Origin of the sequence: Neisseria sp. WLZKY-1, from assembly GCF_046546535.1 — a bacterium.
Lineage (GTDB): Bacteria > Pseudomonadota > Gammaproteobacteria > Burkholderiales > Neisseriaceae > Neisseria.
The window spans coordinates 1-49,552 of the sequence record NZ_JBKGTW010000012.1; the positions used below are offsets into that span (position 1 = coordinate 1).

Below are 49,552 nucleotides of genomic sequence, written 5' to 3' on the forward strand. Positions count from 1 at the left end.
GAATCTTCATGCTTAACGTTTTGGTAGGCAGCTATTGCTCCTTCGTCATCTCCTCGTTTTTCCAAAGTAACGCCGAGATTAAATTGAGCTTTTGCATATAGTTCGGGTGAATCTTCACGTTTGATACTGCGCCAAATATCCACTGCCTCTTTTAACAGACCTTGATCATACAAATCAATACCTTGCTGAAGTAAAGCGTTAATTTCCTGCTCTGTCATCACGATTTTTCCTATTTGAATTAAAAAATGTACTTTGCCGGTTATCCTTTTCAGACGGCCTTATCTCTTCAACTTGGCAAACGCATCCGCCATCGCGCTGTTTTGCGGGGCTTTGTTTCCGCTGTGGCGCTGGCTGCTTCGGTTGTCGGAACGTGTATTTCGGTTTTCAGGCTGCCTTTTGCCTGCGCCTGATGCAGGGTCGTCTGAAAGGCGCATGGTGAGGGCGATGCGTTTGCGGGCGGCATCCACTTCCAGCACTTTGACTTTGACGACGTCCCCCGCTTTGACCACTTCGCGCGGGTCTTGCACGAAACGGTCGGCAAGGGCGGAGATGTGTACCAAGCCGTCTTGGTGTACGCCGATGTCGACGAATGCGCCGAAGTTGGCGACGTTGGAGACCACGCCTTCTAAAATCATGCCGATTTCTAAATCTTTGATTTCGTGAATACCTTCGGCGAAGGAGGCCGTCTGAAACTCGCCGCGCGGGTCGCGGCCGGGTTTTTCCAGCTCGGACAGAATGTCCAGAATGGTCGGCAGGCCGAAGCGTTCGTCGGTGAAATCGGACGCTTTGATTTGCTTCACGCGCTCGCGGTTGCCGATGAGTTCGGCGGCGGTAATGCCTTGTTGAGCCAGCATTTTGGCGACGACGGGATAGGCTTCGGGGTGGACGGCGCTCGCGTCCAGCGGCTCTTTGCCGCCGTTGATGCGCAAAAATCCTGCCGCCTGCTCGAAGGTTTTTTCGCCGAGGCGCGGCACTTTGAGCAATTTTTTGCGGCTGTCGAACGCGCCGTTTTCGTCGCGGTAGGCGACGATGTTTTGCGCCAGCGTGGCGTTCAGCCCCGAAATGCGGGCGAGCAGCGGCGCAGAGGCGGTGTTCACGTCCACGCCGACGGCGTTCACGCAGTCTTCGACCACCGCGTCCAGCGATTTGGCGAGCTGGCTTTGGTTCACGTCGTGCTGATACTGGCCCACGCCGATGGATTTGGGGTCGATTTTGACCAACTCGGCGAGCGGGTCTTGCAGCCTGCGGGCGATGGACACCGCGCCGCGCAGGGAAACGTCCAAGTCGGGGAATTCGCGCGCCGCCAGTTCGGACGCGGAATAAATCGATGCGCCGGCTTCGGAAACGACGATTTTGTGCAGCCCCATTTCCGGCATTCCGCGCACCAGTTCGCCCGCGATTTTGTCGGTTTCGCGGCTGGCGGTGCCGTTGCCGATGGCGATGAGCTTCACGCCGTGCTGTTTAATCAGGCGCGACAGCGTTGCCAACATATTGTTTTCTTGATGCAAATAGACGATGACCGTATCCAGCAGCTTGCCCGTGTCGTCCACCACGGCGCATTTCACACCGTTGCGGTAGCCGGGGTCGAGACCCAAAGTGGTCAGCCGTCCGGCGGGCGCGGCGAGCAGCAAGTCTTTGAGATTGCGGGCGAACACGGTAATTGCGTCGGTGTCGGCGGCTTCTTTCAGACGACCTAAGGCTTCAAGTTCCAACGACAGAAAAATCTTCGCCCGCCACGCCAGCCGCACGGTGTCGCGCAGCCATTTATTATTTTCTGACACGCCAAACTGTGCGGCGATGATTTGCTCGTATTCGCTCGCTTGGGTAATCGGCGTGTCGTCGGCTTGATATTTGAGCGCGATGTTCAACACGCCTTCGTTGCGCCCGCGCAAAACCGCCAGCGCGCGGTGGCTGGGCATGGCGCGCACGGCTTCGCGGTGGTCAAAATAGTCTTTGAATTTTTCGCCTTTTTCTTCTTCACCCGCGACAACCTGCGCGTGGATTTCGGCTTCGTTCCACAGTTTTTCGCGCAGGCGGCCAATCAGCGCGGCATCTTCGGCAAACTGTTCCATCAAAATCGCGCGCGCGCCATCCAGCGCGGCTTTGGCATCGGGCACATTATCATTCACAAACGGCGCGGCGGCGGTTTCCACGTCTTGCGGCTGTTCGCCCAACAGCAAATCCGCCAGCGGCTGCAAACCGTGTTCGCGCGCGGTTTGCGCCTTGGTGCGGCGTTTGGGTTTGTAGGGCAGGTACAAATCTTCCAGCGCGGTTTTGTTGTCGGCGGCTTCGATTTGGGCTTTCAGGTCGTCTGAAAGTTTGCCTTGTTCGTCAATGGATTTGAGCACGGCGGCGCGGCGCTCTTCCAGCTCGCGCAGATACTGCAAACGCTCGGCCAGCGTGCGCAACTGCGTGTCGTCCAGAGCGCCCGTGGCTTCCTTGCGGTAGCGGGCGATAAAGGGCACGGTGGCGCCGTCGTCCAAGAGGGAAACGGCGGCTTCGATTTGGGCGGCGGTGGCGGAGAGCTCGGCGGCGAGGGTGGCGGTGATGTTCATGGTGGGAATCTCTTGGGTAAATGCAAAGGGCGGAATTATAGCGGCAGGCTTTCCGCGCCCGAAAAGGCCGTCTGAAAAATTTTTTTACGGCGGCGCGGAAATTCTGTAAGGTTTGCCACTCCTGCGCGTCTAACGCCCATCCGAACCGCAAAAAAGGAGTATGACCATGCAAAAACGAACATCCTTCCGGCTACCCGCACTGCTGTTGGGCGCAGCGGCGGCGGCTTTGGCGTTTTTTCTGACGCACGCGCAAACAGCCGAAGCCGCGCCCGTGCCGCAGATGCTTTCGCAGCTGAAAGATTCGCACGGCCAACCCGCCCCGCGCCTGTTGGCGAAAAACAAGCCCACGCTGATTAAATTTTGGGCAAGCTGGTGTCCGCTGTGTTTGTCGGAACTCGGCCACACCGAAAAATGGACGCAGGACCAGCGTTTCCAAGCGGCCAACCTGATTACCGTGGCCTCGCCCGGTTTTCTCGGCGAGAAAAAAGACGGCGAGTTCCAAAAATGGTATTCGGGCTTGAATTATCCCAAACTGCCCGTAGTAACAGACCACGGCGGCACCATCGCCAAAAGCCTCAACATCGGCGTGTACCCCTCGTGGGCAGTACTCGACAAAAGCGGCAACGTCGCCCGCATCGTCAAAGGCAGCATCAACGAAGCCCAAGCGCTCGCGCTCATCGACAACCCCGAGGCCGACTTAGGCCGTCTGAAAACGCAGTTCAACACCCAAGACAAAGCGAAAGTCAAACCCATGAATACCAAAACCATCTATCTGGCCGGCGGCTGTTTCTGGGGCTTGGAAGCCTATTTCCAACGCATCGACGGCGTGGCCGATGCCGTATCGGGTTACGCCAACGGCAACACGAAAAACCCAAGCTATCAAGACGTCATCAACAACAGCGGCCACGCCGAAACGGTAAAAGTAACCTACGATGCCGACAAACTCAGCCTCGACGACATCCTGCAATACTACTTCCGCGTTATCGACCCCACCAGCCTCAACAAACAGGGCAACGACCGCGGCATCCAATACCGCACCGGCGTGTACTACACCGACCCGGCCGAAAAAGCCGTGATTGAGCAAGCCCTCGCGCGCGAGCAGAAAAAATACAGCCAGCCCATCGTGGTAGAAAACCAAGCGCTGCAAAACTTCTACGATGCCGAGGAATACCATCAGGACTACCTGATTAAAAACCCCAACGGCTACTGCCACATCGACATCCGCAAGGCCGACGAGCCGCTGCCGGGCAAAGCCGCGCCGCAAGGCAAAGGCTTTAACGCCGCCACCTACCACAAACCGAGCGATGCCGAACTCAAGCGCACGCTCACCCGCGAGCAATACGAAGTAACCCAGCACGCCGCCACCGAATACGCCTTCAGCCACGAATACGACCACCTGTTCAAACCCGGCATCTATGTGGACATCGTCAGCGGCGAGCCTCTGTTTTCCTCCGCCGACAAATTTGATTCGGGCTGCGGCTGGCCGAGCTTCACCAAACCCATCGAAGCCGCTGCTGTAACCGAGCACAACGATTTGAGTTACAACATGGTGCGTACCGAAGTGCGCAGCCGCGCCGCCGACTCACACTTGGGACACGTGTTTCCCGACGGCCCCAAAGACAAAGGCGGCCTGCGCTACTGCATCAACGGCGCGAGCCTGAAATTCATTCCGTTGGAAGAGATGGACGCGGCAGGCTACGGGCATTTGAAACATCTGGCGCGTTAAGGCTGCCCGTTAAGGCCGTCTGAAAACAAAAAGGCCGTCTGAAAACCCAAATCAGGTTTTCAGACGGCCTTTGCCGTTTGTGTCGGTGCAAACCGCCGTCAGGCTTTCTTCACAAACTCCGATTTCAAATTCATCGCACTGCCGTCGATTTTGCAGCCGATATTGTGATCGCCCTCCTGCAAACGGATGTTTTTCACCTTCGTGCCCTGCTTGATCACCATCGAACTGCCTTTGACTTTCAAATCCTTCACCAGCACCACCGTATCCCCGTTTTGCAACACCGCACCGTTGGCATCCCTGACCTCGGCATCGGTCTCGGCAGCGGCCGTTTCCTGCGGATTCCATTCGTGGGCGCATTCGGGACAGACCAGATTGGCACCGTCTTCATAAGTGTATTCGGAGCCGCATTGCGGACAGGCGGGCAGAGTCATCGTGTTTCCTTCAAAAAAAGCCGGCAATATACAGCAAAAACCGCCGACCCGTATCCGGCCTTCCCTTTCAGACGGCCTTTCCCCTGCCGCGCACACGGATTCCGTCACAAGACAAAAAACGGAAAAGCAAAAAGAGGCCGTCTGAAAGCCCGTTTCCCGATTTTCAGACGGCCTCCCTTGCCCGCCGCCGCCCCGCTTTGCTACCCTGCCGCCGTTTCTCCTTTGTTCCGCAGCCCATGACTCCCGAAGAATTCCTGTCGCACCGCGCCGCCTATCTCGACGCCCTGCGCCAACAGCGCAAATCGCCGCACACCATCGCCGCCTACCGCCGCGACCTCGACAAGCTGGCCGACATCATGCCGCGCCACGAAAACGCCGTCGGCCGCGCTGACTTTGCCGCCGCATTGAAAAAACTGTCGCAGCAGGGCTTGGGCGAACGCAGCATGGCGCGCCAACTGTCGGCCTGGCGGCAGTTGGCCGAACACCTCGTTCGCCTCGGCCTGCTCGATGCCAACCCCGCAGGCCGTCTGAAAGCGCCCAAAGCGCCGCAACTGCTGCCCAAAGCGGTGGACGCCGAACCGCTCAACGCTCTGCTCGACCGCGCTGCCGACGCCGACCATGCCTGCGCCGCCCGCGACCTCGCGCTGTTCGAACTGCTCTACGGCAGCGGCCTGCGTGTGGCCGAAGCGCAGGGCTTGGACTTGGCCGACGTGCTGCCGGAAGAAGGCTGGGTGTCCGTGCGCGGCAAAGGCGGCAAACACCGCCAAGTGCCGCTCACCGACAAAAGCGCCGCCGCCCTCGCCGCCTACCTGCCGCAGCGCGCCGCCGCCGCAGGCGAAACCGCCCTCTTCACCAACCGCCACGGCCGCCGCCTGAGCATCCGCCAAATGCAAAACCGCCTGCGCGACTGGGCGGCGGCGGGCGGCAGTCCGCAGCACATCAGCCCGCATATGCTGCGCCACAGCTACGCCAGCCACCTGTTGCAGTCGGCGGGCGACATCCGCGCCGTGCAGGAGCTGCTCGGCCACAGCAGCCTGTCGGCGACGCAGATTTACACCAAGCTCGATTTCGACCACATGGCCAAGGTATACGACGCGGCGCACCCGCGGGCGAAGCGGAAAAAATAAGCCGTCAGGAAAAGGCCGTCTGAAAGCGGATTTTGCTTTCAGACGGCCTCAAACCGCCCGCGTTACTTCTCAGGCCGTCTGAAAACGGGCTGCAACGGAGCGAAACAAAAAATGCCGTCCTTCCCGCGTTGATGCGGAATCGGCGGCCTACAAGGCTTGCGGCAAACGGGCAGGCGCTGCGCCGTTTTCCGTCTGCAGCACGGGAAACACAAAGAGGCCGTCTGAAAACCCTGAATCGGTGTTTTCAGACGGCCTCTTCGTGTCAGGCAAACGCCGTTTACGCGCCGAACACCTTAAAGCGGCCATCCAGCGGCGCAAAGGTTTTGTCGCCCGCCAGCGCGGCGATGCCGCCGAACACCAGCTGCGCGCGCAGCGTCCACGAAGCGGGGATGTTCCATTCGCGGGCAACGGCAGCATCAATCAGCGGATTGTAGTGCTGCAGATTGGCGCCGATGCCGGCGGCGGCCAGCGTCGTCCACACCGCGTATTGGTGCATGGCGTCGGCGTGATCCGCCCATACCGGGAAATTTTCGGCATAGGCGGGGAACTGCTCCTGCAAGCCCTTCACCACGTCTTGGTCTTCAAAAAACAGCACCGAACCGGCAGCGGCTTTAAACATCGCCAGTTTCTGCGCCGTCGGCTCGAAAGACTCGGCGGGCACGACGGCGCACAGCGCGTCTTCGGCAAACTGCCACAGTTTTTCGTGTTCCGCACCAAACAGCACCACCGCGCGGGTGGACTGCGAATTGAAAGACGAAGGCGTGTGGCGCACCGCGTGCTCGACAATCGCCGCCACTTCGCCCGTCGGCAGCGGCAGGTTTTTGTTCAGGGCGTACACCGAGCGGCGCGCTTCGGCCGCCTGTTGCAGGGTTTGGTAAGACATGTCGTCCTCCTTATTCGGAACGGTTTTTGCAGAAAAGTTTGTCCAGCGACCACGCGCCACCGCCGGCTGCGGCCAGATACAGGAACACAAAGCTGAACAGCGCGGCCGACTCGCCGCCGTTGGCAATCGGGAACAGCGCGTTGCCCTGCGAAGCGTGCGCCATAAAATAGGCCACCGCCATCTGGCCCGAGAGAATAAACGCCACCGGACGCGTCAGCAAGCCCAAAAGCAGCAGCAAGCCGCCTCCCACTTCCAAAATCGCCGCCGCCAGATAAATGCCCGACGGCGCGCCGCCGCCCATAGCCACGGGGAAAGAGAAAAACTTGGCGGTGCCGTGCAGGATAAACATATAGGCCGAAGCAATGCGCAGCAACGACAGCACGGCGGGGGCGAAACGGTTTAAAGCATTCATCGGGATAATCCTTATCGTGTGTGTAAAACGCCGCATTATAGATAAAGCATATCGGCGGATATATACTCGCACCGTTGACGCAACCTTTCCCAATAAGAAACCATGGACACCCTTTTGAGCCTTCGGGTTTTCTGCGAAGTGGTGCAACAGCGCAGCTTCACCCGCGCCGCCGAAAAGCTCGGCATCTCCACCGCAATGGCCAGCAAACACGTTTCCCATCTCGAGCGCCACGTCCGCGCCAAGCTCCTGCAACGCAGCAGCCGCAGCCTGAACCTGACCGAAGCGGGCGAAGCCTACTACCGCCGCTGCGCCGAAGCGCTCGACACCCTCGACACCGCCGCCGAACGCGCCGCCGGCAGCGCCGAAACCCCGCAGGGACAGCTCAGAATCACCATGCCGATGTGGTTTGCCAATGCCATGTTCTGCAGCTGGCTCGCCGAATACCGCCGCCGCTACCCACAAGTCAGCCTTGATCTGATACTCGCCAACCGCAAAGCCGACCTGATCGCCGAAGGCATAGACCTCGCCCTGCGCGTCAGCTCCGACGGCCTGCCGCCCGGCCTGATCGTGCGCCCGCTCGCCGAAATCCCCTTCTATCTCGTCGCCGCCCCCGAACACCTGGCCGAACACGGCACCCCCGCCACCCCGCAGGAAGCCGCCGCCCATCCCTTCGTACTGCCCGCCTACACCGACGTCGACAGCCTGACCGTCAGCCGCGGCCGCGAGCACCATACCCTGCGCCCCGAAGCCGCCGTGCGCAGCGACAACACCCAAATGACGCACAAAATGATTCTCGCCGGCTGCGGCCTAGGCTACCTGCCCGAATGGACGGCGCGGCAAGACCTGGCAAGCGGCCGCCTCGTACGCCTGCTGCCCGACTGGCACATCTTCGCCGCCACCCTCTACGCCGCCTACCCCAACCGCACCTTTCTCAGCGCCAAAGTACGAAGCTTTATCGACTTTTTGTGCGAAAAAACCGATCAGGCCGTCTGAAACGCCCGCCGCCCTTCCTATACAAAACCCCGCCCGTGGGCTAGAATCCGCGCGTTTGAAACCCGCAAAAAAGGAAAGAAAATGACCCGCATGGTTCACTGCGTGAAACTCGGCAAAGAAGCCGAAGGCATGAAATTCCCGCCGCTGCCCAACGAACTGGGCAAACGCATTTTCGAAAACGTCTCCCAGGAAGCATGGATGGCCTGGACGCGCCACCAAACCATGCTCATCAACGAAAACCGCCTCAGCCTCGCCGACCCGCGCGCGCGCGAATATCTGGCGCAGCAGATGGAAAACTACTTCTTCGGCGACGGCGCCGATTCCGTCGCAGGCTATGTGCCGCAAGAGCCGCAATAAACCTTACAGGCCGTCTGAAACTACGTTTTCAGACGGCCTGTAAGCTTTTTTCCCTTCCCCAGGCATCCCGCCATACGAAGAGGCCGTCTGAAACCCGCAAATGCGCTTTCAGACGGCCTCTTGCCTTGCTGTGCTTTTTTCAGACGGCCTCACAGCCCCTTGATAATGTCTTCCCATTCCGGCGGCAGGCGGCAGTTGTCGGAAACGTTTTTAAACAGCGGTGCGATATCGGCCGCGCCGTATTCGCCCAGCGCCGTGCCCACGGGCGTTACGAAAAAGCGCTTGTCGAAATTGGTTTTGGCAAACTCGACAAACAGATCGACATAGCTTTGGATTTCTTCCAGCGGCAGCAGCTTGAGCTGCTCGTCCTTCACCGGTATCGCCAGCGACTGCCCCTGCAAACCGAAGCCCTGCCCCATTTCCGCGCCGTATTTCATCCGCGCGGTAAGGGCGGTGCCCAAGCCGTGTTTTCCGGCCTTGTTCGAGCCGAAGACAAAAATTTCGTTATCCCGTATTTCGTGTTTGATGCTCATCGACATCTCCTTATTGGAATGGTTTTTTAAAGGACACCTTGCGCCCGCAAAAAACCGCTATTGTAAATCATGCAGCGAAAAAGAATGTTTGACGTATGTCATACTTTCAAACAAACGGCATACGCCCCGAAGCCCGTTTCAGACGGCCTCCCGCTGGCAAAACACCGCCGCGCGACTTATACTGACAGCCTCTGAAAACGGTGCGCCGCCGCCGTTTTCCCGAAAAATCCGAACAGAACGACAACAGACAAAAAGGAGACCGCCATGCCCCGATCCGACCGTTTTCTCTGCCGCGAACTGAGCCTGCTCGCCTTCAACCGCCGCGTGCTGGCACAGGCGCAGGACGTGCGCGTGCCGCTCTTGGAGCGGCTGCGTTTTTTGTGCATCGTGTCGTCGAATCTGGACGAATTTTTCGAAGTGCGCATGGCCTGGCTGCGGCGCGAACACAAGCGCAACCCCGCCCGCCTGCTCGACAGCGGCCTGACGCCCGCCGAAACCATGGCCGCCGCCTCGGAAGAAGCGCACCGCCTGATTGCCGAACAATACGCCCTGTTCAACAACGAGTTGCAACCCGCGCTCGGACAGGCAGGCATCCATTTCTACCGCCGCCGCAACTGGACGGCCGATCAGCGCGCCTGGATCAAAAGCTATTTCGACCGCGAACTGTGGCCGATACTCACCCCGATCGGCCTTGACCCCGCCCATCCCTTCCCCCGCCCGCTCAACAAATCGCTCAATTTCGCCGTGGAGCTCGAAGGCCGCGACGCCTTCGGCCGCTCCTCGGGCATGGCCATCGTCCAAGCGCCGCGCATCCTGCCGCGCGTGGTGAAACTGCCGTCGGAACTCTGCGGCGGCGAAGACGGCTTTGTCTTTTTGTCGTCCATCCTGCACGAATACGTCTACCTGCTTTTCCCCGGCATGGAAGTGAAAGGCTGCCACCAGTTCCGCCTCACACGCGACAGCGACCTGACCGTCGACGAAGAAGACCTCACCAACTTGCGCGCCGCCATCGAAAGCGAGCTGCACGACCGCGAATACGGCGCCGGCGTGCGCCTCGAAGTGGCCGACACCTGCCCGCCGCAGCTGTGCGAATTCCTGCTCGGCCATTTCCGCCTCACACCCGCCGACCTCTACCAAGTCGAAGGCCCCGTCAACCTCGTGCGCCTGATGGCCGTGCCCGACATGGTCGGCCGTCCCGACCTCAAATACGCCCCGCGCACCGGCAGCGTGCCCGCGCCGCTGAAAAAAGACCGCTCGATACTCGACGCCGCCGCGCGCCAGGACATCCTGCTGCACCATCCCTACCAATCCTTCGAACCCGTCGTCCGCCTCATCCGCGAAGCCGCTGCCGATCCCGACGTCGTCGCCGTCAAAATGACGATTTACCGCACCGGCACGACTTCCGAGCTGGCCAAAGCCCTGATGAACGCCGCGCTGGCGGGCAAACAGGTCACCGTCGTCGTCGAACTGATGGCGCGTTTCGACGAAGCCAACAACGTCAACTGGGCGCAGCGCCTCGAAGACGCGGGCGCGCACGTCGTTTACGGCGTGTTCGGCTACAAAGTGCACGCCAAAATGGCACTCGTCATCCGCCGCGAAGAAGGCCGTCTGAAACGCTACGCCCACCTCGGCACGGGCAACTACCACCAGGGCACCTCGCGCATCTACACCGACTTCGGCCTCATCACCGCCGACGAAAACATCACCGCCGATGTGAACACTTTGTTCATGGAAATCACAGGACTGGGCAAACCCGGCCGTCTGAACACCCTCTACCAAAGCCCCTTCACCCTGCACCAAATGCTGCTCGAAGGCATCCGCCGCGAAACGGAGCACGCCAAAGCCGGACGCCCCGCCCGCATCGTCGCCAAACTCAATTCGCTCATCGAAACCGGCATCATCGACGCCCTCTACGAAGCCGGCGCTGCGGGCGTGCAAATCGACCTTATCGTGCGCGGCATGTGTGCCCTGCGCCCGCAGGTGCCCGGCCTGTCGGACAACATCCGCGTGCGCTCCATCATCGGTCGCCAGCTCGAACACGCCCGCGTCTACTATTTCTACAATAACGGCGCGGAAGACACCTATATTTCCAGCGCCGATTGGATGGGACGCAACTTCTTCCGCCGCATCGAAACCTGCACCCCGATCGAAAACCCGCAGCTCAAAGCGCGCGTTATCCGCGAAGGGCTGACGCTGGCGTTGGAAGACAACTGCCAAGCCTGGATCATGCAGCCCGACGGCAGCTACGTCCGCGCCGAAGCCGCCGAAGAAGCGCATAGCTTGCAGGAAACCCTGTGGCAGGAATACGGCGGCTGAGCCGCAGCCGCTTTGAGGCCGTCTGAAAACCAAGTTTCAGACGGCCTGACGCTTTTAAACTCCACCCCGCGCCGCCACAACGGTGTCAATAACAGCGGCACACGGCAAGAGGCCGTCTGAAACCCCGATTCGGGCTTTCAGACGGCCTCTGTGCATTCCGTTACATCACAAACGATGCAACCGACGATTCGATGTCGTCCATCATATGCTGGTGCTCGATGGCCTCGCCGACGGTAATGCCGTAGCGGGCGGCGGTGTCGCGCCCAGTCTGGCGGCCGATTTCCGCCTGCGTCACAAATTCCAGCAGCGTCTCACGCTCTTCGGCGCTCAACAGTTTCAGCGCTTTGGCGTGTGTTTTCAAATCGCCGTAGTCGCGCAGCACGATGCTTTTCGGATCAACGGCCGCGTGCCACTCCGCGCGCAGCAGTGCGAATAGTTTTTTCATATTTTACCCCGTAATATTTGTTTGTCTGATGCCTGCGGTCTGTTTCCGACCGTTGAGGCGATGCCATTATAAACCGCTTTTCCGACAAATGGCGCATTTTTCAAACAAACGGTGCAAATAGTTTGAAAACAGACAAAAAAATGCCGCTCAAAAATGAGCGGCCAAATACATTATGGGAAAACGTCATAGAAAACATCAACCGGGCAGGGATTAGACCCGATTGATGGAGCGCATTATAAGGGCTTGCGCCGCCGTATGCAATTTTTTGCATCTTAACAAGAACAGACGGTTTGCAGGATTACTGGTTGCTGCGTATCCATTTGAGCCACGGCTCGAACAGCTGCGGGCTGGCGGCGGCAATGACCGAGCGCTGGAAGACGTGCTGCCCGCTCCAAAAATCGTCGCCTTCCAGCGTGGCGAGACAGCCGCCCGCTTCGCTGAAAATCAGCGATCCTGCCGCGTAGTCCCACAGTTTCTGGCCGCCGTGGACGTATACGTCCATGCGTCCGGCGGCGAGGTAGCACCAGTCGAGCGTGCTACTGCCCATGTTGCGGATGCTGCCCACGGGCGAGAGGGTGCTCATGCGGCTGGAGAGTTTGCCCGAACGCAGGTATTTGATTTCCACGCCGGCAATGGCGCGGTGGAGTTTTTTTTCGCGCAGCGCCAGCGGCAGACAACGACCGTTGAGAAACGCGCCCTGCCCTGCCTGCGCGTAAAAGCATTCGTCGGACACGGGGTTGTAGATAACGCCGATTTCGGGTCTGCCCTGCCGCAGCAGGGCGGCGGAGAGGGCGAAGTGGGGGAAACCGTTGACGAAATTAGTGGTGCCGTCTATCGGGTCGACCACCCACAGCGCGTCGTGGTTGTGCAGCCACAAGTCGCGCTGCGCCTGTTCGGCCATTTCCTCGCCGAGCATCGGGCAGTCGGCAATCTGCCGCAGGCCGTCTGAAAAAGCGGCCTGCGCCGCCAAATCGGCTTCCGACAGAATGCTGCCGTCGGCCTTCTCGCTGGCGGCCGCCGTGAGAAAGCGCGGCATCACTTCGGTGTGCGCGATGTGTTTCACCAGCGTTTGTAGTTGTTGCAACACTATTGCCGTCCTTTATCCGTACAGGCCGCCCGAAGGTTTTCAGACGGCCTGTCTGCGCGGCGGCGCGCGCTGTGCATTGCGCGCCGCACCTGTATAATCGCGGGCTATATTAACCGATTTTTACCGCTTATGCCCCGCTTCTTTGTCGATGCCGCCCTCACTGAGGGCGCGTCCGTTTCCCTGCCGCCCGCCGTGGTGCGCCATCTGCACGTTTTGCGCTGCCGCGCGGGCGAAGAAATCGTTTTGTTCAACGGCGGCGGCTTCGCTTATCCGGCCGTGCTCGAACACATCGGCAAACGCGAAGCGGATGCGCGGATTCTGGCCGAGAGGCCGTCTGAAAGCGAATCGCCGCTGTCGGTCACGCTGGTTCAGGCCGTGTCGGCGGGCGAGAAAATGGACTTTATCGTGCAGAAAAGCGTCGAATTGGGCGTGAACGAAATTTTCCCCGTCACCAGCACCCGCTCGGTGGCGCGGCTTGACGGCGAACGCGCGGCCAAGCGGGTGGCGCGCTGGCAGGAAATCGCCGTGGCCGCCTGCGAGCAGAGCGGGCGCGACACCGTTCCCGCCATCCGCCCGCTGCTGCCTTTCACGCAGGCGCTCGCGCTGCTGCCCGCAGGCGGCACCCGCCTGCTGATGAGCCCGCGCAACGGCACCGGTCTGCGCACTCTGCCGCCGACACGGCACGCCGTCCTTGCCGTCGGCCCCGAAGGCGGCTGGACGGAACAGGAAGAAGCCACCGCCACCGCCGCAGGCTTCGCCGCCGTCACCCTCGGCCGCCGCGTGCTGCGTACCGAAACCGCCCCCGTCGCCGCCCTCGCCGCGATGCAGACGCTGTGGGGCGATTTTTGAGATTTTCCTTGTTTGAGGCCGTCTGAAACACCGTTTTGCCTTTTTCAGACGGCCTCTCCATTCCAACCCCGATTGAAAGCCCGACCATGTCCTACCAGCAAACCACCTTTATCGTTAACGAACTGATCGCCGAACCCCTGTCCGACGCGCTGATGGCGCACGGCGCACTCTCCGCCGCCATCGAAGACGCCTACGCGGGTACGGACGAAGAGCAGGCCATTTTCGGCGAACCGGGCATGCCCGCCGAACAGGTTTGGCAAAACAGCAAAGTGCTGGCGCTGTTTGCCGAAAACGACGACGTGGCCGCCGTTGTGGCCGCCGCCGCCGCCTCGCTCGACATCCCCGCGCCGCCCTACCGCACCGAACTTCTGCCCGAACAGGACTGGGTGCGGCTGACGCAGGCACAGTTCGACCCCATCAAAATTTCCGAGCGCCTGTGGATTACGCCCTCTTGGCACGACGCGCCCGACAGTAAGGCCGTCAACCTGCAACTCGACCCCGGCCTAGCCTTCGGCACGGGCAGCCACCCCACCACCCGCCTGTGCCTGCAATGGCTGGATAACGAACTGCAAGGCGGCGAAAGCGTGTTGGACTACGGCTGCGGCTCGGGCATCCTCGCCATCGCTGCCCTCAAACTCGGCGCACGCGCCGCCGACGGCGTGGATATCGACCCGCAGGCCGTTGCCGCCGCCAAAGCCAACGCCGAACAAAACAACACGGCGGCGCGCTTCTATCTGCCCGACGAACTGCCGCCGGGACAATACGACGTCGTCGTCGCCAACATTCTCGCCAACCCGCTGCGTATGCTCGGCGAAATGCTCGCCGCCCGCACCAAAAGCGGCGGCCGCATCGTCCTTTCGGGACTTTTGGCCGACCAGGCGCAGGAATTGTCGGAAATCTACGGCCGCTGGTTCGACCTCGATCCCGTTGCCACAGACGAAGGCTGGGCGCGCCTGAGCGGCGTGAAACGCTGACGCGGCGGCAATACCGTCCGCCAAACCGAAGAGGCCGTCTGAAAACCCCGTTTCGGGCTTTCAGACGGCCTCTTTATTTGACTGCCGGACAAACAACCAGTTTGCAGGTCAGGCATTTATGCCCGACAAGCCCCATTCGCAAAGTTCGGGCATATAAACAACACAGAAAATACAAGGCAGCAAGCCGCAGATTTTTGTATCGGCACAACACAAAGGCCGTCTGAAAGAAGCTTTCAGACGGCCTTGCCGCAAACAAACTACCAGACGACCGACAAAGCGCGGTGGTCGGAATGCCGCCACGGCATAGGATGCACCGCTGCGGCGGTGCCGCGCGTCAGAACATGGTCGATCTGAAGGAAAAACGGCCGCCATGTCGGCGTGTAAAAGCGCATCTGCGGTGCAAGGCCTGCGGCGGCGGCAAAGCGGCGGAAGGTGGGCGAAAAAGGGCTGTCGTTCAAATCGCCCACGGCCAGCACCCTGTCTTCCGCAGCCATCAGGCGGGCGGTTTCGGCCAGATATGCGTCCCTGTCCCGTGCCAACGCTCCGCCAACCGGCGGCGGCGGATGGAGGGCGTAAACGGCAGTGTCACCGACAAGGGCGCGGATATAGGGATAATCGCCGGAAAAACGCACCTCGCAGGCATCCAGCGGCCGCCTGCTCCACAGGGCAAGGGCAAACGGGCTATCGGATTCGCGTTCGCAGCCGTAGGGATAACGGTGGCGCAGCTGTGCCCAGCCCCCGTCGGCCGTATCGATTTCCGCCAAAGCCAGCATATCGGGCGCGGCAGCCAAAAGCGCGGCCGTTTCCGCCGCTGCCTGCGGATTGTCGAGATGGACGTTGTACCAAATCAGGCTGCGCCGCGTTTCAGACGGTCTCTCGAGAACAAAAGGCTGCATCAGCCAAAGCGCCGCACCCGCCGCACAAACCGCCCACAACAGCCGCCGCCGTCCCGGACAAAACAGCGCGGCAAGCAGGAATACGGCCGCGTAATGCGGCATGAAATGGCCGAACAGTCCGGCAAACCAGTGCAGGCCGCCCAACTGGCCGGCAATGCAGGCAGCCAGAGACAAAACGGCCAAAATGTTCAGCCGCCTGAGCAGGAAACGCCGCCACGAAAAGTTTTTGTCCATCAATGCATCCTTTATATAGTGAAACAAAGGCCGTCTGAAAACCCCGTTTCAGGCTTTCAGACGGCCTCTTCATCTCTGCCGCAGCGCGGGCTTATGCGAATTCGGGCACGTCCTGGCCGGTCATACGCAGGGCGGTACGCAGCATCTGGCAGCTGAAGCCCCATTCGTTGTCGTACCAGGCGAACACTTTCACCATATTGCCGTCGACGACTTTGGTAATCGTGGCATCAAAGCTACTGGCGACGGTGGTGTGGTTGAAGTCGGTGGACACCAGCGGCAGGGTGTTGTACGCCAACACGCCTTTCAGACGGCCTTCTTCGGCGGCGGCTTTCATCAGCGCGTTGATTTCGTCGGCGGAAGTGTCGCGTCCGGCTTGGAAGCTCAAATCGACCAGCGATACGTTGACGGTGGGCACGCGGATGGCGAGGCCGTCGAGCTTGCCTTTGAGTTCGGGCAGTACGAGGCCGACGGCTTTGGCCGCGCCGGTTTTGGTGGGAATCATGTTTTCCACGCCGCTGCGCGCGCGGCGCAGGTCTTTGTGGCGCACGTCGGTGACGGTTTGGTCGTTGGTGAGCGCGTGGATGGTGGTCATCGCGCCTTTGACGATGCCGACGCTTTCGCTCAACACTTTGGCCACGGGGGCAAGGCAGTTGGTGGTGCAGGAGGCGTTGGAAATCACGGTCATGTCGTCGGTAATCACATCATCGTTGACGCCGTAAACAACGGTGGCATCGACATCGTCGCCGCCGGGGGCGGAAATCAGCACTTTCTTCGCGCCGCTCTCAAGATGGACTTGCGCTTTGGCTTTACTGGTAAAGGCGCCGGTGCATTCCATTACCAAATCCACGCCGAGTTCTTTCCACGGCAGCTCGGCCGGGTTGCGGGTGGAGAAGTAGGGGATTTTGCGGCCGTTGATGATGAGGTGGTTTTCATCGTGGGAAACATCGGCGGCAAAGCGGCCGTGTACGGTGTCGAATTTGGTGAGGTGGGCATTGGTTTCGATGCCGCCGCTGGCGTTGACGGCGACGATTTCCAGTCGGTCTTGCAGGTTGTAGTCGTAGATGGCGCGCAATACTTGGCGGCCGATGCGGCCGTAGCCGTTGATGGCAACTTTGATGCCCATGTCTGAATCCTTTTGTTTTGTGGGTTTGCGGAAATAAAAACCGGCGGATTATAGCAAATTTGTAATCGGACGTAGTCGGAAAAGGCCGTCTGAAAAACGGCTTCGGGGAAAATTACGGACAAAAAAATGCCACCTGCAAAAACAGGCGGCCAAACACATTACGGGGAAAATGTCTTACTCACTTACTTGCTAGAAAAGCAAATATCTATCAGACGACGCGCATCATAGCGGCTTCTCTTGTACGGGTGACTCGTTAACAGATAAACGGTTCATTTTTATGATTAACGGTATTTAACAATGAACTTTTCGGCTATTTTCTGCCCTATCCGCATAAAAAGGCCGTCTGAAAAGCGGGAAATGCTTTTCAGGCGGCCTTTGAAGCGGTTTTATGCCAATCGGCAGCTTAACCCGCTGTCACCGCCTTGTATTGCGGGTTCATCAGGTTGGCGGGCGACAGGATGTCGTCGAGCTGCGCCGCATCCAGCAGGCCGAGTTCCAGCACCGCTTCGCGCACGCTTTTGCCGGTTTGCGCGCAGATTCTGCCGACTTTGTCGCCGTTGTGGTGGCCGATAAAAGGGTTGAGGTAGGTGACGATGCCGATGGAGTTGAAAACGTAATCGGCGCAGGTTTGGCGGTTGGCGGTGATGCCGTCGACGCATTTGTCGGCCAGGGAGGTGCAGGCGTTGCCGAGCAGTTCGATGCTTTCAAACAGGGCTTGGGCGATAACGGGTTCCATCACGTTGAGTTGGAGCTGCCCCGCTTCGGCGGCGAAGGCGACGGCGGTGTCGTTGCCGATGACTTTGAAGCAGACCTGGTTGGCCACTTCGGGAATCACGGGGTTGACTTTGGCGGGCATGATGGACGAGCCGGCCTGCATTTCCGGCAGGTTGATTTCGTTCAGGCCGGCGCGCGGGCCGGAGGAGAGCAGGCGCAGATCGTTGCAAATTTTGGACAGCTTCACCGCCAGACGTTTCAGCGCGGCATGGACGCTGACGTAGTCGCCGCAATCGGGCGTGGCCGCAACCAAATCGGGCGACAGGGTGCACGGCAGGCCGCTGATTTCGGCCAGTTTGGCCACGGCCAGCGGCGCATAGCCTGCGGGGGTGTTGACGCCGGTGCCGATGGCGGTGCCGCCGAGATTGACGGTTAAAAGCAGGTCGATATTGCGTTGCAAGTTGGCCTCTTCGTCTGCCAGCCAGCGGGCGAAGGCGGCAAATTCGGCGCCCAGCGACATGGGCACGGCGTCCTGCAACTGGGTGCGCCCCATTTTCAGCACGTCTTTAAAGGCTGCGGCCTTGTCCTCGAAGGCGTTTTTCAGACGGCCTGTTTTTTCCAGCAGGGCGGCGGCGCTGTTATACACGGCAAGGCGCAGGCCGGTGGGGTAGGCGTCGTTGGTGGACTGGCTGGCGTTGACATGGTCCATCGGGTCGATGATGCCGTAGCTACCTTTGGCGTGGCCGAGGATTTCCAAGGCGAGGTTGGCGATGACTTCGTTGGTGTTCATGTTCACCGACGTACCCGCGCCGCCCTGATAAACGTCGGACGGGAACTGGTCGAGGCAGCGGCCTTTTTCCAACACTTCGCCGCAGGCACGGTCTATGGCCTGCGCGACTTCGGCAGACAACACGCCCAGCTCGGCATTGGCGCGGGCGGCGGCCTGTTTCACCATCACCATGCCGCGCACGAATTCGGGAATGTCGGAAATCCTGCGTTCGGAAATGCGGAAATTTTCCACCGCGCGCAGGGTGTGGATGCCCCAATAGGCATAGTTGGGGATTTGGCGCTCGCCCAACAGGTCGCGTTCGGTACGGCTTGTCATGTCTTTTCTCCAAATTCGATGATAAAAATGTATGGAAATGCCGCCGTGCGGCTGCGGCGGCATTTTGCCCGATTCGTCATGGGGTTCCAACCGGTTCGCCGCATCGGGCGTGGCAAACAAGGCTTTCAGACGGCCTAATGGGATTTGCCGTAACGCTCCGCCGCCCTCTGCCGCGCAAACTGCCAGGCCGCCCAGGCAGCGAGCCACAGCCAGCGCGATTTGCGCGGCGCGGCGGCGAAGGCGGCTTTGCGCCCCCAGCCGTCTGCGGCCGCAGCGGCGACGGTTTCCGCCAGCGCCAACCATTCGGCGCGCCTGCGGCTGCCGTCCTGCCGCGCCTGCTGCCGTTTGATGCGGGCGGCCTGCACGCGCAGCCGTGCCAGTTTGATTTCCAGTTCCAGCAGTTCGCGTGCCTGCCGCTGCCGCTCATTCATCACCACGCTCCTTTGCCGCCGTTTCGCCGCGCAGGCAGGCGATGTCGTCGCGGACGGCCGCCACGGCGGCGGACAAGTCGGCACGCTGTTTGCGCCACGCCGCGCCGATGCGGCGGAAAAACAGAAACGCCGCCAGCAGGCAGAATGCCGTTATGGCGAAAAACACGCCCACTGCCCAAGCGTCGCCGAGCAGGCGGTTGAGGCCGAACAGGGCGGCCAGCACGGCGGCAAACAGCATCACCGCCGCCAACAGCAGCGACAGCATGATGGCGAAGGTGCTTTCCGCCTGCTCCGACAAATCCAACGCCAGCATTTGCAGGCGCAAGAGCAGCAGATCCGTTCCTTTGTCGAACAGGTTTTTGGCATGGTCGATTTCTTGTCTGATACCCATCGTCGCTCCGAGTGTCGGAAGTTGTAAAGAGAGGCCGTCTGAAAGGGTTTTCAGACGGCCTCTGTCTGCCTGCGTTTAACGGCGGTTCAGCAGCACGCCGACTACCAAGCCTGCCAGCGCGGCAAAGCCCATGGCGTAATACGGTTTTTCGTGCACGGCTTCGTCGGCCTGCTTGGCGCGGCGCTTGATTTGCGCGCCCGCTTCGTCTTCAAACTGACGGAATTTCTCTTTGGCGTAGGCCGAGCGGCGTTTGAAGGTTTCGGAGGCTTCTTCTTCAAAGTGACGCAGTTTCTTTTTCGCGGCTTCGAGTTTGCCGCCCAAGCGGCTTTTCAGCTCTTCGATTTCTTCCGTACCCTGCTCCACGCCCTGGCTGTACAACGCTTCCACATCGTCCATCACGGCGCGGATTTCTTCCAGCATGGCTGCTTTGCGTGCTTCAAATTCGTCGCGGTCGTATTTGCTCATCGGTTTGCTCCTCTTCGGTTCGGGTTGGAAAGGCCGCCAGTATAGGACGGCGGCGGACAAAGGGCAATTAAATCAATTAAATGTTTACGGTATTGCGTAAATATTTGTATGAAAAAGCAAAGAGGCCGTCTGAACAAGCTTTCAGACGGCCTCTCCTAATCTTTAACAAGAAAGCAAATCAAGGCATCAGCATACCGCCGTTGACGTGCAGCGTTTGGCCGGTGATGTATTTGGCCTGATCGGACGCGAGAAACAGCACTGCATCGGCGATGTCCTGCGCGTCGCCGAATCTGCCCAGCGAGGTTTGCGCTTCAAACATCTTGCGCGTCTCTTCCGGCAGGGCGCGGGTCATGTCGGTATTGATAAAGCCGGGTGCGACACAGTTGACCGTGATGCCGCGGCTACCCACTTCGCGGGCGAGTGATTTGGAAAAACCGATCAAGCCCGCTTTGGCGGCGGCGTAGTTGGCCTGCCCCGCGTTGCCCATTGCGCCCACCACCGAAGTGATGCTGATGATGCGGCCGCCGCGCTGCTTCATCATGCCGCGCAACACGGCTTTGCTGGCACGGAACACGGATTTGAGGTTGACCTGCATGATGTCGTCCCACTCTTCTTCTTTCATACGCATCAACAGGTTGTCGCGCGTGATGCCCGCGTTGTTGACCAAAATGTCCAGTTTGCCGAACTCTTTTTCGATTTCGCCAATCAGGTTTTCAATGGTGTCGGGCGCGGCGGAATCCAAAACGCGGCCTGCGCCGCCCCATTGCGCCAAACGATTGCCGATGGCAGCCGCGCCGCTGTCGCTTGTGGCCGTGCCGATGACTTTCGCGCCTGCGGCGGCCAGCGTGTCGGCGATGGCTGCACCGATACCGCGCGAGGCGCCGGTAACGAGGGCGACTTTGCCGGAAAGGTCTTGCGTGCTCATGATTCTGTATCCTTTGTATGTTTGGGGTTGGTCGGAAAAACAGGCGGGCTTATATCACAAGGCCGTCTGAAAGCGAAGCTTCAACGGAGTTAAAACCCAAATCCGCCCGCCGCCTTTTTTCAGACGGCCTCCACGCCGCAGGGAAACGGCGGCCAACAAACCCTGCGCATCCCCTACGCATCGGCGGCAATACCCGCTACAATACGCGCCGCTGTGTATTTTCAAGGCGTTTGCGCGGCAAACGCCTTTTACGAAAGGATACGGAAATGAGCCGCCCCCCCATCAAAACTCTGTCTGCCGCCCTGGTTTCCACTCTGTTGCTCGGTGGCTGCGCCGCAGCCGTTATCGGCGGCGCGGCGGCGGGCACATCGTCGGTTATCGACCGCCGCACCACCGGCGCGCAGGCCGACGACCAAATCATCGAGTTGCGCGTCAAAAACACCGCCGCCGCCTACCTGCGGCAAAACAACCAAACCGACGGCTTCACGCCCAACCTGAGCGTGGTCAGCTACAACCGCCACATCCTGCTCCTGGGCAAAGTGGCCACCGAAGCCGAACGCCGCTTCGTCGAACAGGTGGCGCGTTCCGAGCAGTCGGCGCAGGCGGTATACAACTACATCGAAGTCAACCCGCAGGCGCGCTCCTTCGGCAATATTTCCGCCGACACATGGAGCACGACAAAGGTGAAAACCATGATGCTGGGCGTGAACGGCGTCTACCCCGGCCGCGTCAAAATCGTCACCTACGACGGCGTCACCTACGCAATGGGCATCCTCACGCCCGAAGAACAGGCCGCCGTCACCCAGCGCGTCAGCACCACTGCAGGCGTGCAGAAAGTCGTCACCCTCTACCAAAACTACACGCCGCAAAAATAAACAAACCGATTAGAAGAATACGCAAATGAACGAAGAAAACCCCTTACCCGGCACGCCGCAGCAGAAAAAGAAAAAAGGCTTCCTGAGCGCAGGAAAAATCCTGTGGGCATTTGTGTTCGTGCTGGCCGTTGCCGTTGCCGCCCTGCTCATCAACGTCTGGCTCGAACTGCAACGCCCGCCGCAGCAGCCGCAGCCCGCCGCGCCACAGCCGGAAAAAGTGGAAGTATGGTCGCCCAACGGCGCATCCGCCGTCCCGCCCGCCGCAGGCAACCCGCTGCCGCAGCAGCAGCCCGCGCAAACCGAAGCCTCCGCCGCCGAAGCCGACGTCCCGCAGACAGACGCCGCCGCAGCCAAACCGGCCAAGCCCAAAGCCAAGGCCAAAGAAGAGGCGGCAAAAGAAGAAAAACCGGTGCAGGAAACCGTTCTCGAACCGGTCAACAAAACGAAAAACAGCGGCGAAACCGTTTTGGAACCCATCAACAAGCCCAAGCCCGAAAAGCCCAAAACGGAAAAACACGTGCCCAAGCGCCAACCCTCTTCCGACATGGACAACCTGTTTTAAACACCACGGCGCAGGCCGTCTGAAAACCAAGCTTCGACGAAGCCCAAACCTTTCAGACGGCCTGAACGCCGAAAACCGAGCATTTCAAAGCATTCTAAGGAAGCACCGTGAAACCCAGTTGCAAACACCTCGCCCTTGCCGCCGCCGTCGTGCTGGCACTGGCTGCCTGCGGCAAAAAAGAAGACAAAACCGCCGACACCCCCGCCCGTCAGGAACAGACTTTCGCCAAACCCGTCGAAGCGCAAACCGAACAGGGCAAAGTCGCCATGCTGCTACCCGACTTCACCCGCCTGATGGAACAGGAAGGCTCGACCGTCGTCAACATCCAGGCCGCCAAACAAAGCGAAAGCGACAGCCAAACCAGCGACAGTCCCTTCCCCGAAGACGACCCGTTCTACAACTTCTTCAAACGCCTCGTCCCCAACGCCCCGCAGCTGCAAGACCCCGACGACGACAAAGACCAAAATTTCGGCTCAGGCTTCATCATCAGCGCCGACGGCTACATCCTCACCAACGCCCACGTCGTCGGCGGCATGGACAACATCAAAGTCACCCTCAACGACAAACGCGAATTTCCCGCCAAACTCATAGGCTCCGACCAACAGTCCGACGTCGCCCTGCTCAAAATCGAAGCCGCCGACCTGCCCGCCGTCAAAATCGGCGACGTCAAAGCCCTGCGCACCGGCGAATGGGTGGCTGCCATCGGCGCGCCCTTCGGCTTTGAAAACAGCATTACCGCCGGCATCGTTTCCGCCAAAGGCCGCAGCCTGCCCGACGAAAGCTACACCCCCTTCATCCAAACCGACGTCGCCATCAATCCCGGTAACTCCGGCGGCCCCCTCTTCAACCTCAACGGCCAGGTCGTCGGCATCAACTCGCAGATATACAGCCGCAGCGGCGGCTTCATGGGCATCTCCTTCGCCATCCCCATCGACGTCGCCATGAACGTCGCCGAACAGCTCAAAACCACCGGCAAAGTCCAGCGCGGACGACTCGGCGTCATCATCCAAAAAGTGGACTACAACCTCGCCAAATCCTTCGGCCTGGCCAAACCCGCCGGCGCCCTCATCGCTCAAGTCCTGCCCGACGGCCCGGCCGCCGCCGCCGGCCTCAAACAGGGTGATGTCGTCCTCTCCGTCAACGGCGAAGACGTCCTTTCCTCCAACGACCTGCCCGTCATGGTCGGCTCCATCGCCCCCGGCAAAGAAATCACCCTCACCATCTGGCGCAACGGCCAAACCGTCGAACAAAAAATCCTGCTCGACAACGCCGACAAAAACAGCAGCCGCAGCAGCGGCCGCAGCGCGGCAGACGGCAGCGACAGCCTGCAAAGCCAGAGCTTCACCGTCGAAAACATCGGCCTCACCCTGTCCGAACAAGCCTCCGCCGACGGCAAACGCCTGCAAGTGCTGCGTGCCGAAGGCGCGGCGGCGCGCGCCGGACTGCGGCGCGGCGACTACATCCTCGCCGTCGGCCAAACCCAAGTCACCGAAGAAGACGCCCTGCGCAAAGCCATCGCCGCAGCCGGGAACAACATCCCCCTGCTGGTACAGCGCGGCACAAGCACCATCTTCCTCGCCCTCAACCTGCAATAAGCCTTTTCAGACGGCCTCAATGCCCCGCATTGAGGCCGTCTGAAAACCGTTTACGGCCAACCCGCATCCCCGAAAGAACCCCTTCATGAAACCCCACCTCCCGCGCGGCCCCGTCATGGCCGACGTCGCCGCCCATACCCTCAGCGAAGAAGAAAAACGCCGCCTGCTCCACCCCGCCATAGGCGGCGTCATCCTCTTCCGCCGCAACTTCCAAAACAAAGAACAACTCACCGCACTCGTCGCCGAAATCAAAGCCCTGCGCCGGCCCGAACTCATCGTCGCCGTCGACCACGAAGGCGGCCGCGTCCAACGCTTTATCGACGGCTTCACCCGCCTGCCCGCCATGCGTACCCTCGGCCGCATCTGGGACGAACAAAGCCCTGCCGAAGCCGAACGCTGCGCCCAAACCGTCGGCCGCGTTCTCGCTACCGAACTGGCTGCCTGCGGCATCGACCTCTCCTTCACCCCCGTGCTCGATTTGGACTGGGGACAATGTGCCGTTATCGGCAACCGCAGCTTCCATCCCGATCCCGACACCGTCACCCGCCTCGCCCTCGCCCTGCAACGCGGCCTCAACCAAGGCGGTATGAAAGCCTGCGGCAAACACTTCCCCGGCCACGGCCACGTCGAAGGTGACAGCCACCACACCCTGCCGCAAGACCCCCGCCCCCTGTCCGAAATCGAAGCCGCCGACCTCGTCCCCTTCGCCAAACTCGCCGCCGAGGGCATGGCCGCCGTCATGCCCGCCCACGTCGCCTACCCCGCCGCCGACCCGCTGCCCGCTGGCTACTCCCCCTACTGGCTGCAAACCGTCCTGCGGCAACAGCTCGGCTTCGACGGCATGATCTTTTCCGACGACCTCACCATGGAAGGCGCGGCAGCGGCAGGCGGCATCCGCGAACGCGCCGCACAAGCCTTCGCCGCCGGCTGCGACATCGTCCTCGTCTGCAACCGCCCCGACCTCACCGATAAACTGCTCGACGGCTTCCAAGCCCCCGCCAACCCCGCTCTCGCCGCCCGCTGGCAAAACACCGCCTGCACCCTCAGCCCCGAACAGGCACGCGCCGCCATGCAGAGCGAAGACTTCCAAGCCGCCCAAGCCCTCACCGCCGCCCTCGCCAGCCCGCAGGACACCGCAGGCGGCGTCAAAGTCGGCGAAGCGTTTTAAAAAACGCTCCAAAGAGGCGTAAGTAACAAAATGGAGGCTGAGGTTCGGCCGCCGCTACGGTTTTAGAAATGTCATTCCCACCTACGCGGGAACGGCCTCAAACCTTTATCGCACGGTGTGGTGGCGGAGCATCGTAAAGGCCGTCTGAAACACCCGAATCGGGCTTTCAGACGGCCTTTTTACATCCGCAACAATCAGCCCGCCGCGTTCAGGCATGCCTGTTCGTTAGCCAGCATTTCTTCGATGGTTTCGCGGCGGCGCACCAAGCGGGCTTGGCTGCCGCAAACCAGCACTTCGGCGGCGCGGGGGCGGGTGTTGTAGTTGCCCGCCATACTCGACGCGTAGGCGCCCGCGCTGCGCACCACCAGCAAATCGCCCGCCTGTGCCGCGATGCTGCGGTCTTTGGCGAGGAAGTCGCCCGTTTCGCAAATCGGGCCGACGATGTCGGCGGCGAAGGGAGCGGCGGACGGCGTTTCGGCAGGTTCGATATGGTGGTAGGCCTGATAGAGGGCGGGGCGCATCAAATCGTTCATGGCGGCGTCGGTGATAACGAAGTTTTTGTTTTCGTTGTGTTTGACGTATTCGACGCGGGTGAGCAGAACGCCCGCGTTGCCGACGAGGCTGCGGCCAGGTTCGAGTATCAGGCCGAGTTTGCGGCTGCCGACGAGTTTTTCGACGGCGGCGGCGTAGGCGGCGAGATCGGGGGTGTCTTCGTCGCGGTAGACGATGCCGACGCCGCCGCCGAGGTCGATATGTTGCAGCGCGATGCCCTGCGCGGCGAGGCGGTCGGCGAGAGCAAGGATGCGTTCGCAGGCTTCGACAAGCGGGTCGAGTTTGATGAGCTGCGAACCGACGTGGCAGTCGATGCCGACGACGCGCAGGTGCGGCAGTTCGGCGGCGCGGCGGTAGGCGGCTTCGGCGTCGCGCATGGCGATGCCGAATTTGTTGTCTTTCAGGCCGGTGGAAATATAGGGATGGGTTTGCGCGTCCACGTCGGGATTGATGCGCAGGGAAACGGGCGCGCGCAGGTTCAGACGGCCTGCAACGGCGTTGATGCGCTCCAGTTCGGGCAGGCTTTCGACGTTGAAGCACTTGATGCCCGCTTTGAGGGCGAACTCGATTTCCGCCGCGCTTTTGCCGACGCCGGAAAAGATGGTTTTCGCCGCGCTGCCGCCTGCGGCCAATACGCGGGCGAGTTCGCCGCCCGAAACGATGTCGAAGCCGCTGCCCAATTCGGCGAAACGGCGGATAACGGCCAGATTGCCGTTGGCTTTGACGGCGTAGCAGACCAGGGGATTAAGGGCGGCAAAGGCGGTTTGGTAGGCGGAAAAGGCCTGGTCGAGGGCGGCTTGGCTGTAAACGTAGAGCGGCGTGCCGTAGCGTTCGGCCAGCCCGGTGTAGCTGAGGTTTTCGCAGCGCAGGGTCATGGTCGGGTTTCCGTGGATTGTGCGGGTGTTTTGGCGGGGCGGGCGGTTTTTTTCAGGCCGGTCTGCACCGCGCCGAAGCCCGCTTTGTCGTTTTCTTTGGGCAGGTAGAGATCGCCTTTGAAGCCGCAGGCGGCCAGCATCAGAAAGGCGGCCAGTGCGGCCGCGACGGGGGTTTTCATGGTTTTTTTGCGTTTCCTGTGGCAAGATGCGCACCATTTTAACCCAATCTGACAAAGCAAATGATGACGGAAAGTGAATTTTTGCAGCATTCGGACGCGCTGTTTGCCTATATAGAAGACGAAATCGACGGCGGCGGCTCGGATTTCGACTGCCAGCGCGCGGGCAATGTGCTCACCATTGAGGCGGAGGACGGCACGCAGGTGGTGGTGAACCGCCACACGCCCAATCAGGAATTGTGGATCGCGGCCAAAAGCGGCGGCTACCATTTCGCCGAACAGGGCGGGCAATGGCTCGCCACGCGCGATAAGCGCGAATTTTTCGCCGTGCTCTCGGAAGTGTTGTCCGATGCCTGCGGCGAAGCGGTGAACATCGCGCCGTTTGCCGGATGAGTTTTGCAGGGTGGAGGCCGTCTGAAAACCTGTTTATGGTTTTCAGACGGCCTTTTTGTCACAGGCGGGGTGTGCCTTGCGACGCACGCGCCTCCAAACATTCCGACAGGCTGCGGGCGCTTTGCAATGCGCAAACTGAAAATGGGAAAGGCCGTCTGAAAACCTTTAATCGGGTTTTCAGACGGCCTTTTGTGTTGCGGAAGGGGTTTACGCTCTGCCGCGCAGGAATTCCAGCAGCAGGGGGACGGGGCGGCCGGTGGCGCCTTTTTCTTTGCCGGATTTCCAGGCGGTGCCGGCGATGTCGAGGTGCGCCCACGGGTGGGTTTCGGTGAAGTGCGACAGGAAGGCGGCGGCGGTGATGGTGCCGGCGGGGCGACCGCCGATGTTTTGCAGGTCGGCAAAGTTGGATTTGAGCTGTTCTTTGTATTCGGGGAACAGGGGAAGCTGCCAGGCTTTGTCGTTGGTGGCGCGGGCGGCGGCGAGGAGTTGGTCGGCCAGCTCCTGGTTGTTGGCCAGCAGACCGCTGGCGGTGTGGCCGAGGGCGATGATGCAGGCGCCGGTGAGGGTGGCGACGTCAACCAGGGCGGCAGGCTCGAATTGTGCGGCGTAGGTGAGGGCGTCGCAGAGGATGAGGCGGCCTTCGGCGTCGGTATTGAGGATTTCGATGGTGGTGCCGTTCATGGCGGTGACGATGTCGCCGGGTTTGCTCGCGCCGGCGTCGGGCATATTTTCGCAGGTGGGAACGACGGCAATGAGGTTAATGGGAAGCCTGGCTTTGGCGGCGGCAACGAATGCACCGATGACGCTGGCCGCGCCGCACATGTCGTATTTCATTTCGTCCATTGCTTCGCCGGGTTTGAGGGAGATGCCGCCGGAGTCGAAGGTGATGCCTTTGCCGACGAGGACGACGGGCGCGGCGGCGGGGTCGGACGCGCCTTCCCAGCGCAGCTCGATCAGATAGGGGTCTTGCACGCTGCCTTTGGCAACAGACCAAAACGCGCCCATGTTTTCGCGGATGTATTCTTTATCGAGGATTTTCGCTGTTGCGCCGAATTTCTCGGCTTCGGTTTTGGCAGTTTCGGCGAGGTATTGCGGGGTGCAGACATTGGGGGCGGTATTGCCGAGGTCTTTGCACAGGTTGATGCCGTAGAGGGTGGCTTCGGCGGCGGCTAAGGCCGTCTGAACGGCAGCGGCGTGTTCGAGGGCGTAAAAAGCGGCGCTTTGCAGCTTGGCGGGTTTGGCTTCTTTTTTGAAGCGGTCGAAACGGTAAACCGCCGCGCCGATGGTGAGGGCGAGCGTTTCGGCGGCCGACGCGGCTTCGGCGGCATCCAGTGCGGACAAGTCGACGGCAACGCTTTCCTGCTTCTGCGCCCAGGCAGCGGCTTCGGCGGCGGCTTTTTCGAGTTCGGCGCGGGCGAAGGCAGCAGGGCGGCAGACGGCAACAGCGCGCAGTTTGCCTTCGGACACGGTTTGCGCGGCGGCAAAAGTTTCGCCGTTTTCCAGCGAAGCAAGCAGCAGGGCGGCGGTTTCGCCTGCGGCGGCGGGGAGGTTTTCGCGGACGATATAGAGCGCCGCGCCTGCGGCCTGCGGCTGCAAAGATTCGGCTTTTGTGATAAATTCCATTTTCCTAATTTCCTGTCGGTTGCTGTGAAAACGGGCGGGATTGTACTCCATCATTCAGGCCGTCTGAAACCGCCGCCGCGCCTTTTCAGACGGCCTTTGCCGATAATGCGTTTATGATTTACCGCCAAAACTTCATTAAAGAACTCACCCTCGCCGCCGTCGGCATTTTCGCCGTGGTGCTGGCGGTGCTGGTGTCCACGCAGGCCGTCAACCTGCTCGGCCGTGCCGCCGACGGGCGCGTGGCGGTGGACGCCGTCGCCGCGCTGATCGGCTTCTGGACGCTGGGCATGACGCCGCTTCTGCTGGTACTCACCGCCTATATTTCCACCCTCGCCGTGCTCACGCGTTTTTGGCGCGACAGCGAGATGTCGGTGTGGCTCTCCTGCGGCCTGTCGCTGAAACAATGGCTGCGTCCCGTGCTTGCCTTCGCCCTGCCCTTTGCCGTGCTGATTGCCGTGATGCAGCTTTCCGTTCTGCCGTGGGCGGAGCTGCGCAGCCGCGAGTTTGCCGAGCTTTTGAAGCAGAAACAGGAACTGTCGCTGGTGGAAGAAGGCGAGTTCCGCACGCTGGGCAAACGCAACGGCCGCGTGTATTTCGTCGAAACCTTCGACACCGAATCCGGCGTCATGAAAAACCTCTTTCTGCGCGAGCAGGATAGTAAAGGACGGGAAAACGTCGTCTTCGCCAAAGAAGGCCGCTTCGCCCTCAACGACCACAAACGCACGCTCGAACTGACGCAGGGTTACCGTTACAGCGGCATCCCCGGCGAAGCCGATTACAACCGCGTCGGCTTCGAGCGCCTCAGCCTCGTCATCAGCGCCACCCCGAAAATCATCAACCCCATCGACCACCGCCGCACCATCCCCACCGCCAACCTCATCGGCAGCGACAACCCGCAATACCGCGCCGAACTCATGTGGCGCCTTAGCCTGCCGCTGGCCGCCCTCATCCTCTGCATCCTCGCCGTCCCCCTGTCCTACTTCAACCCGCGCACCGGCCACACCTACAACATCCTGTTTGCCATAGGCTTTTTCCTCATTTACCAAAACGGCCTCACCTTCCTGCGCAAAGCCGTTGAAAACGGCAAAATCGGCTTCTGGGCAGGATTTCTCCCCCTGCACCTGCTGATGCTTGCCGCCGCCCTCCTCCTACTGCGCGTCCGCTCCCTGCCCGCGCAACCCTTTGCCCGCATGCTCAAAGCCGCCCTGAAAGGCAGCAAACCATGAAACTCATCACCCGCTACCTCATCCGGCAACTGAGCGTCACCAGCCTCTACGCCATGTTTGCCCTGCTGGCCCTGTACAGCTTCTTCGACGTCGTCGCCGAAGCAGGCGGCATCGGCGAAGGCAGCTACAACGGCGCCAAAATGCTGCAATACGTCCTGCTGCAAATCCCCGACCACGCCTACCAAATGATGCCGCTGGCCGTCTTAATCGGCGGCCTCGCCGCCCTCAGCCGCCTCGCTGCCAACAGTGAACTCACCATCATCAAAACCAGCGGCATGAGCAGCAAAAACCTCATCGCTATCCTCTTAGCCTTCGGCCTGATATTCGCCTGCGCCACCGCCGCCCTCGGCGAATTCGCCGCACCCGCCGCCAACCGCTACGCCGAAAACCTGAAAACCACCGCCAAAAACGGCCGCATCAGCACCGGCGCCGAAGGCCTGTGGATTAAAGAAAAAAGCACCATCGTCAACGTGCGCGAAATGCTGCCCGACCAAAGCCTGCGCGGCATCAAAGCCTTCCGCCTCAACGACGCCTTCCAACTGGCCGAAAGCTGGCAGGCCGACGCCGCCACAGTTGCCGCCGACGGCACATGGCATCTGCAGAACGTCCGTCGCAGCATCCTCGAAAAAGAGCGCGTGCGCACCGAGCGGCACGACAGCGAAAACTGGCAGGCCGACATCCGCAGCGGCCTGCTCGACGTCCTCCTCGTCAGCCCCAACCAAATGTCTGTCACCGCGCTGACCTCCTACATCGCCCACCTCGAAGACAACCGCCAGAAAACCGACCTCTACCGCATCGAATGGTGGCGCAAACTCATGTACCCCGTCGCCACCGTCGTCATGGCACTCGTCGCCCTGGCCTTCACTCCGCAATCGACACGCCACGGCAATATGGGCTTGAAACTCTTCGGCGGCATCTGCCTCGGCCTCGCCTTCCACTTCGCCGGACGCCTGTTCGGCTTCACCAGCCAGCTCTACGGCATCCCGCCCTTTATCGCCGCCGTGCTGCCCACCCTGATCTTCGCCGTTTGGGCGGTGTGGCTGATACGCAGACAGGAAGCGCGTTAGGCCGTTTAAAAAACAAATTGAGGCCGTCTGAAAACCCTTTCAGACGGCCTTTTGTTCTGTTGCAATCCGTAGTTCGGGCATTTATGCCCGAACTTTGCAAAGGGAATTTGTCGAGCATAAATGTCTGACCTACTGCTCTGTTTGTCGGACAGGCGTCTTTCAGACGGCCTTTGGGATTCGGAAACCGCGTGCGTTGCTGCGCAACACGCCCTACGGCATACGGGCACGGTTTGCCATATCGAGGCCGTCTGAAAGCACAGAGGCCGTCTGAAAAGGTTTTTTCAGACGGCCTTTGTGCCTTGCGGCGCGGCGGGTTAGAAACCGTTCCGCCCGATGTCCGCCGACACGTCGACGGCCGCGTGCCGTTTGGCGATGCGGTACCAGCCCGCCAGCCGCCACAGGCACAGCAGCGCGACAAAGGGCAGGCAGGCGGCCACGGCGAGGTAGCGCGGGTTGGCCGCCGACACCACAGGCTCGCCGCCTGCCAGCCGCAGCAGCGCCCAGCCCCACTGCCACACCGAAGTCAGCGAAAACGCCAGCACGGCCAGCAGACCCAGCGTGGAAAACACGCCGACGGGCACGGCCTCGCCGCGCGGCACGGTGCGGTTGAGCCGCAGCAGTACCAGCAGGCCGAAGCCGACCACCAGCACCATGCCGCCGTTGGCCAGCACCTGCAAGCCGTTGAAAGCGATTTCGGGCGACACGGGCAGGCCGTCGGCGGGCGCGGTTTTGCGCTGCCCCAGCGCCACGCTCTGCATCACGTTCAATATAAAGGTGTAAACCATGTCTGCCAGCACCGCCCAAACCGGCAGCGAAAAAACAAAACGCATCGCGCGCCCTCCGTAAAAGAGCGCGGAGTGTAGCAGAAACGCGGGCAGCCGCAGAGGGCAGACCGTCTGAAAACGGGGCGGGGAACGGGCGGCGGCGTTTGCCGACCCGCGCCGTTCCGCATCGGGCGGGTGTATTGGCGGCGGAAATACCCGCGCCGCGAAAACGCCTGCGGACGGGGCGCAAAAGGCAGGAGGCCGTCTGAAATCCCGTTCGGGGCTTTCAGGCGGCCGCCGTCGGTTTTTCGTGCGCCGACGGCGGCGTAGGCGGTAAAAGATTGGCCGTTGCCTGCGTTGCAAAAATATGCGGCAGGACATTTGTCCTGTTAATTGGGACGAAGCAGCGAAACCGTATCGGCGGATGGAGCGCCCGCGAAACGAAACCCTTTACGGACGGGGCGTAAAAGGCGGGAGGCCGTCTGAAATCCCGTTCGGGGGTTTTCAGACGGCCTCTGTCCGTTTAATCCGCACCGACGGCGGCTTATATTTGGCAATCTGCCGCCAGACGCCGCGCTTCTTCCAGCCGCTCCTGTGTGCCGACGTCGAGCCACAATCCCGTATGGTGCGTGCCGCCGACGCGGTTTTGCGTCATGGCAAGGCGCAGCAGCGGCGCGAGTTTGGCCGCTTGGTGCGGCGGCGTGGCGGCGAAGAGTTCGGGGCGGTAGAGGCCGCAGCCGCTGAAGGTCAGACGCACGCCTTCGCCTTCGCTGTGCACGCGCCCGTCTTGTCGCAGGACGAAATCGCCTTCGGGATGGTGCGGCGGGTTGGCGGTGAGCCAGAGGTGGGCGAGGCCGTCTGAAAGCAGGGTTTCGGCCTGGTGCGCGGCGGCGAAGTCGATGTCGGTGAACACGTCGCCGTTAACGACCAAAAACGGTTCGTTCCCCAGCAGCGGCAGGGCGGTGGCGATGCCGCCCGCGGTTTCCAAACCCTGACCGCCTTCTGGCGAGTAGGCGATGGAGACGCCGTAGTCCGCGCCGCTGCCCAAACGCTCTTCGATTTGGCGGCCGAGCCAGGCATGATTGATCACGATTTCTTCGATGCCCGCGGCTTTGAGGCGGCGCAGGTGCCAGCCGATAAGGGGCTCGCGCCCGACCTGCAACAGGGGCTTGGGCGTGGTGTCGGTGAGCGGGCGCATTCTTTCGCCGCGCCCGGCGGCCAGTATCATCGCTTTCATGGGGTCTTTCGTGTGTGCCGTCAGTCGGAAAACGCGGCATTGTATAGTGAGCCAAAATAAAAAATCTACGGCGTTGCTGCGCCTTGTCGTACTACCTGTACTGTCTGCGGCTTGCTGCCTTGTATCTTTTTTATTTTGACTCACTATACAGGCTGCGGCAGGCCGTCTGAAAGCGCGCGCTTGCCCAAACCGCCGCCGCGGCCTATCATCTGCGCCCCTTCGCACAGGAGAATGTTATGAAACTGCCCGTACTCTTCGTTGCCCACGGCAGCCCGCTCAATGCCGTGCGCGACAATGCCTACACGGAAGAGTGGCAAAACTACGGCGACGAGCTGCTCGACGAGTTCGACGGCGAAATCCGCGCCGTGCTGTGCGTTTCTTCGCAATGGGTAACGGAAGGCAGTCGCGTCACCGCCGCCGCCGAGCCGCCCACCCTGCACGATTTTTCGGGCTTCCCGCCCGAGCTGCACGAAGTCCGCTATCCCGCCGCAGGCAGCCCGGAGCTGGCCGAACGCGTCTGCACGCTGCTGGGGGCGGAGGCCGACACGCAGCGCGGCATCGACCACGGCGCATGGACGGTGCTCAAACGCCTGGTTCCCGACGCTTCCGTTCCCGTCGTCCAACTCAGCCTCGACCGCCGTCTGAACGCGCAGGGACATTTCGATTTGGCCGCCAAACTCGCGCCGCTGCGTAAAGAAGGCGTGCTTGTTGTCGCCACCGGCCACACCGTTTCCAATCCGCAGTTGCAGGACTGGCAGCACCCCGACCGCCCGGGCAACGCCTATCCGTGGGCGGATCTGGCGCGCGAGCTGATTAACAAATGGGCAAACGGTCGCCGTTACGACCGCCTGCTCGACGAGGAAAACTACCCCGTCGCCATCCGTCAGGCGCTGCACGACCGCCGCTGCTTCTATCCCTTGCTCTACGCCCTTGCCCTGCGCGGAGAAAAAGAGCCGCTGGAATTTTTCAACGACGAAATCGTCGGCAAATCGCTGTCCATGACGTCGCTGATTATCGGCTTTTTGTAAGAACCCGCATCCGTACGCAAAGACAAAAAGGCCGTCTGAAAACTTTTCAGACGGCCTTTTGGCGTTTCAGACGGCCTTACATGGCCTTTTTCAGCAGCTTCACGTCTTTGAGCGCTTCGGCCAGACGGGCGTTGCCCGCGGTGGCGCTGTTGGCGCAGACGGTGTAGAGATTTTCGGGATGGTAGATAGCGATGCAGTTTTCGCTGCTGCCGTCAGCCTGCGTGAAGGAATAGTCCATGCGGTTTTCGGTGGCCGCGCCCGCTTTCAGGTCGGCCAAACCCGCCGCCTGCAAGGCGCTTGTCAAACCGGCATAGTATTCTTTGGCGGGTTTGGCGGGTTTGCCCAAATCGATAACCGAGAGCGTGATGTCAGCGTCTTCGTCACGTTGCAGCAGCGTCACTTCTTCGGCGCTGGTGCCTTCGGGCAGCAGCCCGGCGTTGCCGCTTTGGTCTTGGAAATTGCCGGTAACGGCAATGCTGACCGCGCCGTCGCGGCTGGTGAGCGTTTGTGCCGAGGCGGCGGGAGCGGGCGCTTCGGAGGCTGCTTCGGAAGCGGCAGCAGGCGCGTCGGCGGATTGCGGGTTATTGACTTTGGTGTCGCAGGCGGCCAGCGCGAGGAGGACGGCGGCAGCGAGGGCGGCGGATCGGATGTTCATGACGGTGTTTTCCATAGAGTGTGTCGTTTGCAGAACGCGGAGTATAGCAAATAATCCGTTTGCCATGGCGCGGCGCGGCCGCTTTCCCGCGTATGCCGTTTCAGACGGCCTTGTTGCATTCTGCCGACAGCAGGAGAAAATAATGTGATTTGTTCCTGTTTTGGTTGGCAGCGGCGTGTCTGTCCTTTATAGTCCGCCTTTGTAAATTTTGCTTTACATAATATTTTAAGGAGCTCCGATGGAACACCATTCTTTCCCCCATTCCGCCCTGGCCGTGCTGCCGCTGGCGCTTGCCGCCGCTTTCGCGCAGGCCGACACCGCCGCTGACGAAGGCGGCGAACTGGAAACCGTCTATGTCAGCGCCCAGCGCCAGCTGCAACAATCGCTGGGCGTGTCGCGTATCACCGCCAAAGACTTGGAAACCCGCCCTGCGGTAAACGACATCTCCGACATCGTGCGCACCATGCCCGGTGCCAACCTCACCGGCAACACCGCCTCGGGCGAGCGCGGCAACAAACGCCAGATCGACATCCGTGGCATGGGGCCGGAAAACACCTTAATCCTGATCGACGGCCGCCCCGTCACCTCGCGCAACGCCGAGCGCTACAGCTGGCGCGGCGAGCGCAACACGCGCGGCGACAGCAACTGGGTGCCGCCCGAAGAAATCGAATCCATCAGCGTGCTGCGCGGCCCGGCAGCCGCCCGCTACGGCTCGGGCGCGGCCGGCGGCGTGGTGAACATCGTCACCAAAAAAGTCAGCAGCGAATGGCACGGCTCGCTGAACCTGTTCACCAACCGCCCGCAGGACAGCAAAGAAGGCAAAACCAACCGCATCGGCTTTAACGTCAGCGGCCCCGTTGTCCAAGACAAGATCGGCTTCCGCCTCTACGGCAGCCTGAACAAAACCGACGCCGACGCGGCAGACATCAATGAACCGACTGTTATTTACACCAGCTCCGGCCAACGCCGCGTTTTGACCGGCGCAGGCCGTGACGGCGTACGCAACCGCGACCTCGCCAGCCGCCTCGCCTGGCGCATCACGCCCGAGCAAACCCTGACCTGGGACACCATGTACAGCCGCCAGGGCAATATCTACGCGGGCGACAACCAAAACAACAACCCGAACGACTTTACCAAATCGCTCTACGGCGAAGAAACCGCCATCCTCAAACGCACCAGCAGCGCACTCGTTCACGAAGGCGTTTGGAACTGGGGCGACACCAAAGTCACCGCCCAGTTCGACCGCACCGAAAACGAACATCTGGTGGAAGGTTTGCAGGGCGGCCCGGAAGGTCAATACGAAAAGGACAAAAGGTTTACCGAAAGCACTCTGAAAACCGGCCGCTTCGCCGCCGAAGCCAACATCCCGTTCAAACTGGGCGGCGAACACGTCGTTACAATCGGCACGGAATACACACGTGACAAATTGGATGACGGTTCTTCTATGAGACAGGGTTTTAAAGATAAAGGCGGCTATACTTTCAAAGTTCCTGGAATGCAAAAACCGATACAAATCGAAACTACAGACCGTTTCGACGGTTTGCATGAAAACAGAAACGGTTTAAACAAACAAAACAACTTTGCTGTTTACGTTGAAGACCATATCAAACTCAACGGCGGCAGCACCAAGCTGATTCCCGCCCTGCGCTTCGACCACAACAGCAAATCGGGTGGAAATTGGAGTCCCGCATTCAACTTCGTACAGCGCATCGGCGATGGCTGGAACATCAAAGGCGGTATCGCCCGCGCCTACAAAGCGCCCAACCTATACCAAAGCAACCCCAACTACATCCTTTATACACGCGGCCAGGGGTGCAAAATCGGTACGGCAGGCAATACGCACTGTTATCTGATGGGCAATGCCAATCTGAAACCCGAAACCAGCCTGAACAAAGAAATCGGCTTCGATTTCGCCCGCAACGGCTATCTGGCTTCGCTGGCCTACTTCCACAACGATTACCGCAACAAAATCGTTGCCGGTGACGATACTCTTGCCGTCAGTAAAAACACCGTGACCCTGCCGAATGGAAATACCGCAGATGTATTCGCCCACCTTTACCAATGGACGAATGCGAAAAAGGCGCTGGTGGAAGGCTTTGAAGGCAACCTGACCCTGCCTCTGCACAGTACCTTGAAATGGACGACCAACTTCACCTATATGCGCAAATCGGTGAATAAAGACACAGGCAACCCGCTGTCGGTGATTCCGAAATACACCGTCAACAGCAGCCTGAACTGGCAGCCGACCGAAAAATTCGACGCCGCCCTTAACGTCACCTACTACGGCAAGCAAAAACCGCGCAGTGTCGTTTTGATTAACAAGGAAAAAGTTGAAGGGGGTTTATCGAACGAGGATGTCAGCCCCTACGGTTTGGTCGGCATCAACGCAAGCTACCGTTTCAACAAAAACCTCAACGCCCGCGTCGGTATCAACAACCTGTTCAACAAACAGCTCTACCGCAGCGGCAACAATACCAGCGCGCAAACCTACAACGAACCCGGCCGCGCCTTCTACGGCAGCCTGAAAATGTCGTTCTAAACAGGTTTGAAACGTAAAGGCCGTCTGAAACCCGATTCCGGGTTTCAGACGGCCTTTTGTCTTTGGAGGCGTAAGTAACAAAATAGAGGCTAAAAATTCCCGTAAGCCTTATTCTATTAAAGCTTTAAAGAGGTTCAAAGGCTTTAAACACAAAAAATGCCCTTTTTGCGGCTCAAAACAAATCAAAAAGAACGGCTGCCGAAACGCCAGACAACGCTACAAATGCCACACCTGCGGCAGGCAGTTTGACGGCGGCAAGCGGCTCAATCCCCAAGTGCTGTCTGCGACGGCAGATGCGGTCCGCCGCAGATGTTTGACGACATTCTCGTACAGCTGTGCCAGTTTCATCAGGTTAAAACCGTCAGCCGCTATTTGACGCGCAACCCGAAAACCGATGCGGGCAAAGCGCTATGGCGGTTGGCATTGACGTTGAAAAACAGTAGGCAATCCGATTTTGAACATAATCTGCAAACGTGGTTTGAGCAGTACCAAAACTATTTGAACGAACGCACCTTTAACCCTGAAACAGGCAAATCGCATTACACACACAAGAACATCAGGAGTGCGTATTACGGAATTTGGCTTATTTGTTTGTGTTTGAGCGTTATCCTGATTTGTGCATTCCGAATACGACCAATCTGCTTGACGGCACGTTCTCGGACATGAAACGGCTTTTGGCGTGTCATCACGGGATGAATGGAAAGAATAAGGTTAGGTTTATTCAGGATTATTTCTCGGTTAAGCCTTAGACTTAGCCTCCATTTTGTTACTTACGCCCCTTTTCAACCGTTTTGCTGTTGCACCGACAGCGCCAACGGACTGATTTACGAATACCCAAAGGCCGTCTGAAAGCCGGGAATGAGGCTTTCAGACGGCCTTAAAGCAGAAAAAAGGTATGCTCTTTGTGCATACCTTTTTTGTTTGCCTTCGGGCGGTGTTTAGAATTTGCCGCCGGATTCGTTCACCATATAGGTTACGGCCGCTTTGACTTCGTCGTCGGAGAGGGCGGTGTTGCCGCCTTTGGCGGGCATCATGCCTTTGTCGGTGAAGCCTTCGATGGCGTGTTTGAACAGGGTGTCTTTGCCTTTTTTGATGCGCGGCGCCCATTCGTCTTTGTGGGTGATGCGCGGGGTGTCGGGAATGGCGGAGTTCGCGCCGTGGCAGCCGAAGCACAGGCCGTCGAACACTTTTTTGCCGTCGGCCGCAGGCGCGGCGGCCTGTTCGGGCTTGGCGGCGGCGGTTTCCGCGGGTTTGCTTTCTGAGGCAGGAGCGGAAGCGGCGGCTTCGGGAGCGGCTGCGGCAGGAGCAGGTGCGGGTTCGGCTTTTTTCGGCTCGGCCGCGGCAGCTGCGGCGGCTTTTTTGCCCAGTTCGTTTTCGCTGTCGGTTTTCAGCGCTTTGCCGTCTTTGTGCGACAAGCCCCAAACGTAGGCGGTCAGCAGGTGGATTTTGTCTTTATCGAGGAAACCTTCCCAAGCGGGCATTTGGTTGTGGCGGCCGTTGGTGACGGTTTCGATAATGGCTTTCTGCGTGCCACCCCACAGCCATACATCGTCGGTGAGGTTGGGGCCGAGGCCGCGGACGCCCTGGCCTTTGTCGCCGTGGCAGGTGAAGCAGTTGGCGGGCGGGCCGTTGAACAGGACTTTACCGCGTTCGGCGCGTTCGGCGTCGTATTGTTCTTCGGGTTTGGACAGGGAGAGGACGTAGTTGGCAACGTCTTTCACGCCTTCTTCGCCGAGTTTGGGCCCCCAGGAGGCCATGATGCCGGTGCGGCCTTTGGTAATGGTTTCCTGGATTTTTTCCGGAGTGCCGCCGTAGAGCCAGTCGGCGTCGGTGAGGTTAGGGAAGCCGCGCGAGCCTTTGGCATCGGAGCCGTGGCACTGGATACAGTAGGTGTCGAACAGGTTTTTGCCGATGGTGCGGGCTTCAGACTGTTTGGCGGTGTCTTCTACGGACATTTTGCCGTATTTGGCGTAGATGGCGCCGTATTTGGCTTTGGCCGCGTCCACTTCGGCACGGTATTCGCCGACGCTGGTCCAGTTGCGCAGGCCTTTGAAGTCGCCGAGACCGGGGTAGAGGGCGAGGTAGCCGATGCCGAACAGCCAGGTGAGGATGTAGAGGTAGAACCACCAGCGGGGCATGGGGTTGTTGTATTCCTCAATGCCGTCCCAGTCGTGGCCGGTGGTTTTGACGTCTTCGCCTTTGGGCAGGGGCTTGACTTTGTTCTGCGACAGCAGAAGCCAAATCAGGCCGATAAAGCTGAGGACGATGATGCCGATGATGTAGTAGTTCCAGAAATCACTGGTGAAATGGGATGTTGTGTTCATTGTTTTTAGCTCCGTGCCACGGGTTAACGGGCGGGACTGTCGTTGTCGTTACCGCTGCCGTGCGGGGTGTCGTCGTCGTCGATGATGCTGCGCGACGCTTCGTCGTAGTTGGTTTTGTTGCGCTTGTTCAGAACGATGTACAGAACCAGCATGAAGCTGACGAATACCGCTACGGTAAACAGGCTGCGCGCCCAGTTAACGTCCATGGTGTTACCTTACGTTTTTCAAGGCCAAGCCCAAACCCTGCAGGTAGGCGATTACCGCTTCCAATTCGGATTTGTCTTTCAGCTCTTCGGGAGCTTTGGCAATTTCTTCGTCGGTGTAGGGCGTACCCAAAGCTTTGAGGCCTTTCATGTGGGCGACAACCTGTGCCGGATCGACTTTGTTGCGCGCCAGCCAGGGGAAGGCGGGCATGTTGGACTCGGGCACGACGTCGCGCGGGTTCAGCAGGTGGATGCGGTGCCATTCGTCGGAATAGCGGCCGCCGACACGCGCCAAATCGGGACCTGTGCGTTTGGAACCCCATTGGAAGGGACGGTCGTAAACCGATTCTCCGGCCACGGAGTAGTGGCCGTAGCGTTCGGTTTCGGCACGGAAGGGACGGATCATCTGCGAGTGGCAGTTGTAGCAGCCTTCGCGCACGTAGATGTCGCGTCCGGCCACTTGCAGGGCATTGTAAGGTTTGACTCCTTCGATCGGTTTGGTAACCGCCGGAGAGAAGAACAGTGGGACGACTTCGATCAGCAGACCCACGCTGACCACCAGCAGGGTAAACACGATGAGGACGCCGACTTTTTCTTCGACTAATTGTTGCAGTTTCATTTTTGGTAGTCCGTCTTTCTTATATTAATGGTGCTGCGCTTCGGCCACGGCGGGGATTTCCGCTTCAACCGGTTTGCCGTTCATGATGGTACGGTAAACGTTGTAGCCCATGATGCACATGCCGCTCAGGTAGAGAAGGCCGCCTGAAAAACGGATGACATAGAAACGCATGCTTTCTTTCACACCTTCCACGAAGGCGTAGGTCAGCGTGCCATCTTCGTTGAGCGCGCCCCACATCAGACCCTGCATCACGCCGGCAATCCACATCGAGGCGATGTAGAGGACGACGCCGAGGGTGGCGACCCAAAAGTGCGCGTCGATGAGTTTGGTGCTGTACATTTCTTTTTGGCCGAACAAGCGGGGAATCATGTAGTAGACCGAACCGATGGTCACGAAGCCCACCCAGCCGAGCGCGCCGGCGTGTACATGGCCGACCGTCCAGTCGGTGTAGTGGCTCAGGGCGTTGACGGTTTTGATCGACATCATCGGGCCTTCAAAGGTGGACATACCGTAGAAGGACAGGGAAACGATGAGGAATTTCAGAATCGGGTCGGTGCGCAGTTTGCCCCACGCGCCGGAGAGGGTCATGATGCCGTTGATCATGCCGCCCCAGGAGGGTGCGAAAAGAATCAGCGACAAAACCATGCCGACAGACTGCGTCCAGTCGGGCAGCGCGGTGTAGTGCAGATGGTGCGGACCCGCCCACATATAGGTGAAAATCAGCGCCCAGAAGTGGACGACGGAGAGGCGGTAGGAATAAACGGGACGGCCTGCCTGCTTGGGTACGAAGTAGTACATCATGCCGAGGAAGCCTGCGGTCAGGAAGAAGCCCACGGCGTTATGGCCGTACCACCACTGCACCATCGCATCGATGGCGCCGGAATAAATCGGATACGATTTCATCGGGCCGACCGGCAGGCTGAGGTTGTTGACGATGTGCAAGAGGGCGACGGCGAGAATAAAACCACCATAGAACCAGTTTGCCACATAGATATGCTTGATTTTGCGTTTGGCAATCGTGCCGAAGAACACCACGGCATAGGCCACCCACACCAGCGTAATCAGAATATCGATCGGCCATTCCAGCTCGGCGTATTCCTTACCCTGCGTCCAACCCATCGGGAAGCTGACAGCGGCGGCCAGAATCACGGCCTGCCAGCCCCAAAACGTGAATGCGGGTAGCCAGCCGCCGAAGAGACGGGTGTTGCAGGTACGCTGCACCACATAGTAAGACGTACCGATCAGACCGCAGCCGCCGAAGGCGAAAATCACCGCATTGGTATGCAGCGGACGGATGCGGCCGAAGTGGAACCACGGGCCGATTTCAGACAGATTGAGTGCGGGCCAGAAAAGCTGCGCGGCGGCGATGACGCCGACCAGCATGCCCACAATCCCCCAAACTACAGTCATGACGGCGAACTGCCGCACCACTTTGTAGTTATAAGTTTGCGCTTCCATGAAAGTCTCCATTAAACACGGAAAATAAATCCGGTCGATTCTGCGGCACGCCGAAACCCGCCGCGCAAAGCCGTTTTTCCATCAATTTGCTCCGGCCACCTTTTTCAGACGGCCGTTTTGCCGAACCAAGCATACCGGGAATCCGCCGCTTGGCAGCCTGTTTGCACGCTGCCATAATGGCTGGAAAGCGGAAAAGAAAGCCCGCCCTCAAGGCAAAGCGGCAATATTTACGCTAAATTCCCATACACTTTACAAGGTTATAGATTTTAACTAATTTATGATTTGACACCAATCAATTAATTTTTAACATTGCCCAATCCTATTGAGCCATTAAATTTTCATCATGATTACCCACACCCTCAGCCCCGAACCCAAAGCCCATTACTGGCACATCACCCTCACCTTCACCCAAAACGCCGCCACATCCGCCGTGTTAAAACTCGCCAACTGGGTGCCCGGCAGCTACACCATCCGCGATTTCGCCCGCCACATCGTCGAAATACACGCCGAACACAACGGCCGCCCCGCCGCCCTGCGGCAAACCGCCAAAAACACCTGGCAGACCGAAGCCCTCGAAGGCGAGTGGCGCATCCGCTACACCGTCTACGCCTACGACCTCTCCGTGCGCGCCTCCTACCTCACCGCCGAACGCGGCTTCTTCGACGGCGCCTGTCTCCTTTTCGCCCTCGAAGGCCGTCTGAACGAAACCCAAACCCTCGTCCTCGAAAACCTGCCCGAAAACTGGCAGACCGCCACCACCCTGCCTGCCGTCGGCAAAAACACCTTTCAGACGGCCTCCTACGGCGAACTCATCGACCACCCCATCGAACTCGGATACATCGAAACCATCGCATTCCAAGCACACGGCATCCCCCACCGCATCGTCCTCAGCGGCCACTACCCCGACTTCGATCGCCAACGCCTGCGCGACGACGTAAAGCGCATCTGCGAAACCCAGCTCGCCCTCTTCCCCGCCCCCTCCCCGTTTGCCGAATACCTCTTCCTCCTCCACCTCGGCGACAACCTCTACGGCGGCCTCGAACACCGCAGCAGCACCGCCCTGCACGCCGACCGCAACAGCCTGCCGCCGCACGGCCTTACCGACGCCAACCCCGCCTACACCGAACTGCTCGGCCTCTTCTCACACGAATACTTCCACGCCTGGAACGTCAAATCCGTCAAACCCGCCGCCTTCGCCCCCTACAACCTTGAGCGCGAAAACCACACCGAACAACTCTGGGCATTCGAAGGCATCACCGCCTACTACGACGACCTCATCCTCGCCCGCAGCCGCGTCATTCCCCCTGAAAACTACCTCACCCTCCTGGCCAAAAACATCACCCGCGTACGCCAAAACAAAGGCCGTCTGAAACAAACCCTCGCCCAATCCTCCTACACCGCCTGGCACAAATACTACAAAGCCGACGAAAACGCCCCCAACGCCCTCGTCAGCTACTACCAGCAAGGCGCCCTCGCCGCCCTCTGCCTCGACCTCCTCATCCGGCAAAAAAGCAGCGGCGCCCACTCCCTCGACACCGTCATGCGGCAACTCTACCGCGACTGGCTCGCCACCCAACGTGGCATAGAAGAACAACAATGGCAAACCCGCTGCCAAGAAATCACCGGCCTCGACCTCGCCGACTTCTTTCAGATGGCCTTGTACACCACAGACGAACTCCCCCTCGCCGACTGCCTGCACACCGTCGGCATCGGCCTGCAATACGCCCCCCTGCCCCGCAGCCACGGCGGCGGCCTTATCGGCGCACCCATCGCCCCGCCCGAACCCGCCGCCGACCTCGGCGCCCGTTTCACGCAAAAAACCGACCACGCCGTCCTCACCCACATCCTCAACGGCGGCAGCGCCGAAAACGCCGCCCTCTGCCCGCAGGACAAAATCACCGCCGTCAACGGCCGCGCCTGCACCAACCTTGCCGCCCTCCTCGCCGACAGCCGCCCCGACGACATCTGGCAAATCCACTACTTCCGCCACGGCATCCTGCACCAAACCGTCCTCACCCTCCAAGCCGCCGCAGCCGAAACCGCCCTTCTTTATATAGAAGACGAAGACAAACTCCGCCGCTGGCTGCTCGGCACGGTTTGGCAAAAGGCCGTCTGAAACCCTTTTCAGACGGCCTCAAAGCAGCGTCGGCCAAACTAAAACTCGAAATGCTGCCTACGCCTACGCCGGGATACCGTTTTTGAAACCGCCAACCCCGTCGCGCACCAAACTCACTCCCCCGCAAAAGGGAGAGGGAAAACAGTTGCCGCAACCGCTTTCAGGCTGCTTTTCAGACGGCCGCACAGGTTGCCTGAAAGCGCAGTCCCAACGAAACCAAAATCCTGAAAGGCCATCTGAAACCGAACATCCTACCGCGCACCTTACCCCCTCCCCTGCACCTTCAGCGCGGGGGAGGGTTGGGGCGGGGGTGGCGGTTTGCAAAACCGCTTGTCCGCCGCTTGTAGAAATTACTGCCACGGCACCAGCCCCCACCCTAGCCCCCCGCAGGCGGGAGAGGGAAAACAGTTGCCCCGCCGTTCTCAGGCTGCTTTTCAGACGGCCGCACAGTTTGCCTGAAAGCGCAATTCCAACGAAACCAAAATCCTGAAAGGCCGTCTGAAAGCATATTCACAGCATCAAAATCCGAAAGGCCGTCTGAACATTTCCCTGACATCATTCACGCCTGCGTGAGAGTGGCGAAGCAAAGGCCGTCTGAAAACCCGATGAAAGGTTTTCAGACGGCCTTTTTTCTCTCTACCGTTTACCAGTTTTGGTTGTGCAGGCTTTGCAGGCCGTCGCGCACGCCGTCGCGCACTTCGCTGTTGAGGCGGCGGCTGAGGGCGCGGGCGAAGCTATCGTCTTCAGGGGTGTAGTCGACGAGTTCGGGGGCTTTGATTTCGTCGCGGGCGACGCTGTATACGCTGCCGAAGCCGTCGATAAGGCCGGTTTCTTTGGCTTCGATGCCGGTGTAGATGCGGCCGCTGAAGATTTGCGGGTCGTTTGTTTTCAGACGGCTGCCGCGTCCGGTTTTGACGGCCTTGATGAATTCGCCGTGGATCTGGTCGAGCATTTGCTGCCAGATGGCCTGCTGTTCGGGGGTTTCGGGGGTGAAGGGATCGCCCATGCCTTTGTTGCTGCCTGCGATTTTCAGACGGCGTTTGACGCCGAGTTTGTCCATCAGGCCGGTGAAGTCGAAGCCGCCGCCGATGACGCCGATGCTGCCGACGAGGCTGGACGGGTCGGCGTAGATTTTGTCGGCGGCGGCGGCGATGTAGTAGCAGCCGGAGGCGCAGAGGTCTTGGGCGACGAGGTAGACGGGAATGTCTTTGTGCTGTTCTTTGAGGCGGCGGATTTCGTTGAAGGCGGTGTTGGAGACGACGGGCGAGCCGCCGGGGGAGTTGGCGCGGATGATGATGCCTTTGACGTTTTTGTCGGCATAGGCGGCTTCGAGGCCGTCGCGCAGCATGGCGACTTGGTCTTGGTGGCCGTCGCCGATGACGCCTTCGAGTTTGATGACGGCGGTGTGCGCTTTGCTTTTTGCGCCGAGGACTTTTTCCAGGCCGTTGCTGTTGTCGAAGCTGCCTGTGGCGCAGCTGTGGAAGGTGAAGAGGGTGGCGGCGAAAAGAAGCGCGCCGACGCCGCGCCAGACGTTGCGCCAGAAGCGGCTGCTGCGTTGTTCTTTGTGGACGCTCAGGAGGAGTTTGTAGAGGGTGTCGCGCTCCCAGCTTTCGGTGGCGGCCTGCGGCTGTGCGGCGGCTTGCTGCGGGATGTTTTCGTCGCGCTGTTCTTCTTCGCGTTGGATTTTGAAGCTCATGGGTTTTCCTGTGTGTGGAATGGGGTTTTCAGACGGCCTACGGGGGCGGGAGGACGGGGCAAGATACCGATATTCGGGATGCGGCGCAAGTCTGCGGCACGGTGTGCGCCGATGTGCCACCGATGCCGGGGCGGCGGCTTCTGGCCGAATGGTTTTTCTGCAAAGGCCGTCTGAAAACGGTGTTGCTGGCGGCGGCGCTGTTTTACAGACCCAGTTCCCAATCGGCTTTGGCGTTGATGCAGAAGCCGTCGGTGCAGTTTTCGTAGTGGCGGAAGATGCGCTCGGCCACGGCTTGGGCGTCGTCGAGGATTTCAAAAAGTTCCATGTCGCTCGGGGCAATCAGGCCGCGTCCGGCGAGCTGTTTTTCCATCCAGTCGGCGAAGCCCTGCCAGAAGCTGCGGCCGACAAGGATGATGGGACGGTGCGGCGTTTTGCCTGTCTGCACGAGGGTGAGGCTCTCAAAAAGTTCGTCGAGCGTGCCGAAGCCGCCGGGCATGACGACGTAGGCGACGGCGTGTTTGACGAACATGACTTTGCGCGGGAAGAAGTGGCGGAAGGTGACGGACAGGTCCTGATAGGGGTTGGCGTGCTGTTCGTGCGGCAGGAGGATGTTGAGGCCGACGGCGGGGCTGCGTCCGGCAAACGCGCCTTTGTTGGCGGCTTCCATGATGCCCGGGCCGCCGCCCGAGATAACGGAAAACCCTGCGTCGGACAGGGTGCGGGCGATTTGTTCGGCCAAGAGATAGTCGGGGTGTTCGGGAGGGATGCGGGCGCTGCCGTAGATGCTGACGGCGGGCTGCACGGCACGCAGCTCTTCACCCGCTTCGAGAAATTCGGACATGATTTTCAAGAGGTGGTAGCTCTCGCGCGATTGGATGTCGCGGCGGGTGTTTTCGGGCAGCATGGGGTTGGGCAGTTTGTCGCGCAGGGGCATGGGTGTTTCCTTTGGTTGTGGACGCGGGCGGTTATAAACGGTTTCGGCGGTGCTGGCAAACAAAAGGCCGTCTGAAAACCTTTTTCGCGGTTTTCAGACGGCCTCTTTAATCGGACTTTCGCGCGTTTAGCGTTTGTTGTCCAACTCGTTACGCAGTTTTTTGGTTACGGCCATCATCACTTCGAGCTGTTGCAGCGTTTCCGTCCAACCTCGGGTTTTCAGGCCGCAGTCGGGGTTGACCCACAGGCGCTCGACGGGCACGACTTCCATCGCTTTGCGCAGCAGGTGTTCGACTTCGCCTTCGGTCGGCACGCGCGGGCTGTGGATGTCGTACACGCCCGGGCCGATGTCGTTGGGGTATTTGAAGTCGCCGAACGCGGTCAGCAGTTCCATATCCGAGCGCGAGGTTTCGATGGTGATGACGTCGGCGTCCATCGAAGCGATCGCGGGCAGGATGTCGTTGAACTCGGAGTAGCACATATGGGTGTGAATCTGGGTGCTGTCTTCGGCGCCGGTGCTGGACAGGCGGAAGGCTTCGCAGGCCCAGGCGAGGTATTCGTCCCATTGCGCTTTTTTCAGCGGCATGGCTTCGCGGATGGCGGGCTCGTCAATCTGGATGACTTTGATGCCGGCTTTTTCCAAGTCCAAAACTTCGTCGTTCAGGGCGAGGGCGATTTGTTTGGCAACGACAGACAGCGGGATGTCGTCGCGCACAAACGACCATTTGAACATGGTAACCGGGCCGGTAAGCATGCCTTTCATCGGGCGTTTGGTCAGGGTTTGCGCGTAGGACGACCAGTAAACGGTCATCGGTGCGGGGCGGGAGACGTCGCCGAAAATCACGGGCGGTTTGACGCAGCGGCTGCCGTAGCTCTGCACCCAGCCGAACTGGGTGAAGCAGTAGCCGGCGAGCTGTTCGCCGAAGTATTCCACCATGTCGTTGCGCTCGGCTTCGCCGTGTACGGGCACGTCGATTTCCAGTTTTTCCTGCACTTCGACGCAGTAGGCGATTTCTTTTTTCATCGCGGCGTCGTAATCGGCGGCGGAGAGTTCGCCTTTTTTGAAGGCGGCGCGCGCCTGGCGGATTTCGGCGGTTTGCGGGAACGAACCGATGGTGGTGGTGGGCAGCAGCGGCAGTTTCATCCATTCCTGCTGTGCTTTGATGCGTGCGGGGAAGGGCGATTTGCGTTGGTCTTCGCCTGCTTTCAGGCTGCTGACGCGTTCTTGTACGGCGGGATTGTGGATTTTTTTGTTGGTGGCGCGGTCGGCGGCGGCGGCATCGGAAGCGGCCAGCGCGTCTTTCACGCTGTCTTTGCCGTTTTCCAAGGCGCGTTTGACGGTGCCCAGCTCGACCAGTTTCTGCGCGGCAAAGGCCATCCACGATTTGATTTCGGCGTCGAGTTTTTCTTCAACGGCCAAATCCTGCGGGCTGTGCAGCAGCGAGCAACTGGGGGCGATCCACAGGTTGTTGCCGAATTTTTCCTGAACGGGTTTGAGGGTGTCGATGACTTTGTTCAGGTTGGCGCGCCAAACGTTGCGGCCGTCGATCAGGCCGACGGACAGCACTTTGTTGTCCGGCCAGCCGTTGGCGAACACGGCCAGCTGCTCGGGGGCGCGTACGCAGTCGATGTGCACGCCGTGTACCGGCAGGGATTTGAGCAGGTCGAGATGCTCGGCGACGGAAGCGAAATAGGTGCCGATGATGATGCGCACGCCGGTGTTGGCCAGTTCCTGATACACGCCGGCGAAGGCGTCGAGATAGGCCTGCGGCGCGTCGGCGGCGAGAATCGGCTCGTCAATCTGCACCCAGTCGGCACCGGCGGCGGCCAGCTCGCGCAAGAGTTGCGCGTAGGCGGGCAGCAGTTTGGGCAGCAGGGTTTTGACGCGGCAGCCGAATTCTTCTTTTTTCTTGCCCAGCCACAGCAGGGTCAGCGGGCCGACCAGCGTCGGTTTGATGTCGTGGCCTTGCGCCTTGGCTTCCTGAATTTGGGCGACCAGGTTGGCTGCGTTCACGGAAAACTCGGTGTCTGCATGCCATTCGGGCACGATGTAGTGGTAGTTGGTGTCGAACCATTTGGTCATTTCCATCGCAAACTGGGTGGCGTTGCCGCGCGCCAGCTGGAAGTATTCCGGCAGCGTCAGTTTGGCGGCGTCGAAGCCGAAGCGTTTGGGAATCGCGCCCAGCGTGCACAGGGTGTCGAGCACATGGTCGTAGAAAGAAAAATCGCCGACGGGCACAAGATCCGCGCCTGCGGCTTTCTGCGCCGCCCAGTTCAGACGGCGGATTTCGGCGGCGGTTTCGCGCAGCTCGGCTTCGGATTTGGCGCCTTTCCAAAAGGCTTCGACGGCGAATTTCAGCTCGCGTTTGGCACCGATGCGCGGGTAGCCGGAGAGGTGGAATGTGGTCATGGATGGTCTCCTTGGGGAAAATGGGAAAACGGTGATGCTCGCATCTTGCGCCTTTGCTCGGCGGCAGGCAAACGAGTTATTTTCGGATTTTACATGAATGAATTTAATGGCGCAGGCCGTTTGACGGCGACGTTACGAAGAAAGCGGAACGCCGGACAAAAAAATGCCCCCGCAACGGGGGCTTGAAAACAGAGAGAATACACAAAAACAAAAGATTTCCCGCAACGGCGGCTTGACGCCGCTGCAAAATCCGCTGTTGATGTGGGCGCGGATTATGCACGCATAACGGATTTTGTGCAAATTTTATTTGTCAATATTTTTTATCAAGCGATATTTTTATCCGACAAACGGTGTTTTAGGCGGCAAATGCTGTTGCCTGAAATGGTTGAGGCCGTCTGAAAGTTGAGGCCGTCTGAAAGTTGAGGCCGTCTGAAAGTTGAGGCCGTCTGAAAGTTGAGGCCGTCTGAAAGTTGAGGCCGTCTGAAA

Annotated in this window: 45 protein-coding genes; 17 read left to right on the forward strand and 28 right to left on the reverse strand. The window is 60.0% G+C overall.

The window, feature by feature from the left end:
• The coding region (locus tag ACLD9W_RS04985) for a tetratricopeptide repeat protein (protein ID WP_410840984.1) at positions 1-218 on the reverse strand (218 nt) is incomplete at its 3' end.
• 60 nt (positions 219-278) lie between these two features.
• Positions 279-2,555: a Tex family protein gene (locus ACLD9W_RS04990; RefSeq protein WP_410840985.1), complete on the reverse strand. Its 2,277-nt coding sequence runs from the start codon at positions 2,553-2,555 to the stop codon at positions 279-281.
• Positions 2,556-2,721: 166 nt separating this feature from the next.
• Between ACLD9W_RS04990 and msrAB the strand changes: the two genes are divergently transcribed.
• Entirely contained in the window at positions 2,722-4,281 is a 1,560-nt protein-coding gene (msrAB, locus tag ACLD9W_RS04995; RefSeq protein ID WP_410840986.1) for a bifunctional peptide-methionine (S)-S-oxide reductase MsrA/peptide-methionine (R)-S-oxide reductase MsrB, read from the forward strand.
• 98 nt (positions 4,282-4,379) lie between these two features.
• Here the strand turns inward: msrAB and ACLD9W_RS05000 are convergent, their stop codons facing one another.
• Positions 4,380-4,712 (reverse strand): zinc ribbon domain-containing protein YjdM, encoded by a 333-nt coding sequence (locus ACLD9W_RS05000; protein WP_410840987.1) that lies wholly within the window; start codon positions 4,710-4,712, stop codon positions 4,380-4,382.
• Positions 4,713-4,948: 236 nt separating this feature from the next.
• On the opposite strand from ACLD9W_RS05000, the gene ACLD9W_RS05005 reads away from it, so the two are divergent.
• A complete protein-coding gene (locus ACLD9W_RS05005; protein ID WP_410840988.1) occupies positions 4,949-5,839 on the forward strand; it encodes a tyrosine-type recombinase/integrase in 891 nt (296 codons plus the stop codon).
• Between the two features lie 277 nt (positions 5,840-6,116).
• Here the strand turns inward: ACLD9W_RS05005 and ACLD9W_RS05010 are convergent, their stop codons facing one another.
• Together ACLD9W_RS05010 and ACLD9W_RS05015 are read right to left on the reverse strand one after the other, a co-directional pair.
• Positions 6,117-6,722 (reverse strand): nitroreductase family protein, encoded by a 606-nt coding sequence (locus ACLD9W_RS05010; RefSeq protein ID WP_410840989.1) that lies wholly within the window; start codon positions 6,720-6,722, stop codon positions 6,117-6,119.
• A gap of 10 nt (positions 6,723-6,732) precedes the next feature.
• A complete protein-coding gene (locus tag ACLD9W_RS05015) occupies positions 6,733-7,134 on the reverse strand; it encodes a DoxX family protein (protein ID WP_410840990.1) in 402 nt (133 codons plus the stop codon).
• A gap of 102 nt (positions 7,135-7,236) precedes the next feature.
• Here ACLD9W_RS05015 and ACLD9W_RS05020 point away from each other — a divergent pair, with 102 nt between their 5' ends.
• The gene (locus ACLD9W_RS05020; RefSeq protein ID WP_410840991.1) at positions 7,237-8,127 is read left to right on the forward strand and encodes a LysR family transcriptional regulator; all 891 of its coding nucleotides are present in this window, start codon (positions 7,237-7,239) and stop codon (positions 8,125-8,127) included.
• Between the two features lie 81 nt (positions 8,128-8,208).
• The gene (locus ACLD9W_RS05025; protein WP_009425466.1) at positions 8,209-8,484 is read left to right on the forward strand and encodes an oxidative damage protection protein; all 276 of its coding nucleotides are present in this window, start codon (positions 8,209-8,211) and stop codon (positions 8,482-8,484) included.
• A gap of 149 nt (positions 8,485-8,633) precedes the next feature.
• On the opposite strand, the gene ACLD9W_RS05030 is transcribed toward ACLD9W_RS05025, so the two are convergent.
• Complete coding sequence (locus ACLD9W_RS05030) at positions 8,634-9,017, reverse strand: hypothetical protein (RefSeq protein WP_410840992.1); 384 nt, start codon at positions 9,015-9,017, stop codon at positions 8,634-8,636.
• Positions 9,018-9,281: 264 nt separating this feature from the next.
• On the opposite strand from ACLD9W_RS05030, the gene ppk1 reads away from it, so the two are divergent.
• On the forward strand, positions 9,282-11,333 hold the full coding sequence (ppk1, locus tag ACLD9W_RS05035; RefSeq protein ID WP_410840993.1) for a polyphosphate kinase 1: 2,052 nt from the start codon (positions 9,282-9,284) through the stop codon (positions 11,331-11,333).
• A 160-nt stretch (positions 11,334-11,493) separates the two neighbouring features.
• Here ppk1 and ACLD9W_RS05040 read toward each other — a convergent pair whose 3' ends face one another.
• Both ACLD9W_RS05040 and ACLD9W_RS05045 read right to left on the reverse strand, forming a co-directional pair.
• Positions 11,494-11,778 (reverse strand): hypothetical protein, encoded by a 285-nt coding sequence (locus ACLD9W_RS05040; protein ID WP_410840994.1) that lies wholly within the window; start codon positions 11,776-11,778, stop codon positions 11,494-11,496.
• 298 nt (positions 11,779-12,076) lie between these two features.
• Positions 12,077-12,865: an inositol monophosphatase family protein gene (locus ACLD9W_RS05045; RefSeq protein ID WP_410840995.1), complete on the reverse strand. Its 789-nt coding sequence runs from the start codon at positions 12,863-12,865 to the stop codon at positions 12,077-12,079.
• A 129-nt stretch (positions 12,866-12,994) separates the two neighbouring features.
• Between ACLD9W_RS05045 and ACLD9W_RS05050 the strand changes: the two genes are divergently transcribed.
• Positions 12,995-13,714 carry a 16S rRNA (uracil(1498)-N(3))-methyltransferase gene (locus tag ACLD9W_RS05050; protein WP_410840996.1) on the forward strand — a complete coding sequence of 240 codons (720 nt, stop codon included), beginning with the start codon at positions 12,995-12,997 and terminating at the stop codon, positions 13,712-13,714.
• 86 nt (positions 13,715-13,800) lie between these two features.
• Positions 13,801-14,688, forward strand: coding sequence for a 50S ribosomal protein L11 methyltransferase (gene prmA / locus ACLD9W_RS05055; RefSeq protein WP_410840997.1), 888 nt, complete (start codon positions 13,801-13,803; stop codon positions 14,686-14,688).
• Between the two features lie 257 nt (positions 14,689-14,945).
• Here prmA and ACLD9W_RS05060 read toward each other — a convergent pair whose 3' ends face one another.
• From ACLD9W_RS05060 to fabG, 7 genes are all read right to left on the reverse strand, one after another.
• Entirely contained in the window at positions 14,946-15,818 is an 873-nt protein-coding gene (locus ACLD9W_RS05060; RefSeq protein ID WP_410840998.1) for an endonuclease/exonuclease/phosphatase family protein, read from the reverse strand.
• A 91-nt stretch (positions 15,819-15,909) separates the two neighbouring features.
• Positions 15,910-16,941, reverse strand: a complete 1,032-nt coding sequence (gene gap / locus ACLD9W_RS05065; RefSeq protein WP_410840999.1) for a type I glyceraldehyde-3-phosphate dehydrogenase — start codon at positions 16,939-16,941, stop codon at positions 15,910-15,912.
• Positions 16,942-17,344: 403 nt separating this feature from the next.
• Complete coding sequence (aspA, locus tag ACLD9W_RS05070; RefSeq protein ID WP_410841000.1) at positions 17,345-18,760, reverse strand: aspartate ammonia-lyase; 1,416 nt, start codon at positions 18,758-18,760, stop codon at positions 17,345-17,347.
• Positions 18,761-18,894: 134 nt separating this feature from the next.
• The gene (locus ACLD9W_RS05075) at positions 18,895-19,191 is read right to left on the reverse strand and encodes a hypothetical protein (RefSeq protein ID WP_410841001.1); all 297 of its coding nucleotides are present in this window, start codon (positions 19,189-19,191) and stop codon (positions 18,895-18,897) included.
• Positions 19,184-19,582, reverse strand: coding sequence for a phage holin family protein (locus tag ACLD9W_RS05080; protein WP_410841002.1), 399 nt, complete (start codon positions 19,580-19,582; stop codon positions 19,184-19,186). Before ACLD9W_RS05080 ends, ACLD9W_RS05075 begins: the two co-directional genes overlap by 8 nt.
• A 75-nt stretch (positions 19,583-19,657) precedes the next feature.
• A complete protein-coding gene (locus ACLD9W_RS05085) occupies positions 19,658-20,047 on the reverse strand; it encodes a YqjD family protein (protein WP_410841003.1) in 390 nt (129 codons plus the stop codon).
• A gap of 178 nt (positions 20,048-20,225) precedes the next feature.
• Positions 20,226-20,972 carry a 3-oxoacyl-ACP reductase FabG gene (fabG, locus tag ACLD9W_RS05090; RefSeq protein WP_410841004.1) on the reverse strand — a complete coding sequence of 249 codons (747 nt, stop codon included), beginning with the start codon at positions 20,970-20,972 and terminating at the stop codon, positions 20,226-20,228.
• Between the two features lie 266 nt (positions 20,973-21,238).
• Here fabG and ACLD9W_RS05095 point away from each other — a divergent pair, with 266 nt between their 5' ends.
• The 4 genes from ACLD9W_RS05095 (at position 21,239) to nagZ (ending at position 25,172) form a co-directional block, all read left to right on the forward strand.
• Entirely contained in the window at positions 21,239-21,847 is a 609-nt protein-coding gene (locus tag ACLD9W_RS05095; protein ID WP_410841005.1) for a BON domain-containing protein, read from the forward strand.
• Between the two features lie 25 nt (positions 21,848-21,872).
• Positions 21,873-22,409, forward strand: coding sequence for a hypothetical protein (locus tag ACLD9W_RS05100; protein WP_410841006.1), 537 nt, complete (start codon positions 21,873-21,875; stop codon positions 22,407-22,409).
• Between the two features lie 107 nt (positions 22,410-22,516).
• Complete coding sequence (locus ACLD9W_RS05105) at positions 22,517-24,004, forward strand: DegQ family serine endoprotease (RefSeq protein ID WP_410841007.1); 1,488 nt, start codon at positions 22,517-22,519, stop codon at positions 24,002-24,004.
• Positions 24,005-24,089: 85 nt separating this feature from the next.
• Positions 24,090-25,172: a beta-N-acetylhexosaminidase gene (gene nagZ / locus ACLD9W_RS05110; RefSeq protein ID WP_410841008.1), complete on the forward strand. Its 1,083-nt coding sequence runs from the start codon at positions 24,090-24,092 to the stop codon at positions 25,170-25,172.
• Between the two features lie 194 nt (positions 25,173-25,366).
• On the opposite strand, the gene lysA is transcribed toward nagZ, so the two are convergent.
• Both lysA and lptM read right to left on the reverse strand, forming a co-directional pair.
• Positions 25,367-26,599, reverse strand: a complete 1,233-nt coding sequence (gene lysA, locus ACLD9W_RS05115) for a diaminopimelate decarboxylase (protein WP_410841009.1) — start codon at positions 26,597-26,599, stop codon at positions 25,367-25,369.
• Positions 26,596-26,778, reverse strand: a complete 183-nt coding sequence (gene lptM, locus ACLD9W_RS05120) for an LPS translocon maturation chaperone LptM (RefSeq protein WP_410841010.1) — start codon at positions 26,776-26,778, stop codon at positions 26,596-26,598. Before lptM ends, lysA begins: the two co-directional genes overlap by 4 nt.
• Positions 26,779-26,838: 60 nt before the next feature.
• Between lptM and cyaY the strand changes: the two genes are divergently transcribed.
• Positions 26,839-27,168 carry an iron donor protein CyaY gene (gene cyaY, locus ACLD9W_RS05125; RefSeq protein ID WP_410841011.1) on the forward strand — a complete coding sequence of 110 codons (330 nt, stop codon included), beginning with the start codon at positions 26,839-26,841 and terminating at the stop codon, positions 27,166-27,168.
• A gap of 207 nt (positions 27,169-27,375) precedes the next feature.
• On the opposite strand, the gene ACLD9W_RS05130 is transcribed toward cyaY, so the two are convergent.
• Positions 27,376-28,791: a leucyl aminopeptidase gene (locus ACLD9W_RS05130; protein ID WP_410841012.1), complete on the reverse strand. Its 1,416-nt coding sequence runs from the start codon at positions 28,789-28,791 to the stop codon at positions 27,376-27,378.
• 113 nt (positions 28,792-28,904) lie between these two features.
• Between ACLD9W_RS05130 and lptF the strand changes: the two genes are divergently transcribed.
• Both lptF and lptG read left to right on the forward strand, forming a co-directional pair.
• Positions 28,905-30,017 carry an LPS export ABC transporter permease LptF gene (gene lptF / locus ACLD9W_RS05135; protein ID WP_410841013.1) on the forward strand — a complete coding sequence of 371 codons (1,113 nt, stop codon included), beginning with the start codon at positions 28,905-28,907 and terminating at the stop codon, positions 30,015-30,017.
• Positions 30,014-31,084 carry an LPS export ABC transporter permease LptG gene (gene lptG / locus ACLD9W_RS05140; RefSeq protein WP_410841014.1) on the forward strand — a complete coding sequence of 357 codons (1,071 nt, stop codon included), beginning with the start codon at positions 30,014-30,016 and terminating at the stop codon, positions 31,082-31,084. Before lptF ends, lptG begins: the two co-directional genes overlap by 4 nt.
• A gap of 314 nt (positions 31,085-31,398) precedes the next feature.
• Here the strand turns inward: lptG and ACLD9W_RS05145 are convergent, their stop codons facing one another.
• Both ACLD9W_RS05145 and murU read right to left on the reverse strand, forming a co-directional pair.
• Complete coding sequence (locus tag ACLD9W_RS05145) at positions 31,399-31,914, reverse strand: hypothetical protein (protein ID WP_410841015.1); 516 nt, start codon at positions 31,912-31,914, stop codon at positions 31,399-31,401.
• A gap of 478 nt (positions 31,915-32,392) precedes the next feature.
• Entirely contained in the window at positions 32,393-33,085 is a 693-nt protein-coding gene (gene murU, locus ACLD9W_RS05150; RefSeq protein WP_410841016.1) for an N-acetylmuramate alpha-1-phosphate uridylyltransferase MurU, read from the reverse strand.
• 236 nt (positions 33,086-33,321) lie between these two features.
• Between murU and ACLD9W_RS05155 the strand changes: the two genes are divergently transcribed.
• Entirely contained in the window at positions 33,322-34,113 is a 792-nt protein-coding gene (locus tag ACLD9W_RS05155; protein WP_410841017.1) for a dioxygenase, read from the forward strand.
• A gap of 76 nt (positions 34,114-34,189) precedes the next feature.
• Here ACLD9W_RS05155 and ACLD9W_RS05160 read toward each other — a convergent pair whose 3' ends face one another.
• Complete coding sequence (locus ACLD9W_RS05160) at positions 34,190-34,783, reverse strand: hypothetical protein (RefSeq protein ID WP_410841018.1); 594 nt, start codon at positions 34,781-34,783, stop codon at positions 34,190-34,192.
• Between the two features lie 223 nt (positions 34,784-35,006).
• Here ACLD9W_RS05160 and ACLD9W_RS05165 point away from each other — a divergent pair, with 223 nt between their 5' ends.
• Complete coding sequence (locus ACLD9W_RS05165; protein WP_410841019.1) at positions 35,007-37,307, forward strand: FepA family TonB-dependent siderophore receptor; 2,301 nt, start codon at positions 35,007-35,009, stop codon at positions 37,305-37,307.
• 938 nt (positions 37,308-38,245) lie between these two features.
• On the opposite strand, the gene ccoP is transcribed toward ACLD9W_RS05165, so the two are convergent.
• Genes ccoP through ccoN form a run of 4 tightly spaced genes read right to left on the reverse strand, consistent with a single transcriptional unit; the run spans position 38,246 to position 41,911 of the window.
• Entirely contained in the window at positions 38,246-39,631 is a 1,386-nt protein-coding gene (gene ccoP, locus ACLD9W_RS05170; RefSeq protein WP_410841020.1) for a cytochrome-c oxidase, cbb3-type subunit III, read from the reverse strand.
• Positions 39,632-39,654: 23 nt separating this feature from the next.
• Positions 39,655-39,837, reverse strand: a complete 183-nt coding sequence (locus ACLD9W_RS05175; RefSeq protein ID WP_410841021.1) for a cbb3-type cytochrome oxidase subunit 3 — start codon at positions 39,835-39,837, stop codon at positions 39,655-39,657.
• Between the two features lie 4 nt (positions 39,838-39,841).
• On the reverse strand, positions 39,842-40,453 hold the full coding sequence (gene ccoO / locus ACLD9W_RS05180; RefSeq protein WP_009425112.1) for a cytochrome-c oxidase, cbb3-type subunit II: 612 nt from the start codon (positions 40,451-40,453) through the stop codon (positions 39,842-39,844).
• A 24-nt stretch (positions 40,454-40,477) separates the two neighbouring features.
• On the reverse strand, positions 40,478-41,911 hold the full coding sequence (gene ccoN, locus ACLD9W_RS05185) for a cytochrome-c oxidase, cbb3-type subunit I (RefSeq protein ID WP_410841022.1): 1,434 nt from the start codon (positions 41,909-41,911) through the stop codon (positions 40,478-40,480).
• Positions 41,912-42,254: 343 nt separating this feature from the next.
• Between ccoN and ACLD9W_RS05190 the strand changes: the two genes are divergently transcribed.
• Positions 42,255-44,027, forward strand: a complete 1,773-nt coding sequence (locus tag ACLD9W_RS05190) for a M61 family metallopeptidase (protein WP_410841023.1) — start codon at positions 42,255-42,257, stop codon at positions 44,025-44,027.
• 643 nt (positions 44,028-44,670) lie between these two features.
• On the opposite strand, the gene ACLD9W_RS05195 is transcribed toward ACLD9W_RS05190, so the two are convergent.
• From ACLD9W_RS05195 to metE, 3 genes are all read right to left on the reverse strand, one after another.
• On the reverse strand, positions 44,671-45,723 hold the full coding sequence (locus tag ACLD9W_RS05195) for a S49 family peptidase (protein WP_410841024.1): 1,053 nt from the start codon (positions 45,721-45,723) through the stop codon (positions 44,671-44,673).
• A 202-nt stretch (positions 45,724-45,925) separates the two neighbouring features.
• Entirely contained in the window at positions 45,926-46,657 is a 732-nt protein-coding gene (locus tag ACLD9W_RS05200) for a TIGR00730 family Rossman fold protein (RefSeq protein WP_410841025.1), read from the reverse strand.
• A gap of 126 nt (positions 46,658-46,783) precedes the next feature.
• Positions 46,784-49,066 carry a 5-methyltetrahydropteroyltriglutamate--homocysteine S-methyltransferase gene (gene metE, locus ACLD9W_RS05205; RefSeq protein ID WP_410841026.1) on the reverse strand — a complete coding sequence of 761 codons (2,283 nt, stop codon included), beginning with the start codon at positions 49,064-49,066 and terminating at the stop codon, positions 46,784-46,786.
• Between the last annotated feature and the right edge of the window lie 486 nt (positions 49,067-49,552).

Excerpts from the sequence above, each read along its gene's own strand:
- ACLD9W_RS04990 (WP_410840985.1), bottom strand. The coding sequence starts at position 2,555 with ATGAACATCACCGCCACCCTCGCCGCCGAGCTCTCCGCCACCGCCGCC.
- msrAB (WP_410840986.1), top strand. The coding sequence starts at position 2,722 with ATGCAAAAACGAACATCCTTCCGGCTACCCGCACTGCTGTTGGGCGCA.
- ACLD9W_RS05000 (WP_410840987.1), bottom strand. The coding sequence starts at position 4,712 with ATGACTCTGCCCGCCTGTCCGCAATGCGGCTCCGAATACACTTATGAA.
- ACLD9W_RS05005 (WP_410840988.1), top strand. The coding sequence starts at position 4,949 with ATGACTCCCGAAGAATTCCTGTCGCACCGCGCCGCCTATCTCGACGCC.
- ACLD9W_RS05010 (WP_410840989.1), bottom strand. The coding sequence starts at position 6,722 with ATGTCTTACCAAACCCTGCAACAGGCGGCCGAAGCGCGCCGCTCGGTG.
- ACLD9W_RS05015 (WP_410840990.1), bottom strand. The coding sequence starts at position 7,134 with ATGAATGCTTTAAACCGTTTCGCCCCCGCCGTGCTGTCGTTGCTGCGC.
- ACLD9W_RS05020 (WP_410840991.1), top strand. The coding sequence starts at position 7,237 with ATGGACACCCTTTTGAGCCTTCGGGTTTTCTGCGAAGTGGTGCAACAG.
- ACLD9W_RS05025 (WP_009425466.1), top strand. The coding sequence starts at position 8,209 with ATGACCCGCATGGTTCACTGCGTGAAACTCGGCAAAGAAGCCGAAGGC.
- ACLD9W_RS05030 (WP_410840992.1), bottom strand. The coding sequence starts at position 9,017 with ATGAGCATCAAACACGAAATACGGGATAACGAAATTTTTGTCTTCGGC.
- ppk1 (WP_410840993.1), top strand. The coding sequence starts at position 9,282 with ATGCCCCGATCCGACCGTTTTCTCTGCCGCGAACTGAGCCTGCTCGCC.
- ACLD9W_RS05040 (WP_410840994.1), bottom strand. The coding sequence starts at position 11,778 with ATGAAAAAACTATTCGCACTGCTGCGCGCGGAGTGGCACGCGGCCGTT.
- ACLD9W_RS05050 (WP_410840996.1), top strand. The coding sequence starts at position 12,995 with ATGCCCCGCTTCTTTGTCGATGCCGCCCTCACTGAGGGCGCGTCCGTT.
- prmA (WP_410840997.1), top strand. The coding sequence starts at position 13,801 with ATGTCCTACCAGCAAACCACCTTTATCGTTAACGAACTGATCGCCGAA.
- ACLD9W_RS05060 (WP_410840998.1), bottom strand. The coding sequence starts at position 15,818 with ATGGACAAAAACTTTTCGTGGCGGCGTTTCCTGCTCAGGCGGCTGAAC.
- gap (WP_410840999.1), bottom strand. The coding sequence starts at position 16,941 with ATGGGCATCAAAGTTGCCATCAACGGCTACGGCCGCATCGGCCGCCAA.
- aspA (WP_410841000.1), bottom strand. The coding sequence starts at position 18,760 with ATGACAAGCCGTACCGAACGCGACCTGTTGGGCGAGCGCCAAATCCCC.
- ACLD9W_RS05075 (WP_410841001.1), bottom strand. The coding sequence starts at position 19,191 with ATGAATGAGCGGCAGCGGCAGGCACGCGAACTGCTGGAACTGGAAATC.
- ACLD9W_RS05080 (WP_410841002.1), bottom strand. The coding sequence starts at position 19,582 with ATGGGTATCAGACAAGAAATCGACCATGCCAAAAACCTGTTCGACAAA.
- ACLD9W_RS05085 (WP_410841003.1), bottom strand. The coding sequence starts at position 20,047 with ATGAGCAAATACGACCGCGACGAATTTGAAGCACGCAAAGCAGCCATG.
- fabG (WP_410841004.1), bottom strand. The coding sequence starts at position 20,972 with ATGAGCACGCAAGACCTTTCCGGCAAAGTCGCCCTCGTTACCGGCGCC.
- ACLD9W_RS05095 (WP_410841005.1), top strand. The coding sequence starts at position 21,239 with ATGAGCCGCCCCCCCATCAAAACTCTGTCTGCCGCCCTGGTTTCCACT.
- ACLD9W_RS05100 (WP_410841006.1), top strand. The coding sequence starts at position 21,873 with ATGAACGAAGAAAACCCCTTACCCGGCACGCCGCAGCAGAAAAAGAAA.
- nagZ (WP_410841008.1), top strand. The coding sequence starts at position 24,090 with ATGAAACCCCACCTCCCGCGCGGCCCCGTCATGGCCGACGTCGCCGCC.
- lysA (WP_410841009.1), bottom strand. The coding sequence starts at position 26,599 with ATGACCCTGCGCTGCGAAAACCTCAGCTACACCGGGCTGGCCGAACGC.
- lptM (WP_410841010.1), bottom strand. The coding sequence starts at position 26,778 with ATGAAAACCCCCGTCGCGGCCGCACTGGCCGCCTTTCTGATGCTGGCC.
- cyaY (WP_410841011.1), top strand. The coding sequence starts at position 26,839 with ATGATGACGGAAAGTGAATTTTTGCAGCATTCGGACGCGCTGTTTGCC.
- ACLD9W_RS05130 (WP_410841012.1), bottom strand. The coding sequence starts at position 28,791 with ATGGAATTTATCACAAAAGCCGAATCTTTGCAGCCGCAGGCCGCAGGC.
- lptF (WP_410841013.1), top strand. The coding sequence starts at position 28,905 with ATGATTTACCGCCAAAACTTCATTAAAGAACTCACCCTCGCCGCCGTC.
- lptG (WP_410841014.1), top strand. The coding sequence starts at position 30,014 with ATGAAACTCATCACCCGCTACCTCATCCGGCAACTGAGCGTCACCAGC.
- ACLD9W_RS05145 (WP_410841015.1), bottom strand. The coding sequence starts at position 31,914 with ATGCGTTTTGTTTTTTCGCTGCCGGTTTGGGCGGTGCTGGCAGACATG.
- murU (WP_410841016.1), bottom strand. The coding sequence starts at position 33,085 with ATGAAAGCGATGATACTGGCCGCCGGGCGCGGCGAAAGAATGCGCCCG.
- ACLD9W_RS05155 (WP_410841017.1), top strand. The coding sequence starts at position 33,322 with ATGAAACTGCCCGTACTCTTCGTTGCCCACGGCAGCCCGCTCAATGCC.
- ACLD9W_RS05160 (WP_410841018.1), bottom strand. The coding sequence starts at position 34,783 with ATGGAAAACACCGTCATGAACATCCGATCCGCCGCCCTCGCTGCCGCC.
- ACLD9W_RS05165 (WP_410841019.1), top strand. The coding sequence starts at position 35,007 with ATGGAACACCATTCTTTCCCCCATTCCGCCCTGGCCGTGCTGCCGCTG.
- ccoP (WP_410841020.1), bottom strand. The coding sequence starts at position 39,631 with ATGAACACAACATCCCATTTCACCAGTGATTTCTGGAACTACTACATC.
- ACLD9W_RS05175 (WP_410841021.1), bottom strand. The coding sequence starts at position 39,837 with ATGGACGTTAACTGGGCGCGCAGCCTGTTTACCGTAGCGGTATTCGTC.
- ccoO (WP_009425112.1), bottom strand. The coding sequence starts at position 40,453 with ATGAAACTGCAACAATTAGTCGAAGAAAAAGTCGGCGTCCTCATCGTG.
- ccoN (WP_410841022.1), bottom strand. The coding sequence starts at position 41,911 with ATGGAAGCGCAAACTTATAACTACAAAGTGGTGCGGCAGTTCGCCGTC.
- ACLD9W_RS05190 (WP_410841023.1), top strand. The coding sequence starts at position 42,255 with ATGATTACCCACACCCTCAGCCCCGAACCCAAAGCCCATTACTGGCAC.
- ACLD9W_RS05195 (WP_410841024.1), bottom strand. The coding sequence starts at position 45,723 with ATGAGCTTCAAAATCCAACGCGAAGAAGAACAGCGCGACGAAAACATC.
- ACLD9W_RS05200 (WP_410841025.1), bottom strand. The coding sequence starts at position 46,657 with ATGCCCCTGCGCGACAAACTGCCCAACCCCATGCTGCCCGAAAACACC.
- metE (WP_410841026.1), bottom strand. The coding sequence starts at position 49,066 with ATGACCACATTCCACCTCTCCGGCTACCCGCGCATCGGTGCCAAACGC.